The sequence below is a fragment of the Paenarthrobacter sp. AT5 genome (genome assembly GCF_032764245.1).
In the GTDB taxonomy this organism is placed as follows: Bacteria; Actinomycetota; Actinomycetes; order Actinomycetales; family Micrococcaceae; genus Arthrobacter; species Arthrobacter ureafaciens.
Map to the genome: position 1 here is coordinate 2,010,939 of NZ_CP136441.1, position 57,671 is coordinate 2,068,609.

The window sequence follows — 57,671 nt, forward strand, 5'->3', positions numbered from 1 at the left end:
TTGGACCTGATGGGCTGCCCACTGCCGGCGGCTACAGCACCAGCATCGTCGTGGACGAAAATTATGTGCTGAGTATTCCCGACGGGCTGGCGCCGGAGGCTGCCGCGCCTCTCCTTTGCGCGGGAATCACCATGTATACGCCGCTCCGCCAGTGGGGGACGGGACCCGGCAAACGCGTGGCCATAGTCGGCATGGGTGGCCTGGGACACTTGGGTGTAAAGCTTGCCGCCGCGATGGGAGCCGAAGTCTCGGTGTTGAGCCAGTCCCGGAAGAAGGAAGAGGATGCACGCCGGCTCGGAGCCGATCACTTCTTCGCGACGCCGGACCATGAAACCTTCGCTTTGCTGCGGGACAGGTTCGATCTGATCATTAATACCGTTTCCGCAGAAATTGACGTGGACCAGTTCCTTTCTCTGCTGGGTTTGGGAGGCACGCTGGTCCTGGTGGGGCTTCCTTCGAAGCCGCTGAGCCAGCGCGCGTGGTCCCTGATCTCGGCGCGGCGTAATCTCAGCGGTTCCAAGATGGGCGGAATCCGGCAAACCCAGGAAATGCTCGATTTCTGTGCCGCCCACAGCCTGGGAGCGGAAGTCGAAGTAGTGGACGCTGCACACATCAACAAAGCCTTTGACCGGGTCCTGGCCAGCGACGTCCGGTTCAGGTTTGTCCTGGATGCCACCACGCTTTGACAGGCAATGTTTGGGCCGCGGCCACTCAGCCGCGGTCCGTGGCTTCTTCGCCTTTGAGCGCGTTGTGGAACTGTTTCTTCATTTCCCGGCGAAAGGCTTCCGTGTCTCCCTCGAGGGCATGCTCAGCGAGCCTCTCGTGCTCAACGGCGAGCTCATGAAGGTCGTTGTAAGTAGGATGGTCGGCGGCGAAATAGAGCCTTAGCTTGTTCTCCCACCCGTTCCACAGCGCGTGCAATGCCTTATTCCCGGAGAACTCGTAAAACAGCTTGTGGAAACGGAGGTGGGCGTCAATGCTGGCAGGAATATCGCTTGTGTCCGCGGCGCGGTAAAGTTCCTCGATGGTGTGCTTCAGCTTCAGCCGCTCGGGACCGCGCAGCGTCGCGGCGGAGAGTTCTGCGGCGTAAGGCTCGACGAGCAGTCGAATCGAAGCGATTTCGGCGATGTCGCGGGCACTCACCTCCACTACGAACGATCCCTTGAACGGGACCTTTACTACCAATCCCTCCTCTTCAAGCCGGGTGAGTGCTTCCCGGAGGGGTGATCGGCTGATACCGAGATCCGTGGCAATGTGCGTCTCACGTAACTGTTCTCCCGGAGGCACAGTTCCAACCAGGATCGCTGTACGCAGCACGCGGTACACTCCGTCCGGCGTCGTGGTCCGCTGTTCCTGCCAAGTGAATTTCTTGTCCATTGGCCACCTTTCTGTCGATTGTCGATCATACCGGCAGGGGCCCCCAAACGTGGGCCAAGCTACTCGTGGAGGCCAGCGAGCCTGCTGCCGAACTTGGCCAGGAGCGAGGTCTTGGTGGAATTCCGGTGTTCCTCCCACGTGTCAGCAAAGCCGAACAGGCTGTACATGCTATGGACACCTAGCCAGCGAATCGGCTCGGGTTCCCATCTAGGCGGCCGGTATCCCACCCAGGGAAGTGACGTTCGCTCTGTCTTCTGTTCGAATGCCAGTTCCACCAGAGTCCTGCCGCCCAGATATGCCGCGGTGACGCCGTGCCCGGCGTATCCGGTTGATGAACCGATTCCGGAAGCCTGATCCCAGTGAACGCCTCCGTTCCAGTCCCGGGTCACCCCGAGAACACCGGACCAGGCATGCTCTACTTCGAAGTCTATGTCCGGGAAGAAGGTACGAAGCTTGGTGGACAGCAGGTCGACGGTGGACCCGGCGGTTGAACCTGCACCGCCCGTCCCGGAGTTATACCGGTAGGGTTTTCCCCGGCCGCCGATGGCAATGCGGCCGTCGGCTGTCCTCTGGGAGTAGATGAAGGTGTGCGCGGAGTCGCTGAGGCACTGCGGTCCATTCCAGCCGATGTGTCGCCATGCTTCGTCCGGCAGGGGCTTGGTCACTATCATCGAGGAGTTGATGGGTATCAGGCTCCTGCTGCCAAGCAGGGGACCGGAGTACCCCTCGGTGCAGATGAAGGTCTTTTCAGCGGTCACCCGCCCGTTGTCCAGCGTCAGGGTCTTTCCGTTGATGCTCCCGACACGACTGCCCTCGTAGATGCTGACGCCCATGGATGTGAGAGTGCCCGCCAGTCCGTGGACGAGTTTTGCCGGATGGATACGTGCACAGTGCTTATAGACCAGACCCCCGTGGACGGTGGAGATGTCTACTTCTTTCTTGAACTCGTCACGGCCGATTAGATAGACGTCGTCTTCGGTCAACCCGTACTTCCAATCAGCGTCGCGCCTGGAAACGAGTCGGTCGAGGCCTGCTTTTGTGTGGGCAGCGACCAGCGCACCGCTCTTGCGCTGATCAGCATCGATGCCTTCCTCGCGCAGGATCTCCAAGACGGCGTCGACGCCGGCAACAAACTCCCGCTGCAGGGCGCGGCTGGCCTCGATACCATCCGTCGTTGCCCGGGCGAACCGGGCACGGTTCCCAGCGGGCATCGCCGACAGCCAGCCGCCGTTCCGGCCGGAGGCGCCATATCCAATCTGTTCTGCTTCGAAGACCGCAACCGAGAGTGAGGGTTCGAGCTTCTTGGCGAAGTAGGCCGCCCACAGTCCCGTGTAACCGCCTCCCACGATTGCCAGGTCTAAAGAATGCTCCCCGGCGAACCGGGCATAGGAGCGCTTCTTGTCTTCGAGTCCGGCCATCCAAAAGCCGAGGTCTCCGTTTCGGTGTACTGCCGTGGCGGTTGTCATTTGTAGTCCTACGTTGTTTGTCAGCAATTAGAAGGCGGTATATCCGCCGTCGACGGGCAGTGTGGCACCGGTGACGTAGGACGACTCCGATGATGCGAGGAAGAGGACTGCATCAGCGATTTCCTGGGGCGTGGCTAAACGCTGGAGGGGGATCTGTCCTTCACGTTGACGGCGGTAGGCCTCCGGGTCGGTCCTTCGCTGGAACGAGGCTTCGATGACCGGCGTGGCCGTGAGGCCGGGCGCGACGACGTTCACTCGGATGTTTCGCTCGGCCCACTCGATGGCTGCGCCCTTTGCGAGCATGATCAGGCCGCCCTTGGCTGCAGAGTACAAGACCTCATCCGGCTTGCCTACCATCCCGAGCCGCGAGCTGACCAGGACAAAAGATCCTCCGGTAGCAGGCATCAGCGGCGCGAAGTGCTTCATCACCAGGAACGAGCTGAGCAGGTTGCTGTGAAGCACGTTCTTCGCGTCCTCGTAGGCCATCTCGGTCAGCGGGCCACTGACTTGAAGGCCATGGTTGAGTACGACGACGTCGACGGTGCCGTACGTTTCGGCAGCCTCCCGGGCGAGACTTTTGACGAACTCCTCGTCGTTGAGGTCTCCCGGGACGTACAGGTCCCCGGGTTGCGCGCCGTCGATCTGTTCCTTGCGTCCGGTCAGCAGCAACCGTGCCCCTTCGCGGCGGAAGTGGGCGCACACAGCTTGCCCGATTCCACTGTTGGCACCGGTGACCAGGGCCGTAACTTTGTCAAGTCTCATGTCTGATTCTCCTGGTTGGAATTTGTGGTGGGCAGGTCGTGGAGTCGTACCTGTCCGATGTGCTTAGTTGAGGAAGCCGCGGGCGTCGACGGGCCAGTGTTCCAAGGTGGTGCCCGTACTGTCGGTGACGATGTATTCCTCGAAGTTGACCACTACGGGGCACACGTGGTTCGGGACCACGGGCAGCACTGTGCCGATCGGGAATTGAGCACCCGAGGGCAGCGGCAGGAAGCCGTGGTATTCGTTGAGTTTGGAAAGGACTGCCTGAGTGCCGGCCACTGCACCGAAGCCGATTTCCGGGTTGCCTTCCCTGCTCAATGCTTTGGTGCCCACATCAAGGATGACCTGTTTAGGAACCCAATCACTGACCACGGTTCCAGCGACGAACAGGGCGATCTGGTCTTCGGTGCAGGCACCAAGCCGGGTGTTGTTGAGATCGTTGAAAACGTATTCACCGGGCCGGATTTCGGTGATGATGCCGCTCGTTGCGAATTCGATGGTGGGTGTGGAGCCTGCGCTGACCACGTCGGCAGTGATGCCTACGGCCTTGAAGCTACGCACGGCGTCGGTCAGCGCTGCTTCCTGGTCCATTGCGGCACGCTTGCGGGCGTCCGGTCCGGAACTCCCGTGGCCGGGGTAGGTGAAGACGCCCACCGGTACCAGGCCTCTCTTACGTGCGGCGACGGCGAGGTCGCCGGCGGCCTGAGGGGGAGCGCCAGATCGGCCGGCTCTGCAATCAACCTCAATCACGACCTCCAGCCGTCCGGCATCAGAACCCATAGCCTCAGCGATGGCATCGATTGCCGAAAAGTTGTCGACGCCGACCCGTAGCCGTGTGGTGACAGCAAGCTTCCGGAGCCGCAATCCCTTGGTCCCTGAAGGCCAGATCGGGTAGGCGATGGAGATGTCGTCAAACCCTGCCGCTGCGAAAACTTCTGCTTCGCCCACGTTGCCTGCGGTAATGCCGACCGCCCCGGCCTTGATCTGGCGCCGCCCGATCTCGAGGCACTTATGCGTCTTCACATGCGGACGGACATTCAGTCCACGTTCCTTGGCAAAAGCCTGCACACGGTCGATGTTGCCCTGCATCACGTCGGTCAAAATGATGGGGGCGGGGGTGTCAATCCTGGCAGCCAGTGCCTCCAGCACCCGTTGAAGCCGGTTCACGTTTACTCCTCATGATTCTGAGTTGTCAAAAATTCGAGGTTGGAGGTTCCGGTTCCTCGATGATGATCTTGTTCGGGACCGGCATTTGCCGGTCCCGAACAAGGGCGGCGCCCCTAAGAAGCGGCCGTGCAGACCATCTGAATCTCGACAGGAGTATTCAGTGGCAGCCCGGCTACTCCTATGGCGGTGCGGGAATGGCGTCCTTTTTCACCGAGAACTTCGATAAGCAATTCACTTGCCCCTTCTGCGACCTTGGACTGCAGACCAAAGTCCGGCGGACTGGATACGAACACCAGCATCTGCACGACCCGGACCTTGTCAAGGTCGCCCACGGCCTGGACAGCGGCGGCGAGGCAATTCAACGCGGCATGACGGGCCAGCTCCCTGGCCGTCTCCAGGTCAACATCCCGGCCGACGACGCCTTTACCCAGCAGTTCACCGTCGCGGAAGGGCAGTTGGCCCGAGATGTGAATGCTTTCCCCCACCTGGTTGTGGTCCACGTAGTAGGCGTTGGCAGTCAGCACCGGGAGCTCCAATCCCAGATTCGCCAACCTTTGCGAAGCAGTCCCGCCCCGGACTGATTGAGGTAAAGGAAGGCTCATGATGCGACTGCCCGGCAACGAATCACCTGTGTGCCTCGTTTCAGGAAACCGAACGCGGCAGGCCAAAGAGAGTCGGCAGGTCCGCGATGTCGGTGATTCGCTCGTAGTTGAGCCAGTGCTCGTCGTGCTCGAAGCCGCGGTCGACGTACACCTTGTTCTCGATGCCCATGATGGCTGCCGAGCGGTGGTCGTACATCGGGCTGGCGGAGACATGGACGATCTCGTCGGGGGAGACTCCAAGCTTGTCGAACATGTACTCGAAGGCACCGAGCCGCGGTTTGTACATGCCCATTTGCTCGGCGGTAATGATGACCTCGAAGGGAGCCTTGAGATTGGCGGCGAGGCGCTCGGCGACCGCGGTGTCGCTGTTGGTGATGATCACTAGCGGTACTGCTTCTGCCAAGCGGTTCAACGCTTCGGTCACGCCGGGGTAAGGACCCCACGTGGGAATCCTGTCGTAGACCTCGCGGGCGTCCTCGGCGCGGAACTCAATGCCCACTTTGCGTGAAGCGCGCGCCATGGAGTCGGCGACAATCTGGTGGAACGGCTTGTACTCGCCCGTGCACTCGTCGATCCGATACGCCTTGCAAAGCCGCAAGTACTCGTCCGCTACCTCTACGGGCAGGCGAACGCCCAAGACGTCGCGCATGGTGTCGTTGATCGCAAATTTGATGAGCGTCCCGTTCATGTCGAACGTGACGAACTTTGGCTTGTTTTGAAAAACCACAATTGTCTCCTGCTGCTAATTCTTGCCGATTGTCGACGAAGTGCTCACATGACCATCTCCAGTACAAGGATCCCGTCGATTGTCGACAATACGCCGCCTTTTGTAGATTGTCAACGATTTATTTCCGACCCCTCGCTCCCGCAGGCGTGCGCCGCCGGGTCTTCCGACAAAGCCGGCGCCTCAGCCTCCGCGCCGGCCAACGGTGCCTGAAGCGCCGATCTTAGGCCGTGGCCCGGCGGGCGACGTCGTAGAACCGAATGTTTTCATATTCTTTAAGACCTTCGGCGCTTCCCTCGCTTCCGAGGCCGGACTGCTTGATGCCGCCGAAGGGGGCGCCCGCATTCGACGGGACGCCTTGGTTGATACCCACGATCCCCGTCTCGAGTCGGTCCGCGACATTCAAAGCGCGGTCGAGGTTTTCCGTGAAGACGTAGCCAGCCAGGCCGAACTCAGTGGCGTTGGCGCGGGTTACCGCTTCGTCCTCTGTGCTGAATCGCTGTATGGCGGCGATCGGTCCAAAAATTTCTGATCTGGCAACATCGGTGTCTTCGGTGACGTGGTCCAGAATGGTCGGGGCAAAGAAATTTCCGGGGGAGTCGTAACCATGGCCGCCCGTCAGCAAGCTGGCGCCCAAATCCACGGCGTTCCTTGTATAGGCCCGCACCTGGGCCACTGCCCGGTCGTCGATCAGCGCGCCGAGTCCTGTATCGCGGCTCAGGCCGCTTCATACGGCGACCTTTGCGAAGCGTTCGGTGAGCGCCGCAGCAAAATCGTCTGCAATTGTCTCCTGGACATAGATGCGGTTTGCCCCGATGCAGGACTGTCCGCCATTGCGCAGTTTGGCAGCGAATGTGCCTTCCACTGCGCGATCAAGTCTGCGTCGTCGAAGATGATCAGGGGTGCGTTGCCGCCGAGTTCTATGGAGCTGCGGAGCACGTTCCGGGCGGCAAGCTGCAGGAGTTGGCGGCCCACCGGTGTCGATCCGGTGAACGAAACTTTCCGAACCCGGGGATAGAGCAGGACGGCTTCGCTGAAAGCTCCGGAATTGGATGTCGTGATGACCTGGATCAGGTCTTCGGTCACGCCCGCCTCAATGGCGAGATGGATGGCAAAGTACGTCGTCAGGGGAGTGAGGGTCGCGGGCTTGATGACGACGGGGCATCCCGCCGCCAGAGCCGGTGCGATTTTCCGGGTGGCCATGGCCAGGGGGAAGTTCCAAGGCGTGATCAGTACCGCCAGCCCAACGGGTGAGCGCCGCGTAAGGAGGCTTGCGCCGCCGTCGGGCGTGTCCCGAAAGTTCCCGGCGGGCCGTACTGCTTCTTCGGCGTACCAGCGGACAAAGTCGGTGCCGTACTTGACCTCGCCCCGGGCCTCGGCAAGTGGCTTGCCCATCTCGCGTGAGATGAGATGTGCCAACTCCTCGGTGCGCAACCAGCTCGTGGTACCACGCGTGCAGTACGTCCGCGCGCTGGCGAAGGCTGCTGCGGGTCCAGGCCGACCCAGCTGCGTCGGCCTTGCCAATGGCAGTCAGTGCGCCGTCTGCGTCGGAGTCCGGAACGTGGGCAATGGTCTCGGCGGTCGCGGGGTCATGGACGGCGATGCCATGGGTGGGCAAGTTGAGGGAGCGGATTACCTCATCCGCGCGCTCGAGGCGTTGAGGGTCCGGTGCCACCGGCAGCGCAGGGAGGATGGTGAAGGCTGTCATAGCGTCTCTCTTCTCTGGATACCGTCGTCTACTGTCGACGAAGATTGTGCATTGTTGACGATATGATCCGGCTGTGGGATTTGTCAGTGGCCTGTCGGCGTGCGCGAGGGGCCGTACGGCCAAGGTGCCGAGTCAACGCGAGGTAAGACTACGTTATGAGTCGTCTTCGCATTTGACGCTCGGGAGCGCAGGAAGGGCACAACTGCCTATAACCGATATTGAAGACGAGATGGACTTCAGAGCGTGGACGGTTCAGGCCGTTGTGGGCGCGCCATCAGGAATTCCCCGGGTCAGCGGAAGAACTGCCGCCACCAGTTGTTTACTGTGCTCGTGCCGCGGCTCGGCGAAGAAATCCGCCACAGACGCAAGCTCCACCACTTCGCCCCGGTAGAAGACGGCAACACGGTGGCTCATGTACCGGATCACGTTCATGTCGTGGGAGATCATGATCAGGGACAACCCACGGCTCCGATGCAGCCTGAGCAACAAGTCAAGGATCTTGCGCTGCGTAATGGCGTCCAGCGCAGACGTTGCTTCGTCGCAGATGAGGACAGCGGGTTCGAGCAACAGCGCACGGGCGATGGTCAGCCTTTGCAACTGGCCGCCGGAGCACTGCCCTGGCCGCCGTTCCAAAATCGCCGGGTCGAGTTCCACTTCCCTGACAGTCTGGTGGATGCGTTCGATCCGGTCGACAGCGGTGCCCGAGGATCGAAGCAGGGGCGCTTCCAGGCTTTTGAGCAGCGTCATGCGGGGATCGAAGACGTCGAAGGGTTCCTGGAACACCAATTGGACGCCAGCGTCCGGCGCCGTGGTGATCTTTCCCGAATCCGGCGTGCCAAGGCTCACCAGGAGCCGCGCCAACGTGCTTTTGCCCGAACCTGACTGGCCCAGCACGCCCAGGATTTCACCTTGCCGCAGCGAGAGCGTGACATTTTTCAGGGCCGCTGTTGTCTTACGGAAACCGGACGGGAAGGTCTTGGTCACGCCGTTGAGATCCAGGATGGTCCCGGTGTTCTTCTCCGAGTCCGCTGGCCCGTGTTCGCCGTCCTCCCGCGGATCCAGGGCCGAGGCCTGAAGGAGTTCCCACGTACTGCAATGGGTCTTCGGGGATGCCAGGACGGTCCGGGTAGCGCCTTCTTCCAGGACCCGGCCGTCCTTCATGAGGATCACGCGGTCCGCAAACGCGGACACCGTGGCCAGGTCATGGGTGATGCAGAGAACCCCGAGTCCGTGGTTCCTCCGCTGCTGGTCCAGCAGTTCCAGGACCTGGCGTTCGAGCACCTTGTCCAGGGCCGAGGTGGGTTCGTCGGCAAGGAGCAGTTCGGGCTGCCCGGCCATGGCCACAGCCATCATGGCGCGCTGTGCCATGCCTCCGGACAGCTGGTGGGGATAGGACGCGGCCACGCTGCCGGGCTGCTCGAAGCCCGCATCCGCGAGAAGACGGAGCACCTCCGTGCGGGCTTCGCGTCCACGGAGGCCGCAGTGCAGCTTGAGCGGTTCCCGAATGTGGCCTTCCACGGTCATCCGGGGGTTGAACATACGCTTGGGCTGCTGGTGGAGCATGCCGATCCGTCCGCCGCGCACCCGGTTCAGCTCACCTTCGCTGAGGTCGCGCAGTTCCGTTCCGCCCAACCGGATGGACCCGGACTGGATGGCCACGTTGCCGGGAAGCAACCCGGTGATGGACAGAGATGTCATGGTCTTGCCGCTGCCGGAGGCTCCCACCAACGCGACGAATTCCCCCGGCTCCACGTGCAGAGTGATGTCGTGGAGGATGACCTGCGATCCTGGGGAATCCCTCAGGCCTGCGTGCAAGCCCTCGATCACCAATCCGTTATGCATTGGCGGGCACCGCCTCCGGAGCGAGAACCTGGGCTGTGGTCAGCCTGGACGTCCGCGAGAGGTGCTGGCCCAGGAGCGTTACGGACAGGGCGACGGCGAAAATCACCAGGCCGGGAGCCAGGATGGTCAGCGGAGCCCGCGCTGCGTAGGGCTGGGCAGCGGCCAGCATGGAACCCCAATCCGACTGTGGTGGCTGGACGCCCAGGCCCAGGTAGGACAGGGCCCCAACGCTGATGAGGAAATGGCCAAAACGCAGGGTTGCCTGGCCCAGGAGTGGTCCGGCCAAGTGCGGGATGATGTGCTTCATCACGATGAACGAGGGCGGACACCGCAGCACGTGCGCCGCTTCGACAAACCCGCGCGCCGAGACATCCAATGCCAGTGAGCGGGCGAGCCGGGCGAACGGTGTCCACCCTGTCACGGTCAGGGCTAGGAGCAGCGAGTGGTATCCGGTTCCCAGGACAGCCACCAGGAACAGGGCCACCACCATTTCCGGCATGGCGAGCAGGACGTCGTTGGTGCGGGTCAGGAATTCGTCCAGCCAGCCGCGCCGCCGCGCGCTCAGCACGCCGATGGCCGTGCCCACGAGTGCGGTGAGCACAGTAGCCAGTGCCGCCAGCGTCAGGGAGAACTGGCCGCCGTCGAGCAATCTGCTGAGTGTGTCCCTGCCGAGGTGGTCGGTGCCCAAAAGGTGGGCAGGGCTGGGCGGGGCGAGCCTGTGGGCGAGGTCCTGACCGGCCGGCGGGTACGGGGCCAGCCAGGGCGACAGCAGGATGCCGACGACGATGATGGCCAAAACCGAACAGGCCACCCACAGGTGGAGGGGGAGTCTACGCAACGGTGGACCTCATTCGCGGGTTGAGGAACGTGTGCACCAGGTCGGCGGTGGTGGTGAGCAGCACGGCGAAAACCACCACAACCACCACGGCACCCTGCGCCACGGGAATGTCGCTGTTGATTACGCCGTCAAACATCAACCTGCCCATGCCCGGGATGGAGAACATGACCTCCACAATCACCGAGCCGCCCAGCAGTCCGGCGAACCAGATGGCTACCGAGGTGGACAGTGGAAGGAGGCCGTTGGGGATGACGTGCCGTGCCACAGTGGCAGCGCGGGACATTCCCCGGCTGCGGGCCGCTGCCACGTGGTCGGAGGCGAAGGACTGGAGGACGCCTTCCCGCACGGCTGAGGTGAAGAAGCTGGTGGGGCGGAGCGCCAGGACAGCCACGGGAAGCACGGCGGAAGATGGGCCGCTCCAGCCAGCGGAGGGGAGCAGCGCAAGCTGCAGCGAGAAGACCAGGACCAGCATCGGGGCCAGCCAGTATTCGGGGATGGCAATGAATGCCTGGGTTACGGCGCTGATGCCCCGGTCCAGCAAGCGGCCCTCGTTGAGCGCGGCCGTAACTCCCAGCAGCAGCGATACCGCTGCAGCGACCACCAGGGTCAGGACGACGATGGAGAGCGTGATGCCGAGTGCAGGCAGGATCTGGTCGACCACGGGAGTGCGGCTGGTGTAGGACAATCCCATGTCCCCGCTTGCCAGGTGTCCCAGCCAGCGCAGGTACTGCGTCCAGAGCGGGTCGTGGAGGTCCAGTTCGGCTGTCAGTGCCTGCACGGCCGAGTCGTCAATGATGTCTCCTGCTACGCGTGAACGGATGATCTTGCGCACGGGATCGCCTGGGGTGACGTAGGGGATCAGGAACACTGCGAAAGACGCAAGGAGGACAGCGGCCACCAGGGCCGCTGTCCGTCGAGCGAGGAACCGGATCATTGCCGGGCCCGATCCGGGGTCTTCAAGTAAAGCATCTTGGTTAGGACGCCGGTTTCGCCGACTGTGCCCTGATCACGTAGCGCGCCAGCGGATCCTGGGTGTGGCCGAGGACGTTGGAGCGGACAGCGTCGATCGCCTGTTCGTTGACCAGCCACACGTTGACGGCCTGGTCCCTCAGGATCTTGCCGGCCTGGGCATAGAAGCCGTAGCGCTCTTCGGCGTCGGCGGTCTTGGAAGCCTTGGCGATGATGGCGTCGTACTCCTCGTTGCAGAAGTGGCTGAGGTTGTAGGTGCCGTCGCAGGTGTAGTCGGCGGTCAGGAACCCGATCGGATCGGCGATGTCGATCAGCCGGTTGCGCTGGCTAAGCACCATGTCATAGTTCCCGGACAGGAGGTCAGGCTCGACGGCGGCATATTCCTTGGTCACAATGGTCACCGGAACGCCCACGGCCTTGAGGTTGTCCTGGATGACCGTTGCCACGTCGGCGAACTCGGCACGCTCGTCGATCGCGATGATCTCCAGCGGGCTGTCCGAGGTGTAGCCGGCCTCGGAGAGGAGCTTCTTGGCGGCGTCCACGTCCTTCTTCGGAGCGCCGGGGTTCCCGCCAGCCCACGGTTCGGACGGTGCGAAGGGACCGTTGGCCGGGATGGCGGCACCTTCGTAGACACTGGCGGCGAGGGCCTCAAGATCCAGCGCCTTGGTGACGGCCTGGCGGAACTCCACCTTGTCGAACGGCGCCTTCCCGTTGTTCATGTACAGCGTGGCGGTGCGTGGGGAGTCGGATTTGAGGACCTTGACGTTGCTGTCGGCTTCCAGGGTGGCAAGGCCTGAGACCGGTATGGACATGGAGATGTCCGCCTCGCCCGTCTGGACCTGGGTGGTGCGGGTGGCGCCGTCGGTCACAAAGCGGACTTCTGCTCCGGCCAGCTGCACTTCGCCGCCCCAGTACTTCTCGTTCCGGTCCAGGGTCAGGGACTGCTTGGCTTTTTCGGAGACGGGCTTGAACGGGCCAGTACAGTGCCCGAACGGGTCAACGGTGGCGCCTTTGAAGGCAGCAAGTGACAAAACGCCGGTGTTTACACTGGCCAGCCGGTACGGAACCAAGGGGCTCTCGGTGGGTGTGGTGATGCGGACCGTGTGCTCGTCGAGGGCAGCAACACCGCTGACCACTTTGGGGTTGAAGGCCCTGGCAGGCACTGCCGCTTTCAGGACCCGCTGCAAGGACCCGACGACGGCTTCCGCGGTCAGCGGGGTGCCGTCCTGGAACGTGACGCCTTCGCGGATGGTGAAGTCCCACTCCAGCGGTGACGTTTGCTTCCACTCCGTGGCGAGCAGCGGGACGATCTTGCCTTCAGCTTCGTCGTAGCGCGTCAGGGTTTCGAGGCAGCCGGAGAGCGACAGGATGTAGGCGGCGTCGCTTTCGAGCGCCCAGTTGGCCACAGGCGCCCTGAAGTTGTCCACCACGATCCGCTGTTGCTTGTCGGCAACCTGGGTGGTCTGGTTGGAGGCGGTGCTCGAACCAGTAAAGCCGCAGCCGGTCAAGGTGAGGAGTGCTGCCAGTCCCAAAGAGACGGAGGCAGGCAGGGAGATGCGCATAAAACCACCTGGATGAAGGGGTGCCCGCGAACGGTGCAGGCGATGGAACGGAGGCCACGGGCCGCCTATTAGTTTAGGCTCACCTAAGTCGGACGGCAAAACGGGTAACTTAACACACGGCGTTCAATGACGGGGGAAGTTACAAGGCAGGTCGCAACTTGCCGCTATGACTACTTCTACCTGTTTTGGTGCCCCAGATCGGCAAAGGGATGAAGCACATGAGTCAATCGCTGCCTTTTGTAACTGCATTATCAGTAGCGACAGTCAAGAGTTTCGCCACGCGCACGCTCGGGCTCGTCTGATGCGCGTATATCGTCACGGCATGTCGATGTTGTTTTCGATAGGCGGTGGTTTTGTTGTTGTTCAGCCTGCGATGATGCTGGCGCCGAGCATGTGGTCGCTGAGGCGTGCTAAGCGGTAGCCGGGGTCGGTGTCGAGGGCGGGTTGGAGGTATTGGTGGGCTTTTGTTCTTCTGTCTTCCCACCAGTTGATGTAGCCGATGGTGGTGAGGATGGGTGCTGCGTGTTCTGGGGCAGTGAGGGTGTGGGTGAGTAGCTGTTTGGCCCATTCGAGCCTGGACCAGTTCGGCGAAGATGATGTGTTCGGGTGGTGTTGTTGGCGGGGGTGGTCGAGAGGCCGATGGGTACCGTTTTGGTACCATTAATTTATGGCTATGAACCTTCGTGTCCCGGAAGACCTTGATCGTCGATTGGAGAAGCTCGCAGCCGAGGAGCACACATCCAAGTCGGCGCTTCTCCTGCAGGGAGCTGAGTTGGTCCTGCAGCGGCACGCCCGTCGCCGGGAGATCAGTGAAGGGTTGGACTTTGTGATGAGTCACGACGCTGAACTGCTGACCCGCCTTGAGGACGCGTAACCTCGTATCTGGATATTGAGGACGCCCTTCAGGTTGTTGACCGGTATGGCTTCCACATCCGGGATGTTGGTCTGTTGGCTTCGGCGTTGGCCAGGCCTGCGACGACCGTCATGGGTGCTGAGGCATACGGTGATCTGACGACGAAAGCGGCTGCTTTGTTGGAGTCCGTCGTACGTTTTCATCCGCTGATCGACGGCAACAAGCGCACTGCGTGGACGCTGATGGTGTTGCTGTTGTGGATCAACGGATACCGCCACGACTTCGCGACCAATGAGGGGTTCGCGCTAGTTGTGGGTGTCGCTGCGGGAGGCATTGACTTTAGGGACTCTGCGGCGGCAATATCGCAGCACCTCGTAGCCCGCTGACAGGCCTAGCGCGCCGGAAATCGCAAAAATGAAGTGTGGACATTGTCCACACTTTCTACCTTGGACTGGCCCGTTCAGCCGCCGGACTGGCCCGGAGTCCGCATGTTTCCGGTACTTCCCAGTGCTCCCAAGCCATGGAATCCCGTTCGAGTCCCACCTCGGGCACGCATTACCCCTCGTCAGAGGGGTTTTTGCTTTAACGTGTTGACATGGCTTGTGGTGGCGTCCCTCTGACGCTAGATGCGCGGGCTGTGGCCTGGCTGCCGCGGAGCCTATTCAGGTGTGTGGGGTGGCGGGCTCAAGTCCATGGCTGGTGGGCCTTCCGCCTGCTGTCGTGGGGTTGCGTGCTTCCTCGTTCCGGTACTGTTCGGTGGGCCCGGGGTGGCCTACACCTATTCATGTGCCGGGGGAGCGGTGACTACATGACTGCGGGATTGCTGCCCGCGAGATATAAAAGCTGTGTTGGGACGCCTTGCGAGAGCCCGGCGCCGGTGTTTGTCCTGCCAAAGTGGGTGTGGACAGTGTCCACACCTATATTTGCTTTTCTGCAATTGCCGGAACCGTGTTCGAGCAGCTGCTCCCAGATTTTGCGGTCCTCCGCGCTGAGCTGAGTCGAGAAGCAGATGTAACCGTACAGTGTCGTAAAGCTGTACATGGACATGCCAGCTGGATCGCTCGGCCCTCCGTTTGGAGAGCGGCGGAAGGCAAAGGGTTGCACGCAGCAGTTGGCTGAGGCCACTGGCCGGTCCTGGAAGTTCATAGGTGCAACACGTTCCCAGCAAAGGGATCGACTCAGGCTGAGTTGTACTTCAAAGTCATCGGGCGTACTTGAGCAAGGTTTGCTCCAGGGCCCGGCATCTCAGCCTGACGTACCTAGCGCCGGAAGCTGTCGAAGCTAGGCGCAAAGAACGCCACGGACGGGTGAGAAGCTGTAGGTCGAAGACAACCCGTATACTGGCTATCTGCAAGGAAAGGCGTGATGTGTCCCAGTTGACTCCCTCCAGCCAGTCGGCGCCAGAGACTGCCTATAACTGGTTAAGAAGCTACATAGCATCGCTGCCGCGGGATGCGGAGACGTTCCTCAATGAAGCTGTCTTAACTAAAGAAACGGGAACATCGCGCACTCCAGTCCGTGAAGCACTCCTTCGGCTTGAGGCAGAGGGATTTATCAAGAGGGTGCCTCATAAGGGAGCCTACGTCCCCCCGATATCTGACGCAGACGTCCGAGCGATCCTGCAGGCACGTTCGGTCGTGGAGAAGTGGGCCGTGTCGGGCTTGGACGACATGGTCGAAGGTCAGATCGATGCGTTGCAGGGCCTGATTGATCAGCAACGGGAGGCTCAGGGTGATCCTGCCCGTTTCATTGAGCTTGATACAGAGTTCCACACCCTAATGGTGAGGGCAGCAGGTAATCCGATCCTCGCAGATTTCTATTCTTCCCTTCGGCAACGCCAGCTTCGGATAGGGGTACTGGCCGTCACAAAGGGACGCGGCCGGGCAGATCAGGTGCTGGGCGAACATCAGTCGATCGTTGATGCCCTTCGGGCACGCAACATTGAGTCGACGCATCAGGCGATTGATTCCCATTTGAAGTCGACTCGAGCAGCCATTGTTGGCTACTAACTCTTCATAGGGGAGCGGATCGGGCTGCACGGCTAAATGGCGATCACAATCGGCGATCATCGTGCCCGGAGTACGCGTCACGTTTGGTCCGGCGCGTTCCCGGCTGGTGCCAAGTTCGCCCAGAGGTTAGGTGCAAAAGGCCTCCCCTGCCCTTGGTGGGTCAGGGGAGGCTTTTGGGTTGCGAGGGATGCCAGGTTAGAACGTCCAGGGCATGGCGTCGTGGTTGAAGTCGTGGAAGGAGCCGAATTTTCCTGCGTTGAAGGCCAGGCCGTCGCCATCCCGATCACGGCATGATGTGACCTGTCCGAAGAACACCTGATGGTCGCCTATGTCGTACTGGTGGACCACGGTGCACTCTGCTTGGGACAGGGCGCCTCTGACTACGGACAGGCCGCCTCCGGTGGTGTCGAAGTCGCCGGCGTCGAAGCGGGCTCCGCCGCGTTGGGCGAATTGCCGGGCCACGGCTTCCTGTTTGGCTCCGAGGATGGAGATCGCGAACTTTCCGCTTGCGAGGAGGGCGTCTCCGGTGCGGGTGTTGAAGTTCAGGGAGATCATCAGGATGGGTGGGTCCAGGCTGATGGACGTCAACGAGTTGATGGTCATGCCGTACTGTTCACCGGCGTTCTCCGTGATGACCACGGCGACACCTGTGAGGAACCTGCCCATGGTGCGGCGCATTGCCAGCCCGTCGGGGACTGCGAAGGCTGTTGGAGCGCCCATCAGTTGTTTCCGTTCTGGTAGTAGCGCACCTCAAACATTTTCGCGCCGTTCTCCGAGATCCAGGGACCGTGTTCCATTCCCGGGGGACGGGTTGCCCAGTCACCTGCCTTGAAGGTTTTCCCAAGGCGCTGGTCAACAAAGGAGCCCTCGAAGATGAAGACCTCTTCCCAGAAGTCGTGGGTCAGCACACCGTTGGGGGAGGTGTCTGTTCCGGGCTCGAATTTGAGGATCCGGGTAACACTGTCGTTTTCGGTGTTCCTGGCCAGGATGGCTTCGGAGAGCCCTTCAATGGGTGGGTTGCAGGGGGTGAATTCGACGGACGAGGTGGGCGTGAATTCAACTTCAGGTTTTGGCATGGCTAGTTTTCCTCCTTGCGGCCGTCAACGCCGTAGCCTGCCAGGAACTCGTTTAGTTCGGCGACCTGCGCTTCGTAGCCATAGTTGCGGTAGGTGTAGACGCCCTTGACGACGAACGGGGCGCCGGCGTAGAAGAGCTCGTACTGCTGGTGTCGGCCGGCGAATTCCGAGCCGATGATGTCCCAGGCGAGGCGGAAGAGTTTGATACGCTCTTCGCTGGGCACGCCAGGGGAGGCGATGTAGCGTTCGATGTCCGGTGCGGTGACTGGGCTCTTCATGTCCACGACGCCTGAGGGCAGCTGCAGGACGCCGCCGCCCACGAGGTCCCGCAGGATCGCGATGACGCGGGGGTAGGTCTCTGACTGAAGGCCCATGGCGCCGTAGAGAGAGCGTTTGCCGGGTACCAGCATGCCGGAAGAGTCTGCTTCGGCGGTGTATTCGGCAGCGATCAGTGCGGACTCCACGGATGAGACGACGGCTGCGAGTTCGCCGAGCTTTTCCTGAACGCCGGGAATCTTGTCGGTGCCGTTCACCTGGGTGACCTTGCGTGCGACGGCGGCGATGAACTGCAGTTTTGTGGTGAAGCGGGTCTGTGCCTGCCAGTTGCCTAGGGCGTGTGCGCCGGTTTCGAAGAACTGCCGGCGCAGGGTGTCGATGTTGCGGTTGATGAAGACCCGGTCCCAGGGGACGAGGACGTCTTCGAAGACCACGAGGGCGTCCGGCTCGTCGTAGTGGCTGGTCAGCGGGTAGTCGAATTCGCTGGTCGCGGCCGGTGCGAAGGGACGGCGGCAGAGGAACTTGAGGCCCTCGGTGGCCGCGGGCAGCGCGAAGCTGATGGCGAAGTCAACGTCGTCCGGGCCGAGGGGTTTGATGCAGGTGACGAAAACTTCGTCAGCGATGGCGCCGCCGGTGGCGAGCATTTGTGAGCCGCGGACGATCAGGCCCTCGTCGGTTTCCTTGACGACGCCGACCTGTAGGAAGTCGCCTTCCCATCCGGATGCTGTTGTGGCGCGGGAGACCTGCGGGGGGATGATGGCGTAGGAAACGTACAGGTTCTCGGCGAGAATGCGCTTGTAGTAGCGGGTGATGTTTCCTGCGTAGTCGTGTTCGGTGTCTTCAAAGACTTCAGGGTGGGCGCCGAAGGCGGCGAAGAAGGTGCCGACGTGGTCGGGGCTGCGTCCGACCCATCCGTGGGTGTGCTTGGCCCAGCGTTCGACCGCCTGGCGGCGCAGCTTCAGCTCCTCCGGGGTGCGGGGAATGCTGAAGACGCGGTTCGCGGGGCCGTCGATTTCTTCGCTGTGGTACTGCATCCCGTTCGCCGGCTCCGCGGCGATGTCGAAGAGTTCGGCGATGGTGCCAATGACGTTGCGGAAGGCAGGGTGTTCGGCGACGTTCTCAACGGCTTCCCCGTCGATCAGGACGGTGCGTCCGTCGTTGAGCGTCTTAATGTATTCGTCTCCGGTCCTCATGACTGGTGTCCTTTCGTGATGATGTAGGTGTGGTCGATGGTGGTGCCGTCCGGGAAGGTGAGTTCGATCTTCCACTCGCGGCCGTAGATGAAGTCGCCGCCGATGACGGGCAGGGTCCCGCCGAGGCAGACGAAGTCGCGGTCCCCGATGGGGTTGCGCTCAAGGAGCAGTTCGACGACGTTGCCCGGTGTCCGCAAGCCGTCGAGGGTTCCGTCCTGGTAGAGCCGGCCGTCAACCCAGCTGCGTGCCCGGCAGTCGTCCAGTGACAGGGCATGCAGGTCGGGGACAGGAATGACGGTGCCGGCTACCGGTTTGGGGCAGGCCCGTTTTGAATCGCCGATGTCCACTGTTTCCAAGTGGCGGTCGGTGTGGTCTGAAGCGATGCCGAAGTAGTAGCGGCCATCGTGCCTGATGTAGAGAGGTTCGATTTCACCGGAGGTCTGTTCTCCGGTGACGCCGAGTTCGGGGGACGAGGTGACGGATTCGCTGTCCACCCGGTAGAACATCGGCACGGATGGCGGCGGTGCGACACCGATGGCGGCGAGTTCATCGATGTGGTGCTGGACTGCGGCGGCGTCGCGGCCTGTGTATCCGGCCACAACAGCATAATAATCGGTGAGTTCGATCGTTGTATCTGTGCCGGCAACGGCAAAGGTAAGCGTTTCGGTACTGGTTTTCATAGGGTCTGCTTTCGTGGTCATCGGGTCAGGGCTGAGTAGTCGGTGAGTCGGTCAGCGATCACCGGGAATTCGCGGCGTGTAGTGTGCACCAGGTCCGGGTCGATGGTGGTGCGGAGGACTTCCTCACCGTCTCCTGCTTCGGCGAGGAGGCGGCCACCCGGGTCGACGATGCGGCTGGTGCCGCCGAGTTCGACGCCTTCCTGCCTACCGGCGGCGTTGCAGGCGAGGACGTAGACCTGGTGCTCGACCGCGCGTGCGGAGGTGAGCAGCCGCCAATGCTCCCGGCGGGCGGCGGGCCAGGCAGCGGGAACCACGACGATTTCCGCTCCACGCACGCTGAGTTCGGACCACAGGCCGGGGAAGCGGAGGTCATAGCAGGTGGTGCCTGCCATTTTCCCGTAAGGGGTGTCTGCCACCTGAAGGGAGTCACCCCGGGTAAGCAGGTCGGCTTCAAGGGATTTGTACCCAAAGACGTGCAGCTTCGAGTATTGGTGGGCGATATTTCCCCGGGGGTCCACCAGGACAGAAGTGTTGCGCAGGGCCCCTCCGGCGACGCGTTCGACGATGCTGCCGACATGTACATAGGTTCCGAGGTTCTTCGCCACGGACGCGCACATGCGAACCGTTGGTCCGTTCAGCGTTTCGGACAGTTCGGGGTACTGGCCGAAATGGAAGTAGCCTGCGCTCCACAGTTCGGGCAGGACGATGAGGTCTGCGCCCTCCTGCTCCCGCAAAAGCTTCTCGGTGCGTTCGATGCGTTGGGTCTGGCTGTCATCGTCCGGGCTGGACAACTGGACGAGGGCGATGTCCATTGGTGCTCCTTCATAAGTGGGGGCGGCAACCCCGTCGGTCTTAGCCGCGGTTTGAGTGGGCAGGGATGGCTTTGAGGACGGTGAGTGTTGATTCGAGATGGTTCAGGACGGCAGCGGCCGCCGTTGGTGCATCCCTTTGCCGGATTGCTTCGACGATTGCCCGGTGTTCGTCCACGACGTGGTCACCGCGAAATTGGCTGTCCTGGACGGCCTTGACGCCCATGCGTTGCTGTTTGATGCGCTGGGAGTCGTAGACCTCTTCCAATGCCCGGTTGGCTGCGGCATGCACGATGTGCTTGTGGAAGCTGATGTCGAAGTCGATGAACGCGACCGGGTCGGTGAGGCTGTCCTGTTGGTCCTGGAGGAGCCGGTCAAGTTCGCTCCCCAGGCGGCCGGTAGAGCTGACTTTCCTAACGGCCCACTCTTCGATGACCCGCCGGACTTCCATCATGTTCTCGATGTCCTGTGCCGTCAGCGCGGGCACGTAGGCGCCCTTGTGTGGGACCCGCCGGACCAGACCTGCGGTCTCAAGACGGAGGAGCGCGTCCCGGACAGGGGTGCGGGACACTCCGGCGGCCTCGGCAATCGCGTTTTCGGTGAGGAAGGCTTCTTGGTCCCATGGCAGCAGTGAGATCTCCCGGCGCAGCCACAGATAGGCCGTTTCCGGTGCCGTCGGCGCGGGGTTCTCGAAAATAGTCATGGGTCCGTTCTGTCCTTCCGGGTGAGGTGTGCGCTGTCCGTGGCGGCCGTGTTCCCGCTGCCACGGACAGCGGTCACGTCAGAGCTGCTGCGCCGCTACGGGCGTGGGCTTCTCGTCGAGGTCGCTGAGCTTCATGTCCTTTGTTTCCTTTGCGAAGGACACGGCGACGATGGAGATGACGCCCATGAGGACGAGGTAGAGGGCAATGGCCTGGCCCGAACCGAAAGCCTGGTACAGGGCCAGGGCGATGATGGGGGAAAGTGAGCCGGCGATCAGGGACGCGACGTTGTAGGCCACCGATGTTCCGCTGTAGCGCACCTTGGTGGGAAACAGTTCGGAGAAGAACGCGCCGATCACGGAGCTGTAGGCGGCGAAAATCAGCAGGCCGCCAACAGCGGCGAGGATGATCATGCCCGGTTGCCGGGTGTCCAGGAGGGCGAAGAAGGCAAACCCCCACACCACCGTGGCGACGGAGGCTCCGATCATCATCGGTTTGCGGCCAATCCGGTCGGCAAAGATCGCCAGTACGGGGATGGCAACGACAGCTACGCCCTGGCCGACCATGACGGCGTTCAGGCCAGTCTGGCGATCCATCTTCAGGATCTCGGTGACGTAGGTGATGAGGAACAGGGAGTAGATGTAGAAGCCGGCGTTCTCGCCCATCCGGCTGCCTGCTGCGATCAGGATTTCTTTCCAGTTGCCTCGGAACAGTTCGGCCAGGGGCAGCTTTGCCTGCTTGGCATGCTCGGCATCGGCCTTGGCCTGTGAGGCCAGGAACAGCGGTGTTTCCTGCACGTAGAGACGCAGGACCAAACCGATAATGACCAGCAACGCGGAAAGGCCGAAGGCGATCCGCCAACCCCAGGCAAGGAATTGGTCCTGGGGCATCACAGCGGACAGCACGGCAAGGACACCGGCGGCCATGAGGTTGCCCAGGGGCGGACCAACGTTCGGCCACGAGGCCCAGAATGCCCGCTTGGTGCTGTTGTCGCTGTATTCGGAGACCAGCAGGACGGCCCCACCCCATTCGCCGCCGAGGGCAAAGCCCTGGACCAGCCGTAGGAACAACAGGATCAGCGGGGCGATGATTCCGATTGACGCGTAAGGGGGGATCAAAGCGATGAGGGCGGTAGCCACGCCCATCAGGAGCAGGCTAGCCACAAGCGTTGACTTACGGCCGTGTTTGTCGCCGAGATGGCCAAGAACAATCGCGCCCAGCGGACGGGCGACGAATCCCGCGGCGAAGGTTCCCAGGGCCAGCATGGTGCCGACCATGGGGTCTGCACTGGGGAAGAACAGTTTGTTGAAGACGAGGGCTGCTGCCGTGCCGTACAGGAAGAAGTCATACCATTCGACGGCGGTGCCGGCGAGGCTGGATGCAGCAACTGCGGGAAGGGAGGTGTGCTTACGCACGCCCCGCTCCTTGTGGGACACATTGCTCATGAAAATCCTTGTTGGGGTTTAGGGACGGTGCCTTCTGCGCACCGTTGCGAAGAAGGAAGGCGCCGGGATGGCGCCGGCTCGGTGATCTAATTCACGTCGATGCCCTGCCTCGACTGTAGATCACTCGTATACAACTTGTCCACTAAAAAAATACGATCCTTGACGCAACCTGTGATCCACGTCAATAATAAGCGAATGACTTTCACTAATGAAGCGGCGGCGATGGTGCCGCCCGCAGGGGCCGATCCTAGGACCGAGCTGAAAAAGGATGCCATCGGCACCCGGGACATCGTCTTTATGCTGGTCTCAGCCGCCGCCCCGTTGACCATCGTTGTCGGGATCGCGCCGCTGGCCCTGGCCGTGGGCGGCGTTGGTGCCCCGGTCATTTACATTGCCGGCGCCCTGGGTCTTGCTCTTTTCGCCGTCGGTTTCATGGCCCTTACCCGCCACATCCAGTCCTACAGCGGCTTTTACGGCTACGTCGCCAAGTCTCTTGGCCGGGTTGTTGGGCTCGGTTCCGGGCTTACCGCATGGATGAGCTACAACGGCATTCAGATAGGTCTGTACGGCCTCCTTGGCATCCAGGCCGACCTCGCTGTCAGGTCGTTGACAGAGGTGGAACTGCCCTGGTGGCTTTACGCACTGGTGGCGATCGGTGCAGTTTGGTACCTGGGCTGGCGGGGGATCGACGTCGGCGCCAAGGTGTTGGCCGTCCTTCTCACCTTGGAAACGGCAATCGTCGCCGTCGTGGCAGCAGCAGTGCTCCTCCAGGGCGGTGCCGAGGGGATCGGATTTGATTCCTTTAGCCCTGACGCGATCTTCACCCCGCAGTTTGCTGCTGTGATCGCCCTGGGCTTCTCGGCATTCATGGGATTTGAATCCGGAGCACTTTACCGTGAGGAAGCACGGGACCCGGACAAGAGCGTTCCCCGGGCGACCTACATCTCCATCGCCTTCATTGGCGCCTTCTACGCCTTTGCAGTCTGGGTTATTGTTCAGGCCTTCGGCCCCGTAGTGGTGCAGGCATTCGCTGCCGGACACCTGGACACGGGAGATACCGCATACATCATGGCCGGAACCTTCGCCGGGGATTGGTGCGTGAACCTGATGAGCGTGCTCATCGTTACCAGCATCTTTGCCTCCCAGCTCGCCTTCCACAACACCATCAACCGCTACACGCTCTCGCTGAGCCGCGAAGGCATCTTTCCGAAGCATTCCGGCCGGATCAGCCCCCGGCACGGCACGCCGTCAGTGGCGGGCATAGAACAAACCCTGCTTTCCGTGGCCTTGGTCGTTGGCGCCGCCTTGCTGCAACTGGACCCCTTCACGCAGTTCCTTATCTGGGCAAACAGTCCGGGCGTGATCGGCATTCTGCTGCTGCAGGCCTTCACGGGAGTCGGCGTCGTGGTCTTTTTCGTCCGGCACAGGGAGCACCGGCTCAAGTGGTATGTAATACCCTCGGCTGTCGCCTCGACCTTGATTATGTGCGTTGTGACGTACCTGATGGTGGACAACGTCGGGCTGCTCACTGGACTGCCCGACAATGACCCCGTCAACACCGCCCTCTTGCTCATCGCACCGGTGGTCTTCGGCGCGGGCGCCCTCCTTGCCGTGATCCTGCGACGGGTGAACCCCGCTGCGTACCAACGCATCGGCCATGCGGTCTAACACTTTGAGATTAGCCTTGGAAGATGCAGACGCCCGAAAAGACCAGCCGGATTGGCCGGCCGCGAACCCCGCGGCTCTCCCGCAAACAAATCGGCCGGGAAGCGCTGGCGATGTTCGAGGAGGAATCAGGACTGTCGATTCCACGCCTCGCCGAGCGCCTCGGCGTACGACAGTCGTCCTTCTACAAGCACGTCACAGGCCGGGACGACATCATCGAACTCGCCCGCGGGTCCCTGGCCGATCGGGTCCATGTTCCCGACCTGACTGCTGCAAACCTCGAAGTCCTTATTCGCCAGATCTTCCATGCGCTCCGAACCGCCTACAGCCTCGCGCCGGCCCTCCTGCCGCTGCTGCTCGCCCAACCGGTCTCGCATCCGGCAGCGTTGGCCCTATACGACAAGTTCGCAGAAGCCTTCCTGCGCGTCGGAGTACCGGATCATCTCATCATTCCGACCCTGGAAACCCTCGACAGCGCCGCCATTGGCGCCAGCCTCGACGTCATCACAATGGAATCCGCCTGGGATATTCCCGAGCCCCACCGGGCGGACTTCCCCCACCTCTCCGCGGCCCAGCAGGCTGTGACAACCAGCCACATGGACCGCTTCGCCTTCTTGGCCGACGTGTTGTCGGTAGGTCTTAAGGCAGCCATCAGCGGCGGCACCTGACATAGTCCCGGGTGCCGGCCGTGGTTCCGCAACATTACAGGAGTACAGCTTGAGCACGCCCGCAACCACCGACATCCTCATCCTTTCCTCCAGCATCCTTCACGGTGAACACCTTGAAGAAACTGCCGGCTTCATCGCCATCAACGACGGCCACATCGTCGCCATAGGCCCAACGGAGGAAGCAGAACAATGGACCCCAGGCGCTGCCCGCGTCATTGACGTTGGGGACGCCACGGTGACCCCCGGGCTGATTGACGCGCACATCCACCCGATACTTGGAATCAGCATCGCCCGCGGCCTGGACCTGAACGGCATAACAGAGTTCAGCGAGGTACGGCTGGCACTTGCCGAATATGCCGCCCAAACACCCCACCGGATCGGCAGGGACTGGCTCTTCGCCTGGGGCCTTGACCCGGTGATCTTCGGCGAAGCGGAGTTCAGCAACGACATCTTCGAAGGCATCCTGGATGGAGAACTCGTCTACATCACCCTTTTTGACGGCCACGCCGCCCTGGTCTCCGACGCCGGCCTCAGCCTCGCAGGGGTAACAGGCCGGGAAAAGCTGGACAGCTCAGGATTCGTTGGCACGACCGCCGACGGTAAACCCAACGGTATGCTGTACGAGATGGCCGCCATGGAACTGGTGCAACCCAAGCTCCCGCCACTGTCATTCGACGAAAGAGTAAACGAACTCGACCGGCTGCTGCGCTCGATGGCCGAAGCCGGGCTGGTGGGCGGCCAGATGCTTGACTTCGGCCAGGCCGACTCCCTGGAGGTCTTGGAAGCTCTCGAGGAACGGGGCGACCTGTCCATTCGTCTACGCATTTCCCCGTGGGTCATGCCCGGCGTATCGCAGGAGGATCTGGACAGACTCCTGGCCATGCAGGGCCGCCATGGGCGCCGCTGGCACGTCCGCGGAATAAAACTCATGATGGACGGCACCATCGACAACGGAACCGCATGGCTTTTGGCCCCTGATACGCACGGCGAATCAGTGGACCCGCTGTGGCCCGAGCCTGAAGGGCTCTCGGCTGCCATGAGATTCTTTCACGACAACAGCGTTCCAACCGCCACCCACGCCATCGGAGACAGGGCCGTCTCCCACGTCGCCCGGACCGTCGCCTCACTTCCCCCGAACGGGACAATCCACCGGATTGAACACATCGAATCCATTCCCGACGAGGTGCTGAACCAGGTCGTCGAGTCCGGCGCCACAACAAGTCTGCAGCCGACACACTGCACCTTGTACAGCCGCGCCGACCACACCGACAACTGGTCACGCCGCCTGGGGACCGAACGCGCCAACCACGCCTGGCGCACACGTGATCTGCGCGAGGCCGGAGCCGTCGTCGCTCTCGGGTCCGACTGGCCTATTGCCCCCTTCGACCCGCGCGGCGTCATCGCTGCAGCACAAACCCGCAGACCGGCAGGCAGGCCCGACATCACTCCGGTACAGCCCCAACAGGCGTTGTCCGCCCGCGCCGCACTGGAAGGGTACACCAGCCAGTACTGGCAATCCGTGGGAGAAGAAGGCGGCATCCTGCGCCCGGGAGGCAGGGCTGACCTGACGGTTTTCGCCCAGAATCCACTAAATGCCACTCCTGATGAATTTGCAGCGGCCCCGGTCATCCTCACGATGGTCGACGGCGACGTGGTTGCAGACAAAACGGCACGAATAGACGCCCCAACGCTGACCTAACCCCGGGCCTTGCCTTCAACGTCAGGCTGGCTGAGGAGTCGATCCGCGAAACAAGCCGGCCAACACAAATAGGGCAACTCAGGCCTGCGCCATATAGACAAGTCGTATACAAGTTGCCTACAATTAGGGTGTGACTTCGAGCACCGCAAAAGTGCCTAAGACGCAGCCCCAGTAATTCACATAGAGGTGATTTTCATGTCCATGTTTCAGCGGTCCAAAACCACGCTTGAAGTCGACGGCGACGATGCCCTCGTGATCCAGGCAGAGCTCGATGCAGCGGTTGCACTTGCTTCGTCCGCATGCCGCAGCCGCAGAGGCGGCGTGCTTGTAACCCAGCACGACTACTGGTCTTTCACTGTTTCCGTGTCTCCGGACGTTCCGGCTGGACACCTGGTCAGGCGGCAGGCGTGGCGCGTCACATGCTAACCGACAACGCGCCCGCTCTGCTGGCATCGTCCAAAGGGCCGGGAAGCTCCGAAGCATTCGTGGCGGATCCCTGGCTGATGTACCGCGGGGAAGAAGAACACTCTGCCCAGGCGGAAGTGGGCGGCTGGTTGCCGGCCCCAGCCTCGGTCCGAACCTGACGGAAAGAATGTCAATGGAACACCTAGACGCAGGAAACAGCAGTGCCACCGCAGCACTCATTGCAACCACGGACTGTGAAGACGCATGCCACTACTGTGAAGGCCCCGAAACAGATTGAGCACTTTCGAATTCGTTAGACCGAAATGCGCCCGTGTGCGGTAGGCCCTCTGCGGCTGGGTTTCATTGCCGTAAAAGCAGGCGCACTTTATAAGCGTTAGCCGGGGTGAGACCCGGGTTCACTTCGTTACCTCCAAGGCGACTACCAAGGAAAAAGAAATGCGACTCGTCCAAGCCAGCACGCCAATGAGCACTTTTCCGGAGGTTCTTCGCTCCTCGGCAAAAAGGTCGAAATCCAGCATCGAGGCAAAGTGCTGCGGGTCGGCTACGTGGAATCAGCGACCCCTTCCGGGGAGGTCGTCTGGCTGGAAGCTTCCGGTATCAAGCAGCGAGCCATGTATGGCCCGGCCTTCGGCCGCAAGGTTATCCCTTTGCCGCATTAGCAACCTCAGGGGCCGGTGCCAAATGGCCTTTGACTTCCGATTGCTGGGCTGACGAATGACCAAGCGGGCCTGGCACCCCCAAAAAACGAGTGTGGACAGCGTCCACACATTTCGCTTCGGATCGGGACTTAAGGACGTCGGATTGGGCGGGATTTCGTATGTTTTCGCGGGTTCCCAGTGTTTGCAAGGGCTGGAGTCCGGTTTGAGTCCCACCTCGGGCACTGTTTTGTCGCAGGTCAGGGGCTTTTCAGCCCCTGACTGTGCACAAAACCCCTAAATCTGCGCACAGCGGCGTAGCGTTTTATGCAGGGCCAGCATCATGACACGCACAAAAAAGGACGGTTCACAGTCCTTTACGGTGCGCTGGCGAGACCCCAAAATCCAGAAGCATCAGGGCATCACTGTTGCCACTCAGGCCGAGGCTGAAACTCTGAAGCGGTTGCTGGATGCCAACGGCCAGAACTTCGAAATCGCGCAGCACGCCATTCTGGAAAATGCGAAGCGGGTACCGACCGTTGCCGAGGTCATCCAGGAACACATCGACATGCTGGTGCGGCCCTCCAGCGGCACCGTGAAGAACGTACCAGACCATGCTGGATTTGCACCTGCGCACGGTCATCGGCGGTGTGCCGGTGGACAAGCTCGACTACCGCGTCATTGCGCAATGGGTGAAGGCGATGTTGGCCAAGGGTCGCTCACCGAAGACCATAAAGACGTACATGGGCTGATCTCCGCTTCGATGAATACCGCCGAGATGCTTGGTTACATTGCCCGCAATCCGTGCCGGGGTGTGCACCTGCCGAGCGTGGAGAAGGCCGAGGACGAGATGATGTTCCTGACGCATGCGGAGTTCGGCTTGATCATGGACTGCATGGGGAGAGGTATAAGGACTTCACAAACTTCCTGGTGATGACGGGAACTCGTTTCGGTGAAGCTAACTGACATTGGCCGCCGATGAATACCGCCTCCGTCCGCCTAGCACGGAGTGGCTATTGCCTGTCAGGTTCAGCGAATGCAGCGTGCCCGATTACAATCTCGGGGCTGGAAGGACGCTTAATTCGATCCACAGGACAGACCTCTTTGGTCCATCCGAGACCCTCCAGACGGTCCGGTTAGCGGAGGCCGTGAAGCGGATCGTTTCCCCCGAGCTCCTTACGGAACGACCAATCGAGCCAGTCATTGCCGCCGGCATGGCAGAGGCACGTAAGGCAGATTCCCCCCGCGCGTCGCAGGTTCAGGAGATAAAGGCTCTGCTACGAGACCCCAACGGCGACATCTTGCTGGACGACCTAACTAAAGAAGTACTAAAGCCGATTCGGGCCGCGCTGAACGACCCTGAGAAATTTCCCACGTCGCTCCCGTCTACGCTCGATGGCACAAAACCAGCGCTTGCCAGGTACTTCATCAATCAAATTCATGAGTACGACAAAACTCTGGAGCCGGCCTTCCAACTCAGCCAGCTCGGGGCGATGTACGGCCTGCGACGCCACGAAGCCATCTGGACACGTCTCGTTCAAGACCTTGCAGCCACCACTCAACAGTATTCGGGGAACACCGCGCTCTTGGCACTGCGTGGGTACCCTCTCGTCGTCTCCGCCCACATAGCCAGCATGGCAGCCGTCGCGCGCGGCAACTATGGCGCCCTGAAGGCCTTTGTCGCTGATCCGCAGACACGTACGAGTAACGGAAAGATTCCCGTCGTGATGACTTCCGGCCCGCGCCAAGTAGTGAGTGAGATCCAGTGGATACCTTCTGCTCTCGTGATCGCTGAGGAAAGAGGCGTCGAGGCAGACGATGCATTGATCGAAGGGCTCCTCAACGGAAGAATCGGCAAGCGCTACACGCCCCTATCCGACCACCTTTACAGGCTGTTAATGCCCCTCTTTGAGGATCAGGTCGGGGACGACGCCGAATATGCCGAACTTTTCGAGATGGCAGAAGTCTTCATGGATCTGATAGCAGCGGATACAGCAGCCGTGAACCCCAGCTCGTACCGGTCATGGCGTGGGGGCTACGGCAGGTACACATGGAAACATGTGCATTCGCGGAATTCTCCCGAGAAGGCACTGAACGCCAACTTTGAAGCCTCGCCGGAGGGTTGGTCACCGATTCTCGACGGAGTCTTTGGTGGCAGGTCAGAGCGTGCCCGCGCCGCGTTCGCGGATGTGATTTCCACCGCCGAGGAAGTGCGTCAGCAACAGTGGTAATTGGATATTCGACGGTGTTCGCGCAAACGACATCGTCCCAGCAGAAGTTATTTGGTCCTAGCTGATGTCCGGTAAAAGGATCCTTTGATGGGACACCGCGGATATGATCACTCGGCTTCCGGAGCCCCGTGGTTTCAACAGCGGTCACGTCCTACCAAAGTGTCTTACTTTGCTATTCTCAAGAACACTTTTCTTGATCAATTGCCGGGACTTGAAACCTCCTAGTTCTTTGCATGGACGGTGATCAGCGTCGTCGGCCCGGCAAGCTGCCGATGTCAGCACGTCTCGCATGAAGGCGCGCCTGCCTGCCGACCTCCCAGCCAGGCACCAGCAGGTTGTATTCCTGTTGCGCTTGGGTCCTAGCAGTGCTGGTTCATCGACGTCCAAGCGCTCGAGATCTTCCCACAGATCGCTGATAGCGGAACCTTCAAATTGTTTCGCCTGGGCTTCACGGGCAAGATCGCCGACGATGTCTGGCCGGTTCCCTTGCTGAACTAGAAAAGCAGCGAAAACCGGTTTGGGGGATGCCTTGCCTTCGGGGTATCTCCCCGGTGCTCGTTTAGCCATCAGGCTTCGCCGAGACTTATCAGCTTCATGCGCAAAAGCGTCCCTCCGTGAAGTGGCCTATGTGTCCTGGTGGTGGGATACCCCACCACCAGGCATTGCTTCAGGCGTTTTGGACCTTGAAGCTCTCTTCGAACTCTTCCAAGCTACGGCCGCCCGTTTCGGGCAAGAACTTTGCTGTGAAGGTGATGGCGAAGATTCCGAGTAAGGCAAAGAGCAAGAAGGTGCCGAAGCCGAGTGCAGCGACCACGGGTGGGAAAACCAGCGAGACGGCGGCGTTGGTGAGCCACAGTACTAGTGTGGACGCTCCGATCATCAATCCACGCATGCGCAGGGGGAAGATCTCTGAGATCATCAGCCACGCGAGCGGGCCGATGGTGGCCTGCATCATGGCGATGAAAGCGAGAATGAAGACGAGGAGGAGCCAAGGGCGGATTGGGTCGTTTTCGGGGAGCAGGATTCCTACGAGTCCGACGCCGACGTGGGCTGTCGTGGTTCCGATGAATCCTGTGAGCATCATGCTGCGGCGGCTGACGCGGTTGATGATGTAGAGGGCTATGAGCATGGGGACGACCGAGGCGACGCCGTTGAGGACGTTGAAACCAAGTGCGGCGTTCCGGTCGAATCCGGCTTGTTCGAGTACCTGGGTGCCGTAGTACATCATGGAGTTGATTCCGGTCAGTTGCTGGAAGATTCCGATTCCGAATCCGATGAAGAGCAGTCGTCGTGTCCAGCGGTTGGAGAGGATTTCCTTCCACGAGCCGAGGTTTTCGAGCCGTTCCTGGTCTGCGAGTTCTCTGACTTCAGCCATTTCTGCGTCTGCTCGTTCCTTGGAGCGCATGGTGCTGAGCACGGTGTGGGCTTCTTCGTCGCGGCCCTTGGAGACGAGCCAGCGGGGGCTCTCCGGCATGCGCAGCATTCCGAAGAACAGGACGAACGCGGGAAGGACGGCGACAGCAAGCATGTACCGCCAGACGTCAGGATGGCTGCCCCAGATGTTGCCGATGATGGCGTTGATCAGGAATGCAAGGAACTGGCCGCTGACGATCATCAGCTCATTGCGGGATACGAGGCTTCCGCGCTTTTCGAATGGGGCGACTTCGGCAAGATAGACGGGCACGGTGACGGACGCGCCACCGACTGCGAGTCCAAGGATGAAGCGGAACGTAAGCAACACATCGTATTGCGTGGAGAGGGCAGACCCTATTGTTCCGATGAAGAACAGGACGGCTAGGACGATGATAAAGGGGCGTCGGCCGTACTTGTCAGAGATCTTCCCGCCCAGGAGGGAGCCAACGGCGGCTCCAATCAAAAGGACGAAGGTGATGAGGCCTTCTTCCCAAGCAGAAATATTGAAGTAGCTGCTCATGAAGCCCAGCGCGCCGTTCAGTACGCCGGTGTCGTAGCCGAACAGCAAACCGCCGAAGGTGGCTATGACGGTGATCATGCCCAGGCGTTTGTTGTATGCGCCCCGCCCCATGGCGGGAAGCTGCTTTCGTCTTCCGGTGCTGGAAGTGACTTCGAGGCTGTGGACCATTAGAACGCTCCTTCGCGTTTCCTTGATTTGAGGGCGCAGCTGAGGCGCCGGCTAGCCGGAGTGGATGAATCTGCGGCGTTAGAGATGCACTACTTCGTGTGGCAGTGGATCAGTTGCATGGGAATTGGCCGTCGTCCGGCTACGTCGTGGAGGATCTGCGGGGTGCGGACAAGGGCTTGGAAAAGTAGATAAGGCGCTGTTATGCCGCGGGTTTGGAGTGCAGGCGCGCATGGGGCCTTTGGTGGGTGGGGGTCGATTCCCACTTGTATTCGATCCACACGCTGAAGCCTTGGGAACGTTCAAACATGGAGCGCGGTTCGGCCCCGTGGGCGGCCAGCCAAAGAATGGATCCGTCGGAAGTCACGCCGTCGACGAATCCTGCCCTGACGAATCTGTCTTGGTGACGGATTTCCACCAGCTCCCCGACCAGGGGAAGCCAGTCGTGTTGAAGATGAAGTTTGTCCTGCAAAACTGCTCCTCACGACCCCAGAGGCGTACTCCTGGAGTGCATGGTCAGGTACGTTCAAGTACGTTTTCTGGATGAGTGGTCGCTTTGAAGCACTGCTGCGCTGTTGAATAGGCCAGTTCAAGTGCTTCCCGGACCGGCAGCGAGCGGTGCTCGGTGGACAGGATCTCCACGCCCCACGGGCCTTTGAAACCAATGCCTTGGAGCGTGTTGATGAAGCCTGTGACGTCTTGGGCGCCGTGCCCGCAGAGGCGGCGGTGGTCGCGGGTGTCCTCGAAGAGACTGCCGCGGACTTCGGCGTCGGCGTCGTTAAGTTCAACGGCGAAGATTTGGTCTGCCGTTAGCTTTTGGGCGAGCTCCTCCAGCGTGGTTCCGTAACGGAAGACGTGCCAGTAGTCGATGACAAGGCCACAGTCGGGGTGTCCAACGGTGCGCATCAGGTCCGCGGATGTCGGGATGGACTGGGCCATGGAGAAAGCTATGGGTTCCAGAGCGATTCGCGTGCCCCTGGATACCGCTTCCGTGGTGAACCGGCGCAGCGGCTCGGCCAGAGGGGTGTAATCGCGGAGTTCGTCCCCGAAGGCGGTTCCCACTTTGATGAATTTAGCGCCAAGTACTTCCGCTGCTTCCAGTAACAGGTCGAACTGGGGCCGCCATTCGTGGGCTTTTGATTCGTCCCACCAGTTGCTCAGGAACTCGACCTCGATGTGGCGGAAACCTGCGTTGTCAATGAGTTCCCGAAGGCCGTGGAAGCCGATGGTTTCCTTCACCTTCGCCAGATCATCGTGGGCGAGCCCGAAGCCCGACCAACCGGTCGAGGCGAGAGCTTCTACCCGTTCGTCAATGGGGACGGGACTGGTTTCTGGAACTCTCAAGGGTGCTGTATCGCCGGCGCTGGTCCAACAGGAGGCAACCAGCTCAGGAGGCGAAAAGTCGATCAATGGTTCTCCTTCGAAGCAGTGAGGCGTGGGTCACGCGATGTTCTGTAATCATGAAAGCACACATCGTTGGAACGGTCTATTGACATCGTGTAATCTCTAGTTCTAGTGTTGGACCGTTCCACAAAGAGAAGTGGATCACACTCCGTTCTAACATCCAAGACCTCCGTACTGGCCTCTCATTCCAGCAGAGCCTGGGCCTGCACATAGGTCGAGAATTTACGCGAATCAAAGGAGATTTCACGTGGCGAAGTTCAATTGGCGGCGAAGCGTTTTGGCGCTTGCCGTGGTACCGCTTTTGGCACTGGGGGCATGTTCAAGCCAGGGCGGCAAGACGGAAGCTTCAGGCGATGGCTCGGGATCCGGCGGCCAGGTCGCCAGCACCCCCCGCATGAAGGTCGCTCTGATTACGCACGCCGAAGCAGGCGATACCTTCTGGGATATTGTCCGCAAGGGGGCCGAGGAAGCGGCTGCAAAAGACAACGTCGAGATCCTTTACACGAACGATTCCGACGCCGGCCGCCAGGCGCAGCTGGTCCAGCAAGCCATTGACCAGAAGGTTGACGGCATCGCGGTGACCATCGCCAACCCTGGCGCGATGAAGGACGTCATGAAGAAGGCCAAGGATGCCGGGATTCCGTTGGTGAGCTTCAATGCCGGTGGAGATGTTTCAGCACAGCTTGGTGCCTTCACCCACTTCGGCTCCAACGAGACACTGGCCGGCGAAGCCGTCGGTGCGAAGCTCGCAGCCGACGGATACAAGCACCCCATCTGCGTGATCATGGCCCAGGGGCAGGTTCAGCTCGAGCAGCGCTGCGCGGGTGTGAAGGCAAAGGTTCCTGCCACTGAGATTCTCTATGTAGATGGAAAGGACATGACGGCTGTGCAGTCCACGGCAACTGCCAAGCTACAGGCTTCCAAGGACGCTGACGTGATTGTCGGTCTCGGTGCGCCCTACACCGTCACGATCCTCAAGGCTGTGGCCGACGCGAACAGTCAGATCAAGGTCGCCAGCTTCGACCTCAACCCGGCCTTGGCTCAGGCCATCAACGATGACAAGGTCCTCTTCACCGTAGACCAGCAGCCCTACCTGCAGGGCTACCTCGCGGTTGACGGGCTGTGGCAGAACAAGCGCGGCGGATTCAAGGTCGGCGGCGGCCAGGCTGTCCTCACCGGGCCGTCCATTGTGGACAAGACGACCATCGCTGACGTTCTGAAGAACGTCCAGCAGGGCATCCGCTAACCCGAAGAGTTGCGGGCCGCGCGGTGCCTTGGAGCATCGCGCGGCCGGACCATCAAGGAGCCAAATCCTCATGACTACTGCAACTGCCCCCGCGCCCTCGTCGACTTCCAAAGACGAACGAGTCGGTCGCCGCAGCCCGATTCAGCAACTTCTGGCACGTCCCGAAGTAGGTGCTCTCGTTGGCGCTATCCTCCTGTTTGTTTTCTTCTCGGTCGTCGCCCCGACGTTCCTGCAGCCCAACTCGTTCGCGACGGTGCTCTACGGTTCATCGACCATTGGCATCATGGCAGTCGGCGTCTCGCTGCTGATGATCGGTGGCGAGTTCGACCTTTCCACCGGCGTCGCCGTCATCTCCTCGGCCCTGACAGCCTCACTGTTCAGCTGGTACTTCTCCACCAACATCTGGGTGGGCGTCCTCTTGGCGCTGGTGGTCTCCCTGGGCATCGGCTTCATCAACGGTTGGATCCTGGTGAAGACCAAACTGCCCAGCTTCATCGTCACCCTGGCCACGTTCCTCATGCTGACCGGCCTGAACCTGGCACTCACCCGGCTCATCGGCGGTTCCGTTTCTTCCCCGTCGATTGCTTCGATGGACGGCTTCACACTCGCGAAGTCAATCTTCGCTTCTTCGGTCAATATCGCCGGCGTGGATGTGAAAGTCACGGTCTTCTACTGGATCGTCCTGGTCCTGATTGCTTCCTGGGTGCTCCTGCGGACCCGCATCGGTAACTGGATCTTCGCCGTGGGCGGCGACGCCAACGCTGCCCGCGCCGTGGGCGTCCCTGTGACCAAGACCAAGATCGGCCTGTTCATGGCTGTGGGTTTCTGCGGCTGGATCCTGGGCATGCACAATTTGTTCGCTTTCGACGCCGTGCAGTCCGGTGAGGGCGTGGGCAACGAGTTCCTCTACATCATCGCGGCGGTGATCGGTGGCTGCCTGTTGACCGGTGGTTACGGCTCGGCCGTGGGCGGCGCGATCGGTGCGTTCATCTTCGGCATGGCCAACAAGGGCATCGTCTACGCACAGTGGAATCCGGACTGGTTCAAGTTCTTCCTGGGCTTGATGCTGTTGCTGGCCACCATCGTTAACCTCATCGTCAAACGCCGGGCAGAGCTGAAGTAAGGGGCCGGACCAATGAATGCACACCAGATCGACCAGCAAACCCTGCTGAAAGACGAGAAGGATCCCTTGACCCACACGCCGGTGCACCTGCTTTCCCTCGAAGCAGTGGGCAAGCATTACGGCAACATCATCGCCCTGCGGGACGTGACCATGGCCGTGGACAACGGTCGGGTCACGTGCGTCCTGGGTGATAACGGGGCGGGCAAGTCCACGCTGATCAAGATCATCGCCGGACTGCACCAGCACGACGAGGGCTCGTTCAAGATCATGGGCGAGGACCGCAAGCTCGGCTCACCGCGTGAGGCCCTCGACGCCGGTATTGCGGCCGTGTACCAGGACCTCGCAGTCGTTTCGCTCATGCCGATTTGGCGGAACTTCTTCCTCGGCTCCGAACTCACCACTGGCGTGGGACCCTCCCGGCGCATGGATGTCCAGAAAATGAAGGACATCACCAAGAAGGAACTCGCGGACATGGGGATCGACCTGCGCGATGTGGAGCAGCCTATCGGGCAGCTCTCCGGCGGTGAACGCCAGTGTGTGGCAATCGCCCGTGCCGTGTACTTCGGCGCCAAGGTCCTGATCCTCGACGAACCGACGGCCGCGCTGGGAGTCAAGCAGTCCGGCGTCGTACTCCGCTACATCCTGCAGGCCCGCGACCGCGGCCTCGGCGTCATCTTCATTACCCACAACCCGCACCATGCTTTCCCCGTGGGTGACCGGTTCCTGCTGCTCAAGCGCGGTAAGTCGATCGGTTACTACGAGAAGAAGGACATCACCCTGGAAGAGCTCACCGCGCAGATGGCCGGCGGCGCCGAACTGGCCGAGCTCGCCCACGAACTCGAACAACTCGGTGGACACACCGAGGCACTGAACGAAGTCAAAGCCGAAGTCGCAGACGTCACCGAGGCAGCGGCTGAAAGCACCACCAAGCGCCACTAAGCGCTGACGACCAACCTGGATGGAGCAACCATGGAAATGCTAGTAGCCGGAAACTGGCGAGGAGCCGCTGACGGCAGGACCGAAGAAGTCCGTTCGCCTTTTGACGGCCGGACGATCGACACGGTCCCTGTGGCGACAGTTAAAGACGCCCAGGATGCTCTGGACAGGGCGGAAATCGGTGCGCACGTTCAGCGGAACACTCCCGCTCACACCCGGGTCGATATCCTCCTGCGCGCTGCTGCCTTGGCAGATGAGCGCGCGGAGGATATCGCCCAAACCATCAGCGCCGAGACAGGTAAGCCGATCACGGAAGCCCGCGGCGAGGCCTCACGTTCTGGCAACATCATCCGGTTGGCGGCCTACGAGGGCAGCCAACTCTACGGTTCCACTCTTCCCTTGGACGCCAACGCCGGAACCGGACTGGACAAGATCGGCTTCACCATCCGGCAGCCCGTGGGAATTGTTGTAGCGATCACCCCGTTCAACTACCCGGCGCTGTTGGTGTTGCACAAGATTGCCCCGGCACTGGCAGCCGGCAACGCGGTGGTGCTCAAGCCCGCCAGGGCGACTCCGCTGACAGCCTTGAAGCTCGCACAGTGCTTCGTCGACGCCGGCCTGGCGCCGGAGGCACTATCCGTGGTCACCGGACCTGGAAGCTCGCTGGGCGATGTCCTGGTCGCCGACCCCCGGGTCCGCAAGGTTTCCTTCACCGGTTCGACCGGCACCGGCACGCATATCTCTTCCATCGCTGGGGTCAAGAAGCTGTCGCTGGAGCTTGGCGCTTCGTGCCCGGTCATCATCCTTCCCGACGCCGACCTTGAACTGGCCTCCAGCGCTGTTGCCGCCGGTGGGTACATCAATGCCGGCCAAGTCTGCATTTCCGTGCAGCGCGTGATCGTTGACCGTCGAGTGGAGGCGGACTTCCTTGACGCCCTGGTGCCGAAGGTCGAAGCCATTGCCGTAGGCAACCCGAAGGAAGACGACACACGGCTGGGTTCCTTGATCTCCGAGGAAGAAGCCGCCCGCGTCCATGCCTCCATCACTGAGGCCCGCCATTCCGGAGCCCGTGTTCTGACCGGCGGCGACCGGGACGGCGCAGTTGTGACCCCCGCCGTCGTCGCCGGCGTCGACCCGCGTTCGAACCTGAGCCGCAACGAACTGTTCGGCCCCGCAGTCGCGGTTTCCTCAGCCCACGACATCGAATCCGCCATCGCCTTGGCCAACGACAACGATTACGGCCTCGGCGCCGGGATCTTCACCAACGACGTAGCCGGAACCGTTCAGGCCATGCGGCAGATCGACGCCGGCAACATCCACATCAACTGGTCTCCGTTGTGGCGGGCTGACCTGATGCCCTACGGCGGTCTCAAAGGCAGCGGTATCGGCAAGGAAGGCGTCCGCTCCGCCGTCCAGGAAATGACCGAAGAAAAGACCATCGTCCTGCACGGACGCCCCTGGTAACGACAAACGAAACAAGGCAATGACTACACCATCGCAGACCATCCGGCTGACCACAGCCCAAGCGGTCATCAAGTACCTTTCCGCACAGTTTTCCGTCGCCGACGGCGTTCGCCGCCGCCTGGTCCCTGCCGCGCTGGGGATTTTTGGCCACGGCAACGTCGCTGGCCTTTCGCAGGCGCTGGACCAGCTCGCCGACGACATGCCGTTCATCCAGGGCCGCCACGAGCAATACATGGCCCACATTTCCACCGCTTACGCCAAAGCCACCCGCCGCCAGTCCGTGCTGGCCGTGACGGCCTCCATCGGCCCCGGCGCGCTGAACCTTGTCACCGCCGCCGGGCTGGCCACCGTAAACCGGCTTCCGTTGCTCTTGCTGCCCGGTGACACGTATGCCACCCGCCACCAGGGACCGGTGCTGCAGCAACTTGAACACCCCACCGAAGCGGACGCAACGGTCAACGACGCCTTCCGCCCGGTCTCCCGGTTCTTTGACCGCATCAACCGCCCCGAGCAGCTGCTGACCGCCCTGCCGCAGGCCATGAGGGTACTGACGAGCCCCACCGATACCGGCGCCGTCGTCATTTCCCTTCCCCAGGATGTCCAGTCCCACGCCTACGACTTCCCGGCTGAATTCTTCGAGCCCCGTGACTGGAAGATCCGCCGGCCGCTGCCTGCCCCTGACGAGGTAAACGAGGTTGCTGAGCTGGTTCGCAACGCCAAGCGCCCTGTGATCATCGCAGGCGGCGGCATCCATTACTCCGATGCCCATGCAGCCTTGGAGGCTTTCGCGGGCCAGACCGGCATCCCCGTAACGGAAACCTTCGGAGGTAAGGGCGCGGTTACCAAGGACGAGTGGTGGCAGGTCGGCGGTGTGGGACTCGAGGGCAACTTCGCTTCCAACGCCCTGGTCAAGCAGGCCGATCTTGTCCTCAGCGTCGGCACTCGCCTGACCGACTTCGCCACAGGGTCCCAGTCGATCTTCGAGAACCCCGAGGTCCGGTTCGCATCGCTGAACATCGTTGACGCGGACACCCGCAAGCAAGGCGCCACGGGCATCCTGGCCGACGCGCGCCTCGGCCTCGAAGCCCTCGCCCAGGCCCTTGAAGGACACTCCACGGCCGAAGGTTGGCAGGAAACCGTCCAAGCCGAGAAGGCTAAATGGGCGCCCATTCGCGCGCAGTGGCTCGACGCTGACACCGTCTACCGCCCCGAGGACCACCCACACGCCCCCGTCACCGAGGCAGTGCTGACCCAGCCGCAGCTCATTGGCCTCATGCAGGAGCATGCCCGCTCCGGCGACACCATCATCGCAGCAGCCGGAGGACCTCCTGGTGACCTGCAGAAGGTGTGGGACGCCACGGGCAACCGTAACTGCCACCTGGAATTCGGCTTCTCCTGCATGGGATACGAAATCGCCGCCGGCATGGGTGTCCGCCTGGCCGAAGGGAACAACGACAACCGCGTGGTCACCTTCATCGGTGACGGCACCTTCCTCATGGCCCCCACGGAGATCCTCACCGCGGCCCAGGAAGGCCTCAACGTCACAGTCATCGTGTCCGAGAACCACGGCTACCAAGTCATCCACCGCCTGCAGATGAACCGGATGGGACGCGAATTCGGCAACGAGTTCCGCTACCGCACCACCGCCGGAAGCGTCGCAGTTGACGACGCCGCCAAGGCCCGCCTGGACGGCGACTACCTCAAGGTCGACCTCCGACAGATCGCCGAAGGCCTCGGCGCCCTCGCCATCCGGGCCACCTCAGCAGCCGAAGTCCGCGAAGCCCTGGCCTCCACCCGCGACACCGCCGGGCCAGTTGTGATCGTCGTCCCCACCGTCCCGCATGTGGACCTTCCCGGTGGAGATGTCTGGTGGGATGTTGCTCCCGCCGAGGTTTCCGAGCAGGAATGGGTTCAGGACCTCCGCGCCGACTACGAGACCGCACGCACCCGTCAGCGGTGGTTCGGATGAGCACCAGACCCCTCGACGGCGGGGCACTGCGCCGCCGCCTCACCGCAGGTGAGGTGACCGTCGGCACCTTCATCGGAATGGCCTCGGCCACCGCAGCAGAAGTCTGCGCAGCATCAGGAGCCGACTGGGTACTGATCGACCTCGAACACGGCTCCTGCGGCGAAGACGCCGTCCGCGACGGCGTCATTGCCGCAGGCGCTTACGGTGTTCCCACCCTCGTCCGTGTCGAAAGCGGAGAACGCATCCGAATCGGCCGCGTTCTGGACCAGGGCGCAGCCGGCATCATGGTGCCGCGACTGAACACAGTCACCGAAGCCGCCCAAGCCGTCAAGCACATGCTCTACCCCCCTTACGGGGACCGCGGTGTGGCCACCTACAACCGTTCGTGCCGTTGGGGAATGGACCGCGAACCACTGGGCGCGCAGGAGCAAAGCACCGTAGGGATCATCCAGATCGAGACCCTCGATGCCCTCGAGAGCGTGGAGGACATCGCCGCCCAGGACGGCGTGGACGTTCTCTTCGTCGGCCCCTTGGACCTGTCCTATGCGCTCGGTGTGCCGCTGCAACTGGACAGCAACGCTTTCCAGGAAGCTCTGCAAAAAGTAGTGGCAGCGGCCGAACGGCACAACAAAGCGGCCGGGATCCTCGCCGTGGACGGCGTCGTTGCTGCCAAGTACGTCCAGCAAGGCTTCCGCTTCGTAGCCATCGGATCGGACTCCACCATCATGGCGGCCGCGTTCCGAGACGCCTTCGACACCGCCCGCAACTAACCAAGACTTACCAAAAGAAAGGCATGAACGTGAGCCAAGAATCCCGCACCGTCGGTGTCGGCCTCATCAGCGTCGGATGGATGGGGAAGCTCCACTCGCGCGCCTACCAGACTGTCCCCTACGCCTACCCCGAACTGGGCCTGACCACGAAGCTGGTTATCGCAGCCGACACCGAACCCAGCCGTGTGGACTACGCCCGTGACGTCTTGGGGTTCGCCGAAGGCACCACCGACTACCACGATGTCCTGAACCACCCCGACGTGGAAGTCGTCTCCATCTGCGCCCCGAACTTCCTGCACGCCGAGATCGGCATCGCAGCAGCGAAGGCCGGCAAGCACTTCTGGATCGAAAAGCCCGTAGGACGCGGATACGAGGAGACCGCAGCGGTCCAGGAAGCAGCCGTGGAAGCCGGTGTTGTCACCTCCATCGGTTACAACTACCGCCACGCACCCGCCGTGGAGCACGCACGCAAGCTCATCGCCGAAGGACGCCTTGGCCGGATCACGAACGTACGGGCCGTGTTTTTCTCCGGATACGCCTCCGAACCCAACGGGGCCCTGTCCTGGCGGTTCAACCGCAAACTCGCCGGAACCGGCGTACTTGCGGATTTGTTCAGCCACGCCACAGACCTGTGCCAGTATGTAGTTGGTCCCATCGCCGAAGTAACTGCGCTGACAAGCACCGTCTACACCCAGCGCCCCAAACTGGCCATGGGCTCGGGTACACACTTCGCGGTAATCGAGAACGGTGAAATGGGAGAGGTCGAGAATGAGGACTACGCAGCAGCGCTGGTCCGCTTCGGCCCGTCCGCGGTTGGCGCCGGCGCCGTTGGCACGATCGAATCCTCCCGCGTCGCTGTTGGCCCCGAATGCGGCTACCAGATTGAGGTCTACGGCACCGAAGGCTCACTCAAGTGGGACTTCGAACGCATGAACGAACTCAAGATCTGTCTGGGACGCAACAACGACGAACAGGGCTACACCACGGTCAACGCCAGCCCACGCCACGGCGATTACTCGCACTTCCAGCCCGGACCCGGTAACAGCATGGGCTTTGACGACCTCAAGGTCATCGAGGCCAAGAAGTTCCTACTCGCTGTCACCGGCGGCCCCCAGGAAAACTCCAACATCCACGACGCGGCCTCCGCGGCGGCCATCGTCAGTGCCGCCGAGGAATCAGCGCACTCAGGACAATGGCAGAAGCTCGAGGAAATCCACGGCACCACGGCAGCTCGGGTGTAATGATGGCCTCTGCATCCGACCGGCGGCCCACGATCAAGGACGTGGCCGAACGCGCCGGTGTTTCCAAGTCCTTGGTCTCGCTCGTTCTGCGCGATTCACCTCGCGTCAGTGACGAGCGCCGCCAGCGGGTGCTGAAGGTCGTTGAGGAAATGGGGTACGAGCTCAATCTGGCTGCGCGGTCCCTGGCTACACGACACAGCGGCAACATCGGGGTCCTGGTCAGCGACCTACACAACCCTTGGGCTTTCGATGTCGCCGACGCCGCGCGTCCGGTTCTCGAAGACGCAGGACACACCGTCCTGTTCAGTGCGGTCACGGCCAAGGACAGGGGAGTGGACCAGTCCATCCTCCAAGCCTTCCGGGACCTGCGCGTCTCCGGGCTTCTCGTGATCGGAACGGTGCCTGACAAGGCACCGTTCAACCGGGCCGTCTCCGGCGGGGCTGTTGTCTTCGCCGGCGGCGGACCCGACTACATCGACACCGCCGATGTAGTTAGATCCGATGACACCCACGGTATGGTTATGGTCGTCGAGCACCTGATAGCCCAAGGACACGAGAACATCGTGCACCTTGGCGGCCTCGGGGGATCGGTCGGCAGGGCACGTGTGGACGGGTACTCCGCGGCCATGGAAGAACACGGCCTCTCCAGGCACATCAGTGTCGTCGACGCGGATTTCTACCAGGAATCCGGGTACGTCGCCGCGCAAAAAGCCCTGAACTCCTCCCGCTCACAGCATCTGCGCCCGACTGCACTGGCCTGCCTGAACGACCTCGCCGCCTTGGGGGCGATGACCGCAGCCGATGAGTGCGGAGCGAAAGTCGCGATCACCGGGTACGACAACATCGCACTCGGCGCGATGCCTCGCCTCGGCCTGACCACCGTTGACCCGGACAGCACCGCGATCGGCGTCACCGGCGCCAAGGCACTGCTCGAACGCATTCACGGCGAGGGCAACGGCTTCGTGCACCACCCCATCGCGCCACGCCTGGTCGTGCGGACTTCAAGCCTCACCGGCCTCTAAAAAACACCACCACATCCGGCACCTAAGGTGCCGCTCCATACCCACATTTTCAAGGATGACGATGGCCTCGCCTAACAACACCCAAAAACTTGTCGCACTCGGCAGCGTCGAACCAGACCTCGTGCAGCCCCTCCTAGCTGAAAACCAACAGCTGGTGCTGAACCCCACGGACGAGGATCTGGCCACCGCGGAAGCTGCCATCGTCCGTGCCGCCTACCGCGTGGACCGGGACCTGTTGGACCGCATGCCAGCCCTTAAGGTCATCGCCCGCACCGGAGTGGGAACCGATTTGGTCGATGTCGCCGAAGCGGACCGCCGGGGCATCCCAGTTGTCATCACGCCCGGAAGCAACACCGCATCCGTCGCCGAAGGAGTCTTCGCCCACCTCCTGGCGCTCGTGAAACGACTCGCCCCGCTCACCGACTTGGTCCGGGAAGGACGCTGGGACGAACGGTCAGGCGCTGATGTTGGTGACCTTGAAGGATTCACCTTGGGCATCATCGGATACGGTCGCATCGGCCGCCGCGTGGCACGGATCGCCGAAGCCTTCGACCTGAAGGTTCTCGCCTACGATCCCTACGCCGAAATTCCCGAAGCCAACCGGTGCGCCACAGTTGAAGAACTCCTCCACAACAGCGACTTCGTTACCCTGCACGCACCGCTGACAGCTGAGAACCGAAACCTGATCAACACTGAACGCCTGGAAACGATGAGGCGCGGCGCAGTCATCATCAACTGCAGCCGAGGCGGACTCATCGATCTTGATGCCGCCTACGCAGCACTCCAGTCAGGGCAGCTCTCGGGCCTGGGGCTGGACGTCTTCGACCCCGAACCCCCGGCACACCACCCCATCTTCGACCATGCCAACGTGACCCTCACACCCCACCTCATGGGATTCACCAAACAGGGGATGGCCCACACCGTCAGGGACGCCGCCCAAGGCGCCGTCGATGTCCTGGCAGGACGCGCCCCGATGGCGGTGGCACAGCCATGACAGTTCGCGTAGGAGTCATTGGAACCGGTGTAATGGGCGCCGAACACGCCCGAATCCTGCAGGGAAGCATCTCCGGGGCGACAGTCACAGCCGTTGCAGACACCATGTACGACAGGGCCCAAGCCGTTGCCGCGGACACCGGTGCCCGCAGTTTTGACTCGGCAGAGAAGCTCATCGCATCCCCCTTCGTCGACGCGGTACTGATCGCCTCGCACGACAGTGTGCACGCCGAACAGGTCAAGGCCTGTCTCGCTGAGGGAAAGGCCGTCCTGTGTGAAAAACCGTTGGCCCCCACCATCGAGGAATGCCAGGAAATCGTAGACCTCGAAGCTCTGGTTACCGGAAACCCGAAGGTGTCCGTGGGGTTCATGCGTCGGTTTCACCCCGCCTACCAGGACCTGAAATCCAAACTGCAGCAGGGCACCGTAGGCCAGCCCCTGATGATGCTCAGCTCCCACCGGAACGTACACTCCTACCCCGGAGGTGATTCGGCGTCGACCATCACCAATTCCGGCATCCACGAAATCGACATCACCGCCTGGCTCCTGGATTCACCCATTGACAGGGTCAGCTGGCACGCACCGAGAAGCACCAGCGCCGACACCCGCCAGGATCCCCAGGTGTTCCACCTCTACACCGCGGACGGCGTACTGACCATCGTGGACGTCTTCGTCAACGCCAGGTACGGCTACGATGTCCGCTGCGAAGTCGTCGGTGAACAAGGCAGCATGGAAATGGCCCGACCACAGCAAACCACGCTGCACCACGGCCTCCAGCAAACCCATGGCTACCCCGACGACTGGCGGCCCGTTTTCGCCGATGCCTACCGGCGGCAAACCCAGGCCTGGATCGACTCCCTCGCCGCCGGCAGACCCTCACCGCTGGCAACAGCAACAGAGGCAAGGAATGCCACCCGCGTCGCACAGGCACTTATCACATCCATGGAAAACGGTGGAACGACAGTTGACGTCGACCACGAACCAGCAACCCAACCCCAACCGGTGCGGGCCACCCGCTAGAAAGGACCCCAAACATGTCCACTGAACGACCCTTGAAAGTCGCTTTGTTCGGCTCCGGGCGCATCGGCCAGGTCCACGCCCGCAACATCGCCGCCCACCCGGACCTGGAACTGGCGTGGATCGCTGACCCGTTCATCGAAGGAGCCACCAAGCTCGCCGCCGGGACCGGAGCGGTTGCTGTCGAAACCGCTGACGAGGTCTTCGCCAACGCGGACCTGGATGCCATCATCATCGGATCCCCCACCAACACCCACGTGGACCTGATCTCCCGGGCCATGTCCCAGGGCGTGGCAGCACTGTGTGAAAAGCCGATCGACCTGGACATCGACCGCGTGCTGGCGTGCCGCGATGCGATCCGGGGCAACAACACCCCACTCATGCTCGGCTTTAACCGGCGCTTCGACCCGAACTTCGCCGCCATCCAGGCGCGCGTGAGCGCCGGGGAAATCGGACGGTTGGAACAACTGAACATCATCAGCCGCGACCCCGCTCCCGCCCCGGCCAACTACATCGCAACCTCCGGCGGAATCTTCCGTGACATGAGCATCCACGACCTCGACATGGCCCGCTTCTTCGTTCCCGACGTCATCGAAGTCTCCGCCTCCGGCGCCAACGTCTTCTGCGACTACATCGAAGAGGCCGGCGACTTCGACTCGGTCGTCATCTCCCTGCGGGGCCGCAACGGCGAACTCATCACCATCACCAACTCCCGCCACAGCGCCTACGGTTACGACCAACGCCTGGAAGCCTTCGGCAGCGAAGGAATGCTCAACGCCGGCAACGTCAGCCCCACCACCGTCCGGAAATACGGGGCCGCCGGCACCGAAGAAGCCGACGCATACCTGCCCTTCTTCCTCGAACGCTACGTCGACGCGTACCGCAACGAACTCGACGCCTTCGCCAAGGCCATCCGCACTGGAACCGCCTGCAGCCCGGGGTTCGACGACGGCGTCCAGGCACTCGTGCTGGCCAACGCCGCCGAGGAATCAGCCCGGTCCGGCCGCACCGTTAAGATCGGACAGGAGTAACCCATGGGATTGCTGAATAACAAGGTTCTTCTGATCAGCGGAGGTACCCAAGGGCTCGGAGCCGGAGTTGCACGCCGCGCCGCCGCCGAGGGCGCGGCCGGTATTGCAATCACCGGCCGCAACGCAGACAGCGGTGAACAACTCGCAGCTGAACTGACCTCAGCCGGCGTCGAAACCAGGTTCATCAAAACGGACCTCGCCGACGTGGAGCAGGCCCGCAACTCAGTGCTGGAGACCGTCTCAGCCTTCGGGAAGCTGGACTGCACCGTCAACGCTGCCGGGCTCACCACCCGTGGAACCATGCTGGACACCACACCAGATCTGTTCGACGCGCACATCGCAGTGAACCTCAAGTCGCCGTTCTTCATCATGGCCGAAACCATCAAGCACCTGCGCAGCCGCAAGTCCCCGGGCAGCATCCTGAACGTCATCTCCATCGCCGAGCTCGGCGGACAGCCCTACCTGGCGCCCTACGTCGCAGCGAAAGCCGGCCTTGCCGGAGTCACCCGCAACGCGGCACACGCCCACCGCTGGGACAAGATCCGCATCAACGGACTCGACATCGGATGGACCGCCACGGACGGCGAAGCCGAAACCCAGAAAAAATTCCACGGCGCGGGGGAGGACTGGCTGGAAAAAGCCAACGCATCCGTCCCCATGGGAAAGCTCGGCCAAGTGGACGAGATCGCTGAATTCATTGTCTTTCTCCTCTCCGACAGGAGCGGAGTTGTTACCGGCTCAGTCATCGACTGGGACCAAAACGTACTTGGAGGATCAGATTGAGCACCATCACCAGCCGTTTGGCCGCAGCCCCCATCTCCTGGGGCGTGTGTGAGGTCCCGGGATGGGGCCACCAACTCGACGCAGACAAAGTCCTGACCGAAATGACCGCCCTAGGCATCAGCGCCACGGAATTTGGCCCGGAAGGCTTCCTGCCCAAAGAAGCCGCCCAACGAGCAGAGGTCCTGAAACAACACAACCTCCAAGCCATCGGTGGCTTCTTTCCCGTCATCCTTCACGACCCGGCCAAGAGTCCCCTGGACGTCGTTGCTCCCGAACTCGACGCCTACGAAGCAGCCGGAGCCAGCATCATGGTTCTTGCCGCCGAAACCGGCGTCGCCGGCTACGACCAGCGCCACGAACTCAACACCGAAGGATGGGACCTCTTCGGCAGGAACCTCAACGCCATCGTCAAGGCAGCGGCCGACAAAGGCATCCAGGCCGTGGTCCACCCGCACGTCGGTACCATGATCGAAAGCACCTCGGATGTTAATCGGGTGCTGAACGACACCGAAGCGAACCTTTGCCTGGACACCGGCCACCTGCTCATCGGCGGCACCGATCCCAGCCAACTGGTCCGCGATTACGCTTCCCGAATCGGACACACCCACCTGAAAGACGTCCACAAGACCGTCGCAGAGCGCGTCCAGGCCGGTGGACTGTCCTACACCGACGGCGTCAAAACCGGCATGTACGTGCCGCTTGGCCAAGGTGACGTCGGAATCGCCGGGATCGTCAAAGATCTCCTGGCAGCCGGTTACTCAGGTTGGTTCACCATGGAACAGGACACCATCCTGGAAACCACACCGACCGGTGAAGGCCCCGTGCAGGATGTGCGCCAGTCCGTTGCGTTCCTTCGTGCCCTGGAACAGGAAATCCAACGATGACCGCTGTCCGATGGGGCGTCCTGACCACTGCGCGCATCGCCCAGGACCGTTTCCTCCCCGCCATGAAGACGGCACGCAACGCCGAAGTCATAGCCATTAGCAGCCCCAATGGCAAAGCTGCCGCAGTGGCCGAACAGTTTGGGATCCCCAGCGTGTACTCCTCGCACGAGGAACTCCTCGCAGACCCCAACGTCGAAGCTGTCTACCTTCCCTTCCCTAACGGCCTTCACACCGAATGGATCATTGCGGCAGCCGAAGCCGGGAAAGACATCCTCTGCGAAAAGCCGCTGGTGGCCAGCCTCGAGGACTACCAACGTGTCCGCGAAGCATGCACCCGGAACAACGTGAGCCTTATGGAAGCGTTCATGTACCGGTTCCACCCCCAGCACCAAAAAGTCCGGGAGTACATCGGCTCCGGACGCATCGGAAAGCCCGTTTCCATGCATGCCCGCTTCCACTTTCCGATGAACCGCAGCGAAGGCGAGATCCGGCTCCAACCCGGTCTCGACGGGGGCGCCATCAACGATGTTGGCTGCTACGCCATCGACATCATGAACATGGTGATGGGACGAGCCCCGCACACGGTCTACGGCAAAGGAACCAGCCCCAACGCCGCCGACCCGGTCGAGACATCCGCCGCAGCCATCCTTGACTACGGGGATGTCATCGGCACGCTCGACTGCGGTTTTGAAGGCGGCGGCAACCGCGCCCACACCTTCCACATCATCGGAACCGAAGGCCAAATCATCCTCGACAAGGCCTTCGATCCCGCCCCATGGGAAACCGCGCAGGTCAGCGTCCAGTCACGCGACGGACGCTCCGAAACCTCCGACATCGGGGAAGACCAATTCAAGATCGAGATCGAACGATTCAGCGCCTGGGTCCGCAATTCCAGTGCCGAACTCATCCACCGACCTCTGACCGAGGAAAACCTTGCAGTCCGCCTGGCACTGCACGAATCCATCGCCACGGGCCTACCGCGGTACGTCACGGACGTCCACGCGGTTGAATACCACCTATCTCAGGAGCAGTAATGACCGTCATTAACCACTTCATCAGCGGTGTCGAGACCGCCGGTAACGGCACTGACACCAAGCCCGTCTACAACCCCGCCACCGGCGCCGTGACCGGAGAGCTGCGCCTCGCGAACCGGGACGATCTGGACAGCACCGTAGCGATCGCCAAGAAGGCCTCAGAAACCTGGGGTGACGTCTCCCTGGCAAAGCGCACCGCCGTCCTGTTCAAGTTCCGTGAACTGGTCGCCTCCCACGTGGACGAACTCGCCGCACTGATCACCGCCGAACACGGCAAGGTCCTCTCGGACGCCAAGGGCGAAATCGGCCGCGGCCTGGAAGTCATCGAGTTCGCCTGCGGCATCCCCACCCTGCTCAAGGGCGAATACTCCGATCAGGCATCCACCGGCATCGACGTCTTCTCCTTCCGCGAGCCTGTTGGTGTCGTTGCAGGCATCATCCCGTTCAACTTCCCCGTCATGGTGCCGCTATGGATGGCACCGATGGCGATCGCCACCGGCAACGCATTCATCCTCAAGCCCTCCCACAGGGTGCCCTCAGCAGCAATGCTCTTGGCAAAGCTGTTCAAGGAAGCCGGCCTACCTGACGGCGTCTTCCAGGTCCTGCACGGAGACCGCGAAGTTGTCTCAGGCCTTCTGACACACCCGGACATTGACGCGATCTCCTTTGTCGGTTCCACTCCCGTGGCCAAGCACATCAACGAGGTTGGAACGGCTCACGGCAAGCGCGTCCAGGCTCTGGGTGGCGCTAAGAACCACGCCATCATTCTTCCCGATGCTGACCTGGACAATGCTGCAGACCACGTAGCGGCTGCAGCCTTTGGATCCGCAGGGCAACGCTGCATGGCCATCTCCGTCGCCGTCGCCGTAGGCGACGCTGCAGACCTGCTCGTGAAGAAGGTCGAAGAGCGAGCTCTCGCAATCAAGGTCAAGAACGGCACTGAAGCAGACGCCGACATGGGCCCTGTCATCAGCCCGGAATCAAAGGCGTTCATCACCAAGACCGTCACCGAAGCCGAACAAGCCGGTGCTGCCATGGTGGTCGACGGCCGAGACCTCGTCGTCCCTGGCCACGAAGAGGGCTTCTGGGTTGGCCCCACCGTCATCGACCATGTTCAAACCGAAATGTGCGCCTACACGGAAGAGATTTTCGGCCCCGTCCTTGTCGTCGTCCGGGTTGAAGACCTCGATGAAGGCATCAAGCTGATCAATGCCAACCCCTACGGCAACGGAACCGCGATCTTCACCTCGTCGGGAGCAGCTGCACGTAAGTTCCAGCGCTCAGTTGACGTCGGAATGATCGGCATTAACGTGCCCTTGCCCGTTCCGGTTGCCTACTACTCATTCGGTGGGTGGAAGGCATCGCTGTTCGGCGACAAGCACATTTACGGCCCCGAAGGTGTCTCCTTCTACACCCGCGGCAAAGTCATCACCTCGCGTTGGCCCGAAGCGAACCACGCATCCGGCGCCTCCTATAACTTCCCTTCCAACTAAGGACAGGGAACCGGAAGTCATCGACGGCACTGGCAACTGGGCCACATCGATGACACAGAAAGGGTCCGGGCCGGGAAACCGGTCCGGACCTTTTCCATCTGAGTCCAACTCACTAAGGTCACCCGAACGTCAAACACCATGCCTCGAGAAGGCGGACACTCATGAATAGCTACTACCCCCTCGCTCTCCTCGTAGCGAGGCAAGAGCTGGCGGAAGCACAAAGCGCACTTCCCGACGCGCCTACCGTGCGACATACACCGCGCTCCAACGCCGAACGTTGGGCCAGCTGGCGTGGCGGGCTCGCCACGACCCTTCACCGTCTCGCCTGGGCCATTGAACCGAAAACACAGCAGAAATAGCAGTTCAGACCGCTGAGTTTCCATGGGTCAGTTGCGGGACCACTCCGATATTGAAGTTTGCTGCACAAAGTAATCTGAAGGAGCGCCATGCCTCTTGTTCGAATAGACGTAAATGAAGGCCGGACCAAAGAAGATCTCCAACGCCTGAGCCAGGGGATCCACGACGCGATCCTCGCGGAGTACGGCATCCCGGAGCGCGACTACTTTCACATCCTGACTGAGCACCCCTTAGGGCAGATTTTCGCTCAAGACGCGGGCCTGGGCTTCGAACGCACCGCTGATGTCGTCATGATCCAGATCTTCACCCAAGGCGGCCGGAGTCAGGAGGCCAAGCAGTCGCTGTTTGCCGCCGTGGCCGCGAGCCTCGGCGAACTGGGAGTGGGAGGCGAAAATGTCTTCATCGGATACGTCGAAAACACCCCGGGGGACTGGTCATTTGGGTTCGGCCGTGCACAGTACGTGACCGGGGAACTCGACGTCCCCAAAAAGTAGCTGCCGCCGCCAGATGGTAGCGATCTCTCCAAAACGTCGCGCACACGCATGCAAACTTTTGGAACTAGGTGGACAGCGCAACAGCATTCATCACACTCTGCCCGACTGATCATATGAGAACTCACGCTTAGGACCGCGTGCAGTTGGTGGAACCCTGAGATCGCCTTTTGGAAGAAGAGGGCCTCGGGCAAACGTACGAAGGCATAACGTCAAAATGAGCAACCAAGGCAGCTGCTTCTGATTGGGCCCCCGTTAGCAGTCCAGCGTCTATGCGATAGCTAATTGGTTTTCTTGCGTCCAGGTTTCCCAGTAGCGTTTCGGCGTCGTGCCGTCCAGGGATCCGTGGGGCCGTTCATGATTGTAGATAGTCTTCCATTCCTCGGCCAAATACTTCGCTTCGGCCATGGTGTCCATGATCTCTCCGGAGAGTTGTTCCCTTCTGAATTGGGCGTTGAAGGATTCGATGAAGCCGTTCTGCCAAGGTGAGCCCGGGTCGATGAAGGCGGTGTCGACTCCGGCGGTATCGCACCAGTCGATCAGTGCGGCGGCGGTGAATTCGGGGCCGTTGTCACACCTGAGGTATGTCGGTGCGGTGCCGGTTTCGGCGATGATGTTCTCCAGCACCGCGACCACGTCAGTGGCTTTGAACGACCTTCGCGGGATGACGGCCAGCGCCGTGCGGGTGTATTCATCGATGACGTTGAGGAACCGGATGTGCCGGCCGCAGGAGGTCACGTCGGATTGGAAGTCGAAGCTGACCACGTGCATCGGATACTGGGCTGTGAGGCGTTTCTGTTCCCCGGCGCCGGGCCCGGTGCGGCGCTTCTTCCGGGCTCTGGGTTTGCAGGTCAGGCCTTCGTCGCGCCAGAGCCTGCGGATGCGCTTCCTGTTCAGCGCTACCCCGTCCCACGCCGGCTGGGCCAGCAGGTGCCAGCGGGCCTTCCGCCAGCCCCACGCCGGGTGCTTCATTGCGATGGCACGCAGCTCCGAGCGGAGCTGCGCCTCTTCGAAGCCCATGTCGGGTTTCTTTTTGCGGAACGCGGACCGGTTCTGCCCCAAGACCTTGCAGGCGAAGCGTTCGGATGCCCCGAACTTCTCCACCGCCATGCGCACGGCACGGCGACGTGGTTCGGGGCTCAGAATTTTCCCTTCGCCACCTCGTTCAGGATGTCGATCGCCAGTTCCTTCTCCGCCAGCAACCGCTTGAGCCGGGCGTTCTCCTTCTCCAGCTCCTTGGTCCGCTTGGACGCTTCGGCGTTCTTCTCAGACCCGTACTGGTTCAGCCAGCGGTACCAAGTCGCCTCGGTGACCTGGAGCTCCTTGACGACCTCGACCATCGGACGGCCATCGTTGAGCATCTTTTGGCCCTGCCGGACCTTGGCGATGACCTGCTCCGGGGTGTGTCTGCGTGCCATGATTCGTGAATTACCTCCTGTGTCCATTCTCGGACACGAAACTCACACAAACACTGGACTACTCTCCGGGGACCCAACCAGTTGGCCTATCAAGGGAGGCCACTGCCGCAAAGATGATGGCAATGCGCGCGTACCTCACAGAATTCGACGCGATCGACGACGACTTCGGTGGCGTCGCCAGCACGGCGGACCTCATGCGCCACGAGACGTATTGGACCGTTACATGAAGTTGATCCGCGGTCTGCCGGCGATGAGTGCCCGTACCTTGGCACTCATGGCCGCAGGCCGCGGCGGCGAATGCGAACCGGGTGATTGAGGCGGGGTGAGCAGGCCGGCAAGTGCTCCAAGCACCGAAGGTTGGCGTCGTTGTCTTAAACGACGCTCCCGTCCACCCTTCAACAGCCCTTCGTCCGGGCTTGCTTCTTGCCATGGTGATAAGTCTTGGTCTTACTGCAAGCCTGTCGTGAGATCTGGCGGAGACCCCACCCAGGAGCCACTCCTTTGAGTTCCGCATCAATGCCGACGACGTGGCCCCCGGCTACCTGCCCACCCCCAAGGACTGTTGAGCTCATTAGAGCCCCCCACAGGGCTTGGCAGCCGCCTCGATTTAGGGATCGCGGCTGGATCGGAGATTTCGGGGGACTTTGATTCACCCATGGCCAAACTGATCGTCACTTGTGCGGACCGACAGCAGGCCATCCGGCGGGCACGTCGGGCCTTGAAGAGCTTCACCAATCCCAGGCTTGCCCACACTCTTGCCTTTCCACCGCAGTACTGGACTCTCCGGACTTCACCGACTCCTTCGCCATTCACACCCCATGGATCGAGACGGAGTTCAACCACGGCATCACGCCGGATCCGGTCTTTGACCCGAACCACGCCGGAACTGACCGGAAGATGACTGTACCCCTGGACAGCGACGGCAATCGGGTGATGGTCGGCTTCCCCGGAAACTTCGCTGAGGTGGTTTACGGACAAGTGGCGAGTAGGGGCTCACGCGATGGGACTGGAGTGGCACTTGGTTACTGCACGCCAGTTCGTCTCCGCCTCTTACCAACCTCCGCCGTGCTCAATGGGACTCGGCGCCAAAAACAAGGGGGAGGGCGGGGCGTAGGGGACCCGGATTTCGAATGTCTCCGTAGTTTTCCAGCAATAACGCGGCCCTGAAACGCGTTCTGTCACGCCTCGGCAACGCTTAGCCCCTCGTCAAGAGGTTGTTTACACTTGGGTGCCGACAAAGCTTGACTAAGGCCTTCTGGCTCGGGGTCCGCGCATCCGGGTAGCCATATTAAGGTATGGGGCTAGGGGTCTCGTCCTGGCTGCGCATTGGCTCGACCGCGTGCGTGAATTGTTGGAAGAGCAAGGCGGACAGATCGGAGGCGGCTACCAAAAACGCCCCCAGATCCACACGCGGTATCACCTGGAACTGCCTGGTGATCAATAAGGTTTCGCATTGCCGCCTTCGGGGTCAGGGCGGAGGGCAGTGTTGCCAAGCGACGGTACCTCAGAGGACGAACGAGCGAAGAGGGGCGGTCACTGGGAATCGCCCTGGCCTGAGTCTACCGCCGCGGCCGGTGGCACGCACCACCACACGTCCCACCGCCTATCCGAATGCGGCTAACCGTGCGGAGATGTTCTCAACGAGTGCGGCAGGGTTGAGCGTGATGTCGGCGAGCAGGTGGTTCTCGTCCTGCCCCAAGGGCTCAAGGGCGTTCAGTTGCGAGTCCAGCAGGCTGATTGGCATGAACTCGTGGTCCCGGGCGGCCATTCGTTCCAGCAGTGTGCTGCGGTCGCCGTTTAGGTGAACAAAGACTACATCGGGGACGTGGGACCGCAGCAGGTCTCGATAGCTGCGCTTGAGGGCTGAGCAGGCGATGATTGCCGGGGCTCCGTGTTCTGCCTGGGTCCGGAATGTGCGTCCAATCTCTTCCAGCCACGGCTTGCGGTCATCATCGTCCAAGGGAATTCCTGCAGCCATTTTGGCTTTGTTGGCCGCGGGGTGCAGGTCGTCACCGTCGTGGAATGACATGTTGAGCTGTTCGCCCATGAGGGAGCCAACTGTCGATTTTCCGCACCCGGAAACGCCCATGACGACGACTGGTGGTAAGGGAGTGGTGCTCATGTGGATATTCCTTCCGGTCGCCCCATTGCGGGCGTGCGTGGCCATAAATCTGATTTGAGAAGAGATTCGCAGCTAGAGTAGCGGACGTCAAGGGGCGCCCTAAGCGAATCGTGAGAAGGTTTAAACAAATGAGAAAGTTTTCTTGCTTTAACGTGATTCGCGACATAGCCTTGAAGTACAAGATCCCAAGCAACTCCCGGACCCTTGGAGGCAGAGATGCGACGCATCGTTGGAGAACATTCAGTCGGCCACACGCACCGGTGCCGTTACCTTGCCGGCACCGGGAGTCACTGCCCGGTCAGCGGCCTTTGGGCCCCAATAGGCCAAGTGAGTTCAAGCCTGCAGGTGCTCGAAGGCAGCATCATGCCCACGCACGGCAATGAGGCAGTGACGTGGCATCTGGTCCAGGGCCTCACGAGCCGTGACTTACGTAGCTGAGGCCAGGCCACGCAAACGGCCAACTCCCCGCAAGCGCAGCCTGAGCCCACTTGAACTGCGGCTGGCTGAATCCAAAATTTTCCGCGCCCGGATCGACAGTCACCACCGGGCGCTCCTTGGCCGCAGGAACGAGGCCATCGCCGCAGCACTTGCCGACAAGGTATCCGCGACCACTGTTGCGACAGTTGTGGGGATCCGGGTCACTGACGTCAAGAGACTCGCAGGCGCTTACCAGGACCTCCACTTTTCCGGAGCGCAGCCCGAATGGCATCTATCTGTTCTGACGTCCGTCGTCCGGCAACTGGAGCAGGCCCTCCAGGATAAGGAACGCAGCGTGGCAAGATTACGGGGCGATGTGATGGAGGGACTTGGGTCAGCAGGTTTGGATATTTATCGGGTGGCAGCCTTGACGTCCTTGCCGGCAGACCGAATCCGGGAACTGCTCCGCCCCGCTCCTTCACACGCCTGATGCCTAAGAGCTCCGGATGGAAGTGATGAGGATACAAGAGAGGCCGATCCCCAAATGGGGTCGGCCTCTCGCTTTGCGCCGGGTTCTAAGCTTTCTCGCGATCCGCGGCCCAGCCGGTGAGAGCGCCGCGCAGGGCGGCGATCAACCGTCGTGTTGCCTGGTCCTTACTGAGGCCCACCGTGTTGATCAGATCCAGAATTTCCCGGGGGTCGAAGAGGATGTTCCACAAGAACATCGCTTCATCGCCAATAGGGGGCAATCCCAGTTCCTCGCAGGCCTCACGCAAAGGACGCTCCAGCGCGTCCGCCTGGACGGTCAGGTAGAAGGCACCCGAGCGCAGACGGGCCAGGTATCCTTCCCCGGAACGGGTATACAGCATCGCACCGCCGTGGCGCGTCACCAGGTCCACCCACTTGCGGCTCACCACGGTCAAGAGCTCGACGCCGGTCAGCTCCTGCTGCTTGAGGCTGAAGTCCCGAAGCTTCTCACCGACGCCGAAGCGGTACTCCGCCAGGATGTCCTCAACGGAGGCGAAGTGCCGGTAGGCGGTAGCGGTGGAGATTTCCGCATGCTTGGCGACGTCGGTCATGCTGATCGGACCGCGGCGGGATGCGAAAAGCTGCCCCGCGGCTTTGACCAACTGTCTGCGGTTGCGCTGTGTATCACTACGCATTGATAGGCACCCTTTCGTCACCTCAAGCTTAGGTCCTCGAAGAGGACCAACCGGTCAGGGCGGCTGTGAACGTTCTGACCAGCCGGGCAGATACTTCCTCCGGCTCCAAGTCCAGACTCCGGAGCAGGTCGTGGATTTCACGGGGGTCGAAGAACCCGTTCCACAGGAAAAGGGCCTCGTCGCCGGGATGTTCAATGCCGAGTGCGTCAGCGGCCTCCCCCAGGGGCCTCCTGAGGGCATCTGCTTGAACGGTCAGGTAGTACGCCCCCGCTTTGACGCGGGCCAAGTACCCTTCTGCCGACCTGGTGTGGATCATGGACTCGCCGTGCTGGATCACTAGCTGCACCCACTTGGTGCAGACGGCTTCCAGAAGTTCCAAACCTCTGCCCTGATGTTTTTGGCTGAACTCCAGCAGTTCACGACCCACCTCGAAGCGGTACGCCGCCAGCACATCATCGACGGACGCGAAATGCCGGTAGGCGGTTGCTGATGAGATACCCGCTTCGGCTGCGATCTCGCTCATGGTCGCCGAACGGCCGGCTCCGAAGAGCCGTCCGGCCGCATCCACCAAAAGCATCCGGTTCCGCTGCAGGTCAACGCGTTGACCGGATGGCTGGCCGAGCAAGGTCAAACGTTCTGCCGCAAGGCGGCCAAACCGGCGGCAAGCCGTCGGACGCCAACGGAGATCGCTTCGGCACTGGCGGCGTAGGAGAGGCGGAGATGGTGTTCACCGTTCCGGCCGAACTCGCTGCCTGGTCGCACGGCGACGCCGAAGTCACGGAGGTGCGCCACCATTTCGGCCGCAGGGATGTCGACGTCGTACTTGGGGAAGAGATAGAACGCGCCTTCGGGGGAGCTGACCGTGAGGCCCGGGATCTTGCTGAGTCCGTCAAACATCAGTTCGCGGCGCTCAGCGTAGGATGCATGCATTCGTTTGATGTCCGGACCGCAGGTCTTCAGGGCAGTCAGGGCAGCCAGTTGGACGGCGGTGTTCATGGAGCCGTTGAAGGTGTTGTGCACCCGGGCTGCTGAGGCAATGACGTCCGCGGGTCCCCACAGGTACCCCACGCGCCAACCGGTCATGGCGTAGCTCTTGGAGAAGGTCTGGCAATAGATGGTCCTGCCCGCCAATTCCGGGATCTCAAGGGCCGATGTGAACGGCTCTGCCGTGTAGACAAGGTCGCTGTATGCCTCGTCGGAGAGAACCAGGGTGTCGGAACCGGCCACCATGCCCGCGAGGGCCTCGAGCTCAGCACGGGAGTGGACAATGCCGGTGGGATTGGACGGGTTGCAGAAGACGAACATCCTGGCGCCTTCAAGGGCCGCGGCCAGAGCCTCGAGGTCCCAGTGCAGGTCCTCGGCCAATGGAACCGGAACAACAATGCCACCGGCCATGCTGACAAGGTCCGCATACAGGGAATAGGTGGGATCGGGGATGACCACTTTGTCGCCGGGGTTGACGATGCCCAGGATGGCCGCTGAAAGGCCGGCCGTTCCGCCTTGGGTAATCAGCACGTCGCCGGGGCTGGCCACTTCGCCGAGGAGCTGGCCGATACGGGCAGCCAGCTCCTCGCGAAGCACCAGCTCGCCGAGCAACGGCGAGTAGTGGGTGTACCCCTGTTCCAGTGCGCGTGCGGCAGCGGCGCGTACTTGTTGGGGGGTGTCGAAGTCGGGTTCGCCCATGGCGAGCGAGACGAGGTCGCCTTTGGACTGGGGTTGCTGGACACGCAGAGATGTGCGCTGGACCCGCAGCACAGCTTCGGAGGGCTGGAAGGTCGCGACGGCGGTGGAGGGTTCAAGGGTCATGGCAGT

The 57,671-nt window shown here is 61.7% G+C and carries 53 protein-coding genes and 1 pseudogene (1 of these 54 only partly in view); 28 read left to right on the top strand and 26 right to left on the bottom strand.

The annotated features are described in order from the left end of the window. A protein-coding gene (locus tag RI444_RS09190) for an NAD(P)-dependent alcohol dehydrogenase (RefSeq protein WP_179014984.1) crosses the window boundary here: on the top strand, positions 1-686 show its 3' portion. Its footprint begins 358 nt before the window's first position; the window shows 686 of its 1,044 coding nt (coding positions 359-1,044); the start codon falls outside the window, past its left edge; it ends in the stop codon at positions 684-686. Between the two features lie 25 nt (positions 687-711). Here the strand turns inward: RI444_RS09190 and RI444_RS09195 are convergent, their stop codons facing one another. The 11 genes and pseudogenes from RI444_RS09195 to RI444_RS09250 form a co-directional block, all read right to left on the bottom strand. Next, positions 712-1,377, bottom strand: a complete 666-nt coding sequence (locus tag RI444_RS09195; protein WP_207604660.1) for a GntR family transcriptional regulator — start codon at positions 1,375-1,377, stop codon at positions 712-714. A gap of 59 nt (positions 1,378-1,436) precedes the next feature. After that, positions 1,437-2,843, bottom strand: coding sequence for an NAD(P)/FAD-dependent oxidoreductase (locus tag RI444_RS09200; protein ID WP_207604661.1), 1,407 nt, complete (start codon positions 2,841-2,843; stop codon positions 1,437-1,439). Between the two features lie 27 nt (positions 2,844-2,870). Then, complete coding sequence (locus RI444_RS09205; protein ID WP_179014989.1) at positions 2,871-3,605, bottom strand: SDR family NAD(P)-dependent oxidoreductase; 735 nt, start codon at positions 3,603-3,605, stop codon at positions 2,871-2,873. Positions 3,606-3,668: 63 nt separating this feature from the next. Then, positions 3,669-4,772 (bottom strand): alanine racemase, encoded by a 1,104-nt coding sequence (locus RI444_RS09210; RefSeq protein WP_207604662.1) that lies wholly within the window; start codon positions 4,770-4,772, stop codon positions 3,669-3,671. A 113-nt stretch (positions 4,773-4,885) separates the two neighbouring features. Continuing rightward, the gene (locus RI444_RS09215) at positions 4,886-5,296 is read right to left on the bottom strand and encodes a RidA family protein (protein WP_316963896.1); all 411 of its coding nucleotides are present in this window, start codon (positions 5,294-5,296) and stop codon (positions 4,886-4,888) included. Positions 5,297-5,414: 118 nt separating this feature from the next. After that, entirely contained in the window at positions 5,415-6,101 is a 687-nt protein-coding gene (locus RI444_RS09220) for a haloacid dehalogenase type II (protein ID WP_179014996.1), read from the bottom strand. A 220-nt stretch (positions 6,102-6,321) separates the two neighbouring features. After that, positions 6,322-7,806 (bottom strand): annotated as a pseudogene (locus RI444_RS23090) (NAD-dependent succinate-semialdehyde dehydrogenase). Between the two features lie 252 nt (positions 7,807-8,058). Further along, positions 8,059-9,648 carry an ATP-binding cassette domain-containing protein gene (locus RI444_RS09235; protein WP_207604666.1) on the bottom strand — a complete coding sequence of 530 codons (1,590 nt, stop codon included), beginning with the start codon at positions 9,646-9,648 and terminating at the stop codon, positions 8,059-8,061. After that, a complete protein-coding gene (locus tag RI444_RS09240) occupies positions 9,641-10,486 on the bottom strand; it encodes an ABC transporter permease (protein WP_179014998.1) in 846 nt (281 codons plus the stop codon). The genes RI444_RS09235 and RI444_RS09240 overlap by 8 nt, the downstream gene beginning before the upstream one ends. Further along, positions 10,479-11,420, bottom strand: a complete 942-nt coding sequence (locus RI444_RS09245; RefSeq protein ID WP_207604667.1) for an ABC transporter permease — start codon at positions 11,418-11,420, stop codon at positions 10,479-10,481. The genes RI444_RS09240 and RI444_RS09245 overlap by 8 nt, the downstream gene beginning before the upstream one ends. A 40-nt stretch (positions 11,421-11,460) precedes the next feature. Next, positions 11,461-13,017, bottom strand: coding sequence for an ABC transporter substrate-binding protein (locus tag RI444_RS09250; RefSeq protein WP_207604668.1), 1,557 nt, complete (start codon positions 13,015-13,017; stop codon positions 11,461-11,463). A gap of 667 nt (positions 13,018-13,684) precedes the next feature. Between RI444_RS09250 and RI444_RS09255 the strand changes: the two genes are divergently transcribed. From RI444_RS09255 to RI444_RS09265, 3 genes are all read left to right on the top strand, one after another. Further along, positions 13,685-13,891, top strand: coding sequence for a ribbon-helix-helix protein, CopG family (locus tag RI444_RS09255; protein WP_223941739.1), 207 nt, complete (start codon positions 13,685-13,687; stop codon positions 13,889-13,891). 86 nt (positions 13,892-13,977) lie between these two features. After that, the gene (locus tag RI444_RS09260; RefSeq protein WP_338045623.1) at positions 13,978-14,256 is read left to right on the top strand and encodes a type II toxin-antitoxin system death-on-curing family toxin; all 279 of its coding nucleotides are present in this window, start codon (positions 13,978-13,980) and stop codon (positions 14,254-14,256) included. A gap of 981 nt (positions 14,257-15,237) precedes the next feature. Further along, entirely contained in the window at positions 15,238-15,879 is a 642-nt protein-coding gene (locus RI444_RS09265) for a GntR family transcriptional regulator (protein ID WP_207604669.1), read from the top strand. Between the two features lie 195 nt (positions 15,880-16,074). Here RI444_RS09265 and RI444_RS09270 read toward each other — a convergent pair whose 3' ends face one another. The 7 genes from RI444_RS09270 to RI444_RS09300 form a co-directional block, all read right to left on the bottom strand. Next, on the bottom strand, positions 16,075-16,599 hold the full coding sequence (locus RI444_RS09270) for a flavin reductase family protein (protein WP_197432376.1): 525 nt from the start codon (positions 16,597-16,599) through the stop codon (positions 16,075-16,077). Beyond that, on the bottom strand, positions 16,599-16,955 hold the full coding sequence (locus tag RI444_RS09275; RefSeq protein ID WP_104997787.1) for a cupin domain-containing protein: 357 nt from the start codon (positions 16,953-16,955) through the stop codon (positions 16,599-16,601). The genes RI444_RS09270 and RI444_RS09275 overlap by 1 nt, the downstream gene beginning before the upstream one ends. A 2-nt stretch (positions 16,956-16,957) precedes the next feature. Beyond that, positions 16,958-18,424, bottom strand: coding sequence for a 4-hydroxyphenylacetate 3-hydroxylase family protein (locus RI444_RS09280; protein ID WP_157238354.1), 1,467 nt, complete (start codon positions 18,422-18,424; stop codon positions 16,958-16,960). Beyond that, positions 18,421-19,104 carry a DUF2848 family protein gene (locus RI444_RS09285; protein WP_104997789.1) on the bottom strand — a complete coding sequence of 228 codons (684 nt, stop codon included), beginning with the start codon at positions 19,102-19,104 and terminating at the stop codon, positions 18,421-18,423. Before RI444_RS09285 ends, RI444_RS09280 begins: the two co-directional genes overlap by 4 nt. 17 nt (positions 19,105-19,121) lie before the next feature. After that, complete coding sequence (locus RI444_RS09290; RefSeq protein ID WP_207604670.1) at positions 19,122-19,916, bottom strand: carbon-nitrogen family hydrolase; 795 nt, start codon at positions 19,914-19,916, stop codon at positions 19,122-19,124. Between the two features lie 40 nt (positions 19,917-19,956). Beyond that, on the bottom strand, positions 19,957-20,616 hold the full coding sequence (locus tag RI444_RS09295) for a GntR family transcriptional regulator (RefSeq protein ID WP_157238352.1): 660 nt from the start codon (positions 20,614-20,616) through the stop codon (positions 19,957-19,959). Between the two features lie 78 nt (positions 20,617-20,694). Beyond that, positions 20,695-22,029 (bottom strand): MFS transporter, encoded by a 1,335-nt coding sequence (locus tag RI444_RS09300; RefSeq protein WP_242703075.1) that lies wholly within the window; start codon positions 22,027-22,029, stop codon positions 20,695-20,697. Between the two features lie 225 nt (positions 22,030-22,254). Between RI444_RS09300 and RI444_RS09305 the strand changes: the two genes are divergently transcribed. The 6 genes from RI444_RS09305 to RI444_RS09330 all read left to right on the top strand — a co-directional run bounded on the left by RI444_RS09305 (position 22,255) and on the right by RI444_RS09330 (position 29,383). Next, positions 22,255-23,727 carry an APC family permease gene (locus tag RI444_RS09305; RefSeq protein WP_179015010.1) on the top strand — a complete coding sequence of 491 codons (1,473 nt, stop codon included), beginning with the start codon at positions 22,255-22,257 and terminating at the stop codon, positions 23,725-23,727. Between the two features lie 23 nt (positions 23,728-23,750). Beyond that, positions 23,751-24,392 carry a TetR/AcrR family transcriptional regulator gene (locus tag RI444_RS09310; protein ID WP_179015012.1) on the top strand — a complete coding sequence of 214 codons (642 nt, stop codon included), beginning with the start codon at positions 23,751-23,753 and terminating at the stop codon, positions 24,390-24,392. A 49-nt stretch (positions 24,393-24,441) separates the two neighbouring features. Continuing rightward, positions 24,442-26,091 carry an amidohydrolase gene (locus tag RI444_RS09315; RefSeq protein WP_157238349.1) on the top strand — a complete coding sequence of 550 codons (1,650 nt, stop codon included), beginning with the start codon at positions 24,442-24,444 and terminating at the stop codon, positions 26,089-26,091. A gap of 195 nt (positions 26,092-26,286) precedes the next feature. Next, positions 26,287-26,517, top strand: a complete 231-nt coding sequence (locus RI444_RS09320) for a hypothetical protein (RefSeq protein WP_207604671.1) — start codon at positions 26,287-26,289, stop codon at positions 26,515-26,517. Between the two features lie 978 nt (positions 26,518-27,495). Next, entirely contained in the window at positions 27,496-28,086 is a 591-nt protein-coding gene (locus tag RI444_RS09325; RefSeq protein WP_207604672.1) for a hypothetical protein, read from the top strand. Positions 28,087-28,195: 109 nt separating this feature from the next. After that, a complete protein-coding gene (locus tag RI444_RS09330; protein ID WP_207604673.1) occupies positions 28,196-29,383 on the top strand; it encodes a hypothetical protein in 1,188 nt (395 codons plus the stop codon). A 667-nt stretch (positions 29,384-30,050) separates the two neighbouring features. Here the strand turns inward: RI444_RS09330 and RI444_RS09335 are convergent. From RI444_RS09335 to RI444_RS09345, 3 genes are all read right to left on the bottom strand, one after another. Next, a complete protein-coding gene (locus RI444_RS09335) occupies positions 30,051-31,484 on the bottom strand; it encodes a sugar porter family MFS transporter (protein WP_179015022.1) in 1,434 nt (477 codons plus the stop codon). 199 nt (positions 31,485-31,683) lie between these two features. Continuing rightward, positions 31,684-31,953 (bottom strand): hypothetical protein, encoded by a 270-nt coding sequence (locus RI444_RS09340; protein WP_179015024.1) that lies wholly within the window; start codon positions 31,951-31,953, stop codon positions 31,684-31,686. 44 nt (positions 31,954-31,997) lie between these two features. Continuing rightward, positions 31,998-32,891 (bottom strand): sugar phosphate isomerase/epimerase family protein, encoded by an 894-nt coding sequence (locus tag RI444_RS09345; RefSeq protein WP_242703076.1) that lies wholly within the window; start codon positions 32,889-32,891, stop codon positions 31,998-32,000. A 241-nt stretch (positions 32,892-33,132) separates the two neighbouring features. On the opposite strand from RI444_RS09345, the gene RI444_RS09350 reads away from it, so the two are divergent. The 16 genes from RI444_RS09350 to RI444_RS09425 all read left to right on the top strand — a co-directional run bounded on the left by RI444_RS09350 (position 33,133) and on the right by RI444_RS09425 (position 50,742). Continuing rightward, positions 33,133-34,131, top strand: coding sequence for a substrate-binding domain-containing protein (locus tag RI444_RS09350; RefSeq protein WP_207604674.1), 999 nt, complete (start codon positions 33,133-33,135; stop codon positions 34,129-34,131). 70 nt (positions 34,132-34,201) lie between these two features. Next, a complete protein-coding gene (locus RI444_RS09355) occupies positions 34,202-35,254 on the top strand; it encodes an ABC transporter permease (RefSeq protein WP_179015030.1) in 1,053 nt (350 codons plus the stop codon). 12 nt (positions 35,255-35,266) lie between these two features. Then, complete coding sequence (locus RI444_RS09360) at positions 35,267-36,193, top strand: ATP-binding cassette domain-containing protein (protein ID WP_207604675.1); 927 nt, start codon at positions 35,267-35,269, stop codon at positions 36,191-36,193. A gap of 30 nt (positions 36,194-36,223) precedes the next feature. Then, the gene (locus RI444_RS09365) at positions 36,224-37,654 is read left to right on the top strand and encodes an aldehyde dehydrogenase family protein (protein ID WP_207604676.1); all 1,431 of its coding nucleotides are present in this window, start codon (positions 36,224-36,226) and stop codon (positions 37,652-37,654) included. A gap of 19 nt (positions 37,655-37,673) precedes the next feature. Next, positions 37,674-39,623 (top strand): 3D-(3,5/4)-trihydroxycyclohexane-1,2-dione acylhydrolase (decyclizing), encoded by a 1,950-nt coding sequence (gene iolD, locus RI444_RS09370; protein WP_207604677.1) that lies wholly within the window; start codon positions 37,674-37,676, stop codon positions 39,621-39,623. Next, positions 39,620-40,393, top strand: a complete 774-nt coding sequence (locus tag RI444_RS09375) for an HpcH/HpaI aldolase family protein (protein ID WP_207604678.1) — start codon at positions 39,620-39,622, stop codon at positions 40,391-40,393. The genes iolD and RI444_RS09375 overlap by 4 nt, the downstream gene beginning before the upstream one ends. A gap of 29 nt (positions 40,394-40,422) precedes the next feature. Further along, positions 40,423-41,634 (top strand): Gfo/Idh/MocA family protein, encoded by a 1,212-nt coding sequence (locus RI444_RS09380; RefSeq protein WP_207604679.1) that lies wholly within the window; start codon positions 40,423-40,425, stop codon positions 41,632-41,634. Further along, positions 41,634-42,656, top strand: coding sequence for a LacI family DNA-binding transcriptional regulator (locus RI444_RS09385; RefSeq protein WP_242703077.1), 1,023 nt, complete (start codon positions 41,634-41,636; stop codon positions 42,654-42,656). The genes RI444_RS09380 and RI444_RS09385 overlap by 1 nt, the downstream gene beginning before the upstream one ends. A gap of 61 nt (positions 42,657-42,717) precedes the next feature. Next, entirely contained in the window at positions 42,718-43,650 is a 933-nt protein-coding gene (locus RI444_RS09390) for a hydroxyacid dehydrogenase (RefSeq protein ID WP_179015051.1), read from the top strand. Continuing rightward, positions 43,647-44,669 carry a Gfo/Idh/MocA family protein gene (locus RI444_RS09395; protein ID WP_179015054.1) on the top strand — a complete coding sequence of 341 codons (1,023 nt, stop codon included), beginning with the start codon at positions 43,647-43,649 and terminating at the stop codon, positions 44,667-44,669. Before RI444_RS09390 ends, RI444_RS09395 begins: the two co-directional genes overlap by 4 nt. A gap of 14 nt (positions 44,670-44,683) precedes the next feature. Then, positions 44,684-45,697, top strand: coding sequence for an inositol 2-dehydrogenase (gene iolG, locus RI444_RS09400; RefSeq protein WP_207604680.1), 1,014 nt, complete (start codon positions 44,684-44,686; stop codon positions 45,695-45,697). Positions 45,698-45,700: 3 nt separating this feature from the next. Next, positions 45,701-46,480 (top strand): SDR family oxidoreductase, encoded by a 780-nt coding sequence (locus RI444_RS09405; protein ID WP_207604681.1) that lies wholly within the window; start codon positions 45,701-45,703, stop codon positions 46,478-46,480. Continuing rightward, positions 46,477-47,364, top strand: coding sequence for a sugar phosphate isomerase/epimerase family protein (locus tag RI444_RS09410; protein ID WP_207604682.1), 888 nt, complete (start codon positions 46,477-46,479; stop codon positions 47,362-47,364). Before RI444_RS09405 ends, RI444_RS09410 begins: the two co-directional genes overlap by 4 nt. Further along, on the top strand, positions 47,361-48,398 hold the full coding sequence (locus RI444_RS09415; RefSeq protein ID WP_207604683.1) for a Gfo/Idh/MocA family protein: 1,038 nt from the start codon (positions 47,361-47,363) through the stop codon (positions 48,396-48,398). Before RI444_RS09410 ends, RI444_RS09415 begins: the two co-directional genes overlap by 4 nt. Continuing rightward, entirely contained in the window at positions 48,398-49,891 is a 1,494-nt protein-coding gene (locus RI444_RS09420; RefSeq protein WP_316963899.1) for a CoA-acylating methylmalonate-semialdehyde dehydrogenase, read from the top strand. The genes RI444_RS09415 and RI444_RS09420 overlap by 1 nt, the downstream gene beginning before the upstream one ends. Positions 49,892-50,337: 446 nt before the next feature. Beyond that, complete coding sequence (locus RI444_RS09425) at positions 50,338-50,742, top strand: tautomerase family protein (protein ID WP_179015070.1); 405 nt, start codon at positions 50,338-50,340, stop codon at positions 50,740-50,742. Positions 50,743-51,009: 267 nt separating this feature from the next. Here the strand turns inward: RI444_RS09425 and RI444_RS09430 are convergent. Then, a protein-coding gene (locus RI444_RS09430) for an IS3 family transposase (RefSeq protein ID WP_207604685.1) occupies positions 51,010-52,157 on the bottom strand; the annotation gives its coding sequence in 2 pieces (ribosomal slippage) (positions 51,010-51,884 and positions 51,884-52,157; 1,149 coding nt in all). Positions 52,158-52,719: 562 nt separating this feature from the next. Here RI444_RS09430 and RI444_RS23095 point away from each other — a divergent pair. Beyond that, positions 52,720-53,058 (top strand): hypothetical protein, encoded by a 339-nt coding sequence (locus tag RI444_RS23095; RefSeq protein ID WP_207604686.1) that lies wholly within the window; start codon positions 52,720-52,722, stop codon positions 53,056-53,058. A 702-nt stretch (positions 53,059-53,760) separates the two neighbouring features. On the opposite strand, the gene RI444_RS09435 is transcribed toward RI444_RS23095, so the two are convergent. Beyond that, positions 53,761-54,279 (bottom strand): gluconokinase, encoded by a 519-nt coding sequence (locus RI444_RS09435; protein ID WP_207604687.1) that lies wholly within the window; start codon positions 54,277-54,279, stop codon positions 53,761-53,763. 421 nt (positions 54,280-54,700) lie between these two features. Between RI444_RS09435 and RI444_RS09440 the strand changes: the two genes are divergently transcribed. Then, complete coding sequence (locus tag RI444_RS09440) at positions 54,701-55,186, top strand: hypothetical protein (RefSeq protein ID WP_207604688.1); 486 nt, start codon at positions 54,701-54,703, stop codon at positions 55,184-55,186. Between the two features lie 85 nt (positions 55,187-55,271). On the opposite strand, the gene RI444_RS09445 is transcribed toward RI444_RS09440, so the two are convergent. From RI444_RS09445 to RI444_RS09455, 3 genes are read right to left on the bottom strand one after another with little or no spacing between them, the layout of a single operon-like run. After that, a complete protein-coding gene (locus RI444_RS09445) occupies positions 55,272-55,859 on the bottom strand; it encodes a TetR/AcrR family transcriptional regulator (protein ID WP_179015078.1) in 588 nt (195 codons plus the stop codon). 28 nt (positions 55,860-55,887) lie between these two features. Beyond that, a complete protein-coding gene (locus RI444_RS09450) occupies positions 55,888-56,484 on the bottom strand; it encodes a TetR/AcrR family transcriptional regulator (RefSeq protein WP_242703078.1) in 597 nt (198 codons plus the stop codon). 2 nt (positions 56,485-56,486) lie between these two features. After that, positions 56,487-57,665, bottom strand: coding sequence for a pyridoxal phosphate-dependent aminotransferase (locus RI444_RS09455; protein ID WP_207604689.1), 1,179 nt, complete (start codon positions 57,663-57,665; stop codon positions 56,487-56,489). Between the last annotated feature and the right edge of the window lie 6 nt (positions 57,666-57,671).

Bases quoted from the DNA above. Each gene is read 5' to 3' on its own strand.
- RI444_RS09195 (WP_207604660.1), bottom strand. From the start codon at position 1,377: ATGGACAAGAAATTCACTTGGCAGGAACAGCGGACCACGACGCCGGAC.
- RI444_RS09200 (WP_207604661.1), bottom strand. From the start codon at position 2,843: ATGACAACCGCCACGGCAGTACACCGAAACGGAGACCTCGGCTTTTGG.
- RI444_RS09205 (WP_179014989.1), bottom strand. From the start codon at position 3,605: ATGAGACTTGACAAAGTTACGGCCCTGGTCACCGGTGCCAACAGTGGA.
- RI444_RS09235 (WP_207604666.1), bottom strand. From the start codon at position 9,648: ATGCATAACGGATTGGTGATCGAGGGCTTGCACGCAGGCCTGAGGGAT.
- RI444_RS09245 (WP_207604667.1), bottom strand. From the start codon at position 11,420: ATGATCCGGTTCCTCGCTCGACGGACAGCGGCCCTGGTGGCCGCTGTC.
- RI444_RS09250 (WP_207604668.1), bottom strand. From the start codon at position 13,017: ATGCGCATCTCCCTGCCTGCCTCCGTCTCTTTGGGACTGGCAGCACTC.
- RI444_RS09255 (WP_223941739.1), top strand. From the start codon at position 13,685: ATGGCTATGAACCTTCGTGTCCCGGAAGACCTTGATCGTCGATTGGAG.
- RI444_RS09270 (WP_197432376.1), bottom strand. From the start codon at position 16,599: ATGGGCGCTCCAACAGCCTTCGCAGTCCCCGACGGGCTGGCAATGCGC.
- RI444_RS09275 (WP_104997787.1), bottom strand. From the start codon at position 16,955: ATGCCAAAACCTGAAGTTGAATTCACGCCCACCTCGTCCGTCGAATTC.
- RI444_RS09280 (WP_157238354.1), bottom strand. From the start codon at position 18,424: ATGAGGACCGGAGACGAATACATTAAGACGCTCAACGACGGACGCACC.
- RI444_RS09285 (WP_104997789.1), bottom strand. From the start codon at position 19,104: ATGAAAACCAGTACCGAAACGCTTACCTTTGCCGTTGCCGGCACAGAT.
- RI444_RS09290 (WP_207604670.1), bottom strand. From the start codon at position 19,916: ATGGACATCGCCCTCGTCCAGTTGTCCAGCCCGGACGATGACAGCCAG.
- RI444_RS09295 (WP_157238352.1), bottom strand. From the start codon at position 20,616: ATGACTATTTTCGAGAACCCCGCGCCGACGGCACCGGAAACGGCCTAT.
- RI444_RS09305 (WP_179015010.1), top strand. From the start codon at position 22,255: ATGACTTTCACTAATGAAGCGGCGGCGATGGTGCCGCCCGCAGGGGCC.
- RI444_RS09310 (WP_179015012.1), top strand. From the start codon at position 23,751: ATGCAGACGCCCGAAAAGACCAGCCGGATTGGCCGGCCGCGAACCCCG.
- RI444_RS09320 (WP_207604671.1), top strand. From the start codon at position 26,287: ATGTCCATGTTTCAGCGGTCCAAAACCACGCTTGAAGTCGACGGCGAC.
- RI444_RS09325 (WP_207604672.1), top strand. From the start codon at position 27,496: ATGACACGCACAAAAAAGGACGGTTCACAGTCCTTTACGGTGCGCTGG.
- RI444_RS09335 (WP_179015022.1), bottom strand. From the start codon at position 31,484: ATGGTCCACAGCCTCGAAGTCACTTCCAGCACCGGAAGACGAAAGCAG.
- RI444_RS09355 (WP_179015030.1), top strand. From the start codon at position 34,202: ATGACTACTGCAACTGCCCCCGCGCCCTCGTCGACTTCCAAAGACGAA.
- RI444_RS09360 (WP_207604675.1), top strand. From the start codon at position 35,267: ATGAATGCACACCAGATCGACCAGCAAACCCTGCTGAAAGACGAGAAG.
- RI444_RS09365 (WP_207604676.1), top strand. From the start codon at position 36,224: ATGGAAATGCTAGTAGCCGGAAACTGGCGAGGAGCCGCTGACGGCAGG.
- iolD (WP_207604677.1), top strand. From the start codon at position 37,674: ATGACTACACCATCGCAGACCATCCGGCTGACCACAGCCCAAGCGGTC.
- RI444_RS09375 (WP_207604678.1), top strand. From the start codon at position 39,620: ATGAGCACCAGACCCCTCGACGGCGGGGCACTGCGCCGCCGCCTCACC.
- RI444_RS09385 (WP_242703077.1), top strand. From the start codon at position 41,634: ATGATGGCCTCTGCATCCGACCGGCGGCCCACGATCAAGGACGTGGCC.
- RI444_RS09390 (WP_179015051.1), top strand. From the start codon at position 42,718: ATGGCCTCGCCTAACAACACCCAAAAACTTGTCGCACTCGGCAGCGTC.
- RI444_RS09395 (WP_179015054.1), top strand. From the start codon at position 43,647: ATGACAGTTCGCGTAGGAGTCATTGGAACCGGTGTAATGGGCGCCGAA.
- iolG (WP_207604680.1), top strand. From the start codon at position 44,684: ATGTCCACTGAACGACCCTTGAAAGTCGCTTTGTTCGGCTCCGGGCGC.
- RI444_RS09405 (WP_207604681.1), top strand. From the start codon at position 45,701: ATGGGATTGCTGAATAACAAGGTTCTTCTGATCAGCGGAGGTACCCAA.
- RI444_RS09415 (WP_207604683.1), top strand. From the start codon at position 47,361: ATGACCGCTGTCCGATGGGGCGTCCTGACCACTGCGCGCATCGCCCAG.
- RI444_RS09420 (WP_316963899.1), top strand. From the start codon at position 48,398: ATGACCGTCATTAACCACTTCATCAGCGGTGTCGAGACCGCCGGTAAC.
- RI444_RS09425 (WP_179015070.1), top strand. From the start codon at position 50,338: ATGCCTCTTGTTCGAATAGACGTAAATGAAGGCCGGACCAAAGAAGAT.
- RI444_RS09435 (WP_207604687.1), bottom strand. From the start codon at position 54,279: ATGAGCACCACTCCCTTACCACCAGTCGTCGTCATGGGCGTTTCCGGG.
- RI444_RS09445 (WP_179015078.1), bottom strand. From the start codon at position 55,859: ATGCGTAGTGATACACAGCGCAACCGCAGACAGTTGGTCAAAGCCGCG.
- RI444_RS09455 (WP_207604689.1), bottom strand. From the start codon at position 57,665: ATGACCCTTGAACCCTCCACCGCCGTCGCGACCTTCCAGCCCTCCGAA.